Source organism: Mycobacterium cookii, from assembly GCF_010727945.1.
Taxonomy (GTDB): Bacteria; Actinomycetota; Actinomycetes; order Mycobacteriales; family Mycobacteriaceae; genus Mycobacterium; species Mycobacterium cookii.
This window is the reverse complement of the sequence record NZ_AP022569.1, coordinates 400,506-458,176: the sequence shown is the minus strand read 5'-3', so window position 1 is coordinate 458,176 and position 57,671 is coordinate 400,506. Positions and strand designations below refer to the sequence as shown.

Here is a 57,671-nt window from a genome sequence, read left to right as displayed (position 1 = left end):
CAGTTCCGCATCGGCGTGGCCGACGGGATCCCAGCGGATCAACGATTGGACCGTCGGGACCGATGATTCGGCAACCACAATCACCACCCCGCGCTCATCGCGGGGGCGAACCAGCGCTGACACGGCCATCCACCGCCGCAGCGTGTCCTCGGCGGCGCGCAGGTCTTGGCGGCCCAGCAGCGCCCAGGTGTCGAGCAGCAGCGCCGCCCCGTATCCGGCCGTCGCGCGGGGTTCGGCGCCGGGTGTGGCGACGACGAGAGCCGGGCGGTCGGCGATCTCGGCCACCGTGGCTTCGCCCGCTGAGGTGATCACCGCCGTCCCCGGGAACGCGCGGCCGAGTTCCTCGGCGGTGCGCCGGGCGCCCACCACGACGGCGCGCACAGCATCCGACCCGCAGCGCCCGCATCGCAGCGCGGCGTCGGCCCGTCCGCACCACCGGCAGGTCGGGGCCGACCCGTCGCGGTCGTCCAGAGACAGCGGGCCGGTGCAATGCCGGCAGCGGGCAATGGCTCGGCAACGCCCGCAGGCCAACGAAGGGACATAGCCGCGCCGCGGCACCTGCACCAGCACCGGCGCCTCGGTCTGCAGTGCCACCCGGGCGGCCCGCAGCGCCACCGACGGCAGGCGCGCCGTGCGCGCCGCCGGATCGCGTTCCTCGGCATACCCACCGTCGTCGAGGGCCACCACCCGCGGCGTGCGGGCGCGCACCACCGGGCGCGCGGCGACCACGTCATGCGCCCATCCGCTGCGCACCAGAGCGTGGGCTTCGGCGGTGCGGGCATACCCGCCGATGAGCGCGGCGCAGCGCGCCTGGTGTGCCCGCAGCATCGCGACCTCCCGCGCGTGCGGATACGGGGCCCGCGGCTCGGCGAGCGTGTCGTCGCCGTCGTCCCACACCATGATCAGGCCGAGGTCGTTCACTGGCGCGAACACCGCGCTGCGGGTGCCGATCACCAACCGTGCGCTGCCCCGCAGCGCGGCCAGCCACCGCCGGTATCGCGCCGACGGACCCAGGCCCGCCGACAACGCCACAACAGCGGATTCGTCGAACAGCGTTGTCGCGGATCGCCACAACGCGTCGACGTCACGCTGATCCGGAACGATCGCCAAGGCCGCGCGTCCGGCCCGCACGGTCTGTGCGGCGGCCTCGGCGAAGCGATCCGCCCACAGCTCGCCCGGCAAAGCCTGCCAGACCGCGCGGGCGGCGCGGGATTCCGCGAGCGCCGTTAGAAAAGGGCCGCCACGCCCGTACGATTCCCAGCCCGTCGGATCGATCGGAGCGACATCGGAAAGTGTTGACGGCGTTGGCATTTCGCGTTCGACTTTGGCGTGACGGGGCGGCACCGCCAGCCTCAGCACGTCGGCGCGGGTGCCGGCATAGCGTGCGGCGACGGCGTCGACAAGACGACGGATCTCCGGGGTGAGCACCGCCTCGCCGGACACCACCCGGTCCAGCCAGGCCAGCTTGCCGACGTGATCGGTGTCGGTACGGCGCTCCAGGATGAAGCCGTCGACCAGCCTGCCGTGAAAGCGCAGTCGCACCCGCACACCGGGCTGGGCGTCGTCGGACTGCTCAGCGGGCACCAGATAGTCGAAGTCGCGATCCAGGTGCGGGACCGACAGCATCGGCAACACCCGCGCGATCGGCTCGAATGCGGCGGGCTGCCGGGTCCGCGTGGTCACTCGCCAGGTGTAGCAGGGTTCGCCGACACCCGACCGAAGAAGAAGCCCGCGGTGATCAGGATCTGCGCTGCAGCGTAGGTCCACCAGATCGGCACCGCCAACGCCTCGCTGCCCAACACGAACCGCCCGATGCCGATCATCGCGTCCGACCCGGCGAACAACAGCGCGCCGGCCGCGGTCCAGACCGTCGGCAAACCGGCGAGCAGCGCCGCGCAGACCATGGCGACCAGCACGAGCATGTACACCGTCACCGGCACGGTCAGCCCGTCACGAACCAGTTGCGGCCAAAACCAGACCACCAGCCCGGCACATGCCACGCACAGCCCGGCGGCGGCAACCAACCGGCCGCGCGGACGGTCGGAGCCGCGGGCCAGCGGCACCAGCGCACCCAGAAAACACAAGTGCGCCAACAGGAACGAGCCCAGCCCGAGGACGAACGACGGCGGCCACCACGGAATCGCCAGCAGCCCGTCACCGACGGCCGAGAACAGCAACGCCGGCATCAACCAGCGCCGCTCGCGAACCATCGGATGCGCGGCAGCCGCCACCACCAGCAGCAGCGCCATCGACGCCTTGAACAGCGGCTGACCGGTGAACTCCCCGGTGAGCTCGGCACCCGGGGGCGAACGCAGCGCCACAATGGTCAAGAACAACCCGTAGGCGACGCCCGCCCACCCGGCGGCAGCCCAGGCGCCGAGCATCACCCTGGGTGCGTACGGTGTCTGCATGGCAGCCGTCGACTCTGGATCCGCGATCGATCCCATTCTGCTGAAGGTACTGGACGCGGTTCCGTTCCGGTTATCCGCCGACGGCGGTGTCGCCGAGGCGCGTCGGCAATTACGGGACCTGCCGCGGCGAAGTTTTCATCCGGAGCTGCGGGTGCAAGACCGTTCCATCGACGGACCCGCCGGGCCGATCAACATCCGGATCTACTGGCCGCCAACCGATCACCCCGCGCCACCGGTGGTGGTGTTCTTTCACGGCGGCGGCTTCGTCGTCGGCGACCTGGACACCCACGACGGGACGTGCCGCCAGCACGCCGTCGGCGCCTCTGCGGTCGTGGTGTCGGTCGAATACCGTTTGGCGCCGGAGCATCCCTATCCCGCTGCCGTCGAGGACGCTTGGGCCGCAACGCAATGGGTCGCCGAGCACGGCGGCGAGATCGGGGCCGACGCGAGCCGGCTCGCGGTGGCCGGCGACTCGGCGGGTGGCAACCTGGCGGCGGTGACCGCGCAGCGCGCCCGCGACGACGCTGGACCGTCAATTGCGTTCCAGCTGTTGTGGTATCCGGCCACGCTATGGGACTCCTCGCTGCCCTCGTTCGCCGAGAATGCCGACGCGCCCGTCCTGGACCGCGCCGCCGTGGCGGCGTTCACCCGCTGGTACGCCGGTGAGATCGACCTGTCCGATCCCCCACCCGGGATGGCGCCCGGACGAGCCGAGAACCTCGCGGATCTGCCCGCGGCCTACATCGCGGTGGCCGGACACGACCCACTGCGCGACGACGGCAGCCGGTACGGGGAATTGCTGACCGCCGCTGGGGTTCCCGCCGAGGTGCACAACGCCGAAACCATGGTGCACGGCTACCTCGGCTATGCCGGAGTGGTGCCCGCGGCGACGGCCGCAATGGACCGCGGACTGGACGCCCTGCGGGCGGCGCTGCACGTACGGTAGGTCCATGACGGAATCGACCACCGCCCGCCCGCAGATCGACCCGACGCTGAAAGCGCTGGTCGACACCTTCCCGATGACGTTCACGGCCGCTGATGGCGTCGAGACCGCTCGGGCCAAGCTGCGCCAGCTCAAGATGCCCGAGGAGATGTTGCCGGATCTGCGCATCGAGAATCGAACCATCGGCTACGGCGAGCTGACCGACATCCCGGTCCGCATCTACTGGCCGTCGGCCGTCGAGCACAGCGATCTGCCCGTCGTCGTCTTCTATCACGGCGGGGGTTTCGCACTCGGCGATCTGGACACCCACGACCCGGTCGCCCGCGCGCACGCCGTCGGCGCCGATGCCATCGTCGTTTCCGTCGATTACCGGCTGGCCCCCGAGCACCCGTTCCCGGCGGGTGTGGACGACTGCTGGGCCGCGCTGCGGTGGGTCGGCGAAAACGCCGCCGAGTTGGGCGGCGACCCGAACCGCATCGCGGTCGCCGGCGACTCCGCCGGCGCCAACCTCGCCGCAGTGATGGCGCATCTGGCCCGCGACACGAACGCACTCGAGCTGGCGTTCCAGCTGCTCTGGTATCCGACCATCACCGCCGACATGTCGCTGCCGTCGTTCACCGAAAACGCCGACGCGCCGATCCTGGACCGCGACGTCATCGACGCGTTCCTGAGCTGGTACATCCCCGGGATCGACATCAGCGACCCCAAGGCGCTGCCGCCGGCGCTCGCGCCGTCGAATTACGGCAACTTCGCCGGGCTGCCACCGGCGTTCATCGGTAGTGCCGAGCACGATCCGCTGCGCGACGATGCGGCCCTCTACGCCTCGCTGCTCAACTCCTCAGGTGTGTCTGCCGAGCTGAGCAACGAGCCGACCCTCGTGCACGGCTATGTCAGCTTCGCGATGATCATCCCGGCTGCCGCCGAGGCGACCAATCGTGGTCTCGCGGCGCTGAAGGCGGCACTGCAGTAATGGCGGGCGGCGACCATCCCGACTACCACTGCCTGATCGTCGGCGCGGGGTTCTCGGGAATCGGTGCCGCGATCAAGCTCGACCACGAAGGCTTCAGCGACTACCTCATCGTCGAGGCCGGCAGCGAGGTCGGCGGGACGTGGTACTGGAACACGTATCCCGGTATCGCCGTTGACATTCCGTCGGCGTCGTATCAATTCTCGTTTGAGCAGCGGCCGGACTGGTCGCGCACCTACGCGCGCGGCGGCGAGCTGAAGGCCTACGCCGAACATTGCACCGACAAGTACGGGATCCGTCCGAAAATCCGGTTCAACACCAAAGTGCTCGCCGCCGAGTTCGACGACGAGCGGTCGCTGTGGCGGGTCCAGCTCGATCCGGGCGGCGAAGTCACCGCACGATTCGTGTTCAACGGCAGCGGTGTGCTCACCGTGCCCAAGCCGCCCGACATCGACGGCGTCGACTCCTTCGGCGGTGTCACCGTGCACACCGCCCGCTGGGATCACACCCTGGACCTGGCCGGTAAACGCGTCGCCGTCATCGGCACCGGCGCCTCGGCGGTGCAGCTGGTCCCGCAAATCGCTCCAATTGTCAACGAGCTCACCGTATTTCAGCGCACACCGATCTGGTGCTTTCCGAAATTCGACGTGCCGCTACCCAGGCCGGCGCACTGGGCGTTGCGCCTGCCGGGCGCCAAGACCCTGCAGCGGCTGATCACCCAGACCTATGTCGAGGTGACCTTCCCACTGCCGGCCCAGTACTTCACGGTGTACCCGCTGGCCAGATGGATGGAGTCACTCGGTCGCGCGTACCTGCGCCTGAAGGTGCGCGACCCAGTGGTGCGCCAACAGCTCACCCCGAGTTACGCGATCGGCTGCAAACGGCCCGGTTTTCACAACAGCTACCTGTCGACCTACAACCGCGACAACGTCCGCCTGGTCACCCAACCGATTGACAAGATCACCCCGTCGTCGGTGGCCACGACGGACGGCACCAACCACGAGATCGATGTGCTGGTGCTGGCCACCGGTTTTCACGTCTTCGACCCCGACACCACACCGACCTTTGCGGTTACCGGCAGCGGCGGCCGGTCGCTGACCCGGTTCTGGGAGGAGAACCGGGCACAGGCCTACGAGGGAACCGCCATTCCCGGCTTTCCCAACTTCTTCTCCACGATGGGGCCCTACGGCTACGTCGGGTCGTCCTACTTCGCATTGATCGAAGCGCAGACGCACCACATGGTGCGCTGCATGAAGCGAGCCGAGCAGCGCGGCGCCACCCGCATCGAGATCAGCGAGGAAGCCAACGCCCGCTACTTCGCCGAGCAGTTGAGCCGCAGGCACCGCCAGGTGTTCTGGCAGGACAGCTGCCAGGGCGCCAACAGCTACTACTTCGACAAGAACGGCGACGTGGCGCTGCGGCCCGCAAACACCTTCGAAGTGTATTGGCGCAGTAGACGTTTCAATCTCGACGACTACCAGTTCACCGGCTAGAACTCGACCCGCAAATCGCTCAACTGCAGCGACACCAGAGTCGGGAGTGGTAGCGGGCGATTTCCCGGACCGATCGGACGGACCCATCGGCGAGTAGGGAACACAAATCCGTCCGCGTGGACATGGTCGGTGGAATAGTGAGCCGCCCGTGCCCAACGGCCCACGACCTCAGCGACATAGTCGTGCCGCCGCAGTAGACCCTCCTCATCGAAGTAGAAAGTCTGGCGCGGCGAGTGGGTCGGGGTGCGCGGTGAGAAGTGCGCGTGCAAGCGCCGCCATGTCTGCCCGCTCTCTTGCCAGCGCTTGCCCTCGCTGACCTCGACGTCGTCCCTCGTCAGGAGGTAAGGCGCCGTCAGGTAGTTCCACATGGCGTAGCCGGCGAAATAGGCAGCGTCGAGCGCATCCCAGCGAAAGTTGCGACGCAGCCCCGAGGGGCCGAAGAAAGGCGCCCGTGCGTTCTCGCGCGAGCTGATCACTTCCCCGCCATCGTTTTCGATTCGCGCGGTCCCGTCTTCGAAGACCCCGCGCCGTCCGTCACGCGGGAAAGGGTCCAACACGGTCCGGGATTGCTGGACGTCCACCGTGATGCGGTAGTCCGCCATGCGATTTCCCGGAACCCGGGTCCGGATCAGCAAACCACCGGTGCGCACGCGCCCATGCACCGTCGTGGCGCTCCGCCAGCGCTCCAGCCCCCCGTGGGCGCTCAACACCTCGTGCAGGAGATCGTTCATCCCCAGGCCTGGCGCAGCCGATGCCATCCGATGCTCACGGAGCCATCGAACACCTTCTCAACCTCGAGCTCGGCCTACTTGACGCAAACCCCTCTGCATGGAGGCAGCTAGATGGCGCGCTGAAGGTCCTCGACCTTGTCGAGCCGCTCCCACGGCAGGTCGATGTCGGTGCGGCCGAAGTGCCCGTAGGCCGCGGTCGGCGCGTAGATCGGACGTAGCAGGTCCAGGTCGCGGACGATCGCGCCCGGGCGCAGGTCGAACACCTCGGGCACGATCTTCTCGATCTTGACCGGGTCGACGATCGCGGTGCCGAACGTCTCGATGAACAGGCCGACCGGCGCGGCCTTGCCGATGGCGTAGGCCACCTGCACCTCGACCCGCTCGGCCAGGCCTGCGGCGACGATGTTCTTGGCCACCCAGCGCATCGCGTACGCCGCCGACCTGTCCACCTTGGACGGATCCTTGCCGGAGAAGGCGCCGCCGCCGTGGCGGGCCCAGCCGCCGTAGGTGTCGACGATGATCTTGCGGCCGGTCAGGCCGGCGTCACCCATCGGTCCGCCGACGACGAAGTTTCCGGTCGGGTTGACCAGCACGCGCGTCGACGAGGAGTCCAGCGTCTCGTGGCCCAGCTCGTCGATGACGGTTGCCAGCACGTGCTTGCGGATGTCCGGGTCCAGCGTCTTGACCAGGTCGATGCCCTCGGCGTGCTGGGTAGAGACCACGACGGTGTCCAGACGGGTCGGGACGTTGTCTTCGTATTCGATGGTGACCTGCGTCTTACCGTCCGGGCGCAGGTAGGGCAGCGTGCCATTCTTGCGGACCTCGGTGAGACGCCGGGCCAGCCGGTGCGCCAAGGCGATCGGCAGCGGCATCAGTTCCGGGGTGTCGCTGATCGCGTAGCCGAACATCAGGCCCTGGTCGCCGGCACCCTGGGAGTCCAGCGGGTCTGCGGCACCCTCGACGCGGGTCTCGTGTGCGGTGTCCACACCCATGGCGATGTCGGGCGACTGGCGACCGATGCCGATGTTGACGCCGCAGGTCGTCCCGTCGAAGCCCTTGTCGGAATGGTCGTAGCCGATCTCGAGGATCCGCTCACGCACGGTGTTGGTGATGTCGGCGAAGGCTTCCTTGGCGGTCGTGGTGACCTCGCCGATGACGTGCACCTGGCCGGTCGTCACCGCCGTCTCGACGGCGACACGCGAGCGTGGGTCCACGGCCAGCAGCGAGTCGAGCACCGAGTCGCTGATCGCGTCGCAGATCTTGTCTGGATGCCCCTCGGTCACCGATTCACTGGTGAACAACCGACCCTGTTCGCTCACGCCCTCACCCTTCCAAGTCCATGTTTGAAAACGTTAGTTAGACAAATTATATCTGTCAGCGGGTATATGTTACCGGCCGGTCGACGATGCCAAGGATGCTAGCCGGGCGCTAGCCGGCGCCCCCGCCACCCCCGTGCAGGAACGTGACGATCGCGTCCACGATCCGGCTGGCCATCAGCGTCTTCGACCCGTGCTGAAGCGCCGACTCGGTGCCGTCGGCGGCCAGCAACCAGCCGTCGTTGTTGTCCACTTCGAACGCCTTGCCGTCGCCGACGGCGTTGACCACCAGCAGGTCACATCCCTTGCGCCGCAGCTTGGCCCGGGCGTGGAAGAGCACGTCGCCGTTCGCGTCGCCGGTCTCGGCGGCGAAGCCGACGATGGCCCGCATGTTCGGCAGCTGACCGGCGGCGCGGGCCTGCACGGCCGCGGCCAGCACGTCGTCGTTGCGGACCAGGTCGATGGACTCCGGTTCGTCGGCGCCCTTTTTGATCTTGGCGGTTGCGACCTGGGCGGGCCGGAAATCTGCCACGGCGGCCGCCATCGCCAGCACGTGGACGTCGGGCGCGTGCTTGGACACCGCGTCCCGCAGCTGCTGGGCCGAGCTGACGTGCACCACCTCGACGCCGGCCGGGTCGATCAGCCCCGCGGTGTGACCGGCGATCAGGGTGACCTCGGCGCCGCGTTGAGCCGCGACCCGCGCCAGCGCGTAGCCCTGCTTGCCCGAGCTGCGGTTGCCGATGAAGCGGACGGGGTCTATCGGCTCGCGGGTGCCGCCCGCGGTCACCAGCAGCTTGACGCCGTGCAGGTCGAACGGCATCGCGTCATGCCGCTCCAGCAACAGCTGGGCGAAGGTGGTGATCTCCTCGGCCTCCGGCAGCCGGCCTGCGCCGCTGTCCGCGCCGGTCAGCCGTCCCGACGCCGGTTCGAGCACCACGGCGCCGCGACGGCGCAGGGTGGCCACGTTGTCGACGGTCGCCGGGTGCTGCCACATCTCGGTGTGCATCGCCGGTGCGAACAGCACCGGACATCGCGCGGTGAGCAGTGTCGCGGTCAGCAGGTCGTCGGCCCTGCCGATCGCGGCGCGGGCCAGCAGGTCGGCGGTAGCGGGCGCCACGACGACCAGGTCGGCGTGCTGCCCGATCGCGACGTGCGGCACCTGCGGCACGTCTTCGAAGACCCCGGTCTGCACCGACTCGCCGGACAGCGCCTCGAAGGTGGCGGCGCCGATGAAGCGCAACGCGGATTCGGTGGGGATGACGCGGACCTGATGGCCCGCCTCGGTGAGCTGGCGGACGACCGTGGCCGCCTTGTAGGCGGCGATGCCCCCGGAAACGCCGACGACGATCCGCTTGCGGTCCGTGCGCCGTTCGCCCGAGAGGCTCATCCCAAGCCCGCCTCTGCCCCGCTACTCGCCTTCAGTGTGCTCGAGCAGGTCGCCGTGGATCTCGCGCATCGCGATCGACAGCGGCTTCTCCTGCAGGCCCGGCTCGACCAGCGGGCCGACGTATTCGAGGATGCCCTCGCCGAGTTGGTTGTAGTAGTCGTTGATCTGCCGGGCACGCTTGGCGGCGTAGATGACCAGGGCGTACTTGCTGGACACCCGCTCAAGCAACTCGTCGATGGGCGGGTTGGTGATGCCCAGCGGCGTGTCGTAGGCGCCGATCCCGCCGGCCGAGGGGTCGAACTGGTCGGGGACGGCGGTCAACGACGCGTCGGTGTGTGAGCTGCTCACGTAAATGTTCTCCTGGCGGCCTAGAGCGGTATGCGGCAAACGCTGAAATGAGTCTGGAAAGGGGTCACGCCGTATCCGGCGCAGTTCCGACCAGCAATGATACCAATTCCGCGCATGCAGTATCCAATTGACTGTTCACGACCACCTCGTCGAAGTCGTCCTGAGCGGCCAATTCGATGCGGGCGGTGGCGAGGCGGCGTTCGATCACCTCGGGTGTCTCGGTCCCCCGCCCGATCAGGCGGGCCTTCAGGGCGTCCCAGCTCGGCGGAGCCAGGAACACCGTGATCGCTTCGGGCATCGCCTGTTTGACGGCGCGGGCGCCGGCCAGATCTACCTCGATCAGGACCGGATGCCCGGCCCGGACGGCCTCACGGACCGGGTGAGCGACGGTCCCTGAGCGGTGCAGACCGCCGTGAATCTCGGCCCACTCCAGCAGGGCTCCGTCGTCGATCAACTCTTGGAAACGGCCCGGCGTGACGAAGCAGTAGTCCACCCCGTCCGTTTCGCCTGGCCGGGGGGCTCGGGTTGTCGCCGAAACGCTGAAATGCAGGTCGGGTATCCGCTCACGCAGACACCGGACCAGCGTCGACTTTCCTACCGCGGATGGACCGGACAGCACGACGACGCGTCCAGCGGCCTGACCTGTCGGCTCAGCCGCAAGACTGCGGTCGCGGTCACCGTCCGGTCCCCCGTCGGTGCTCAACGACTCTCCTGGAAAAGGCCGAGCCTAGGAGAAGTCGAACTTCTCCAACAGTGCCTTGCGCTGACGATCGCCGAGACCACGCAGACGACGCGTCGGCGCGATCTCGAGCTCGGTCATGATTTCCTGCGCCTTGACCTTGCCCACCTTCGGCAGGGCTTCCAGCAACGCGGAAACCTTCATCTTGCCCAAGACCTCATCGGTCTCGGCATCCTTCAGCACCTGCTTGAGATTGGTGCCGCCACGCTTCAGCCGGTCTTTGAGCTCGGCTCGCGCTCGGCGTGCGGCGGCAGCCTTCTCCAACGCTGCCGCGCGCTGCTCGTCGGTCAACTGGGGAAGGGCCACGATTCCTCCGTATCAATCATCGACAGATATCGATCTTTGTTTGTCTCGGCCGGGTACTCCAGCCAGCGGTGACGACCGTACCCACGCCACCTGACGAAATCTAACCCGCCCCCCTGGTTGAAGCTATAAAGGCCCAGCTTGCGGGGTCGGGTGGCGACGAGTTGCGGCCCCGCTGACGGCGTCGCTCTGGTCGCTGCGGCACAGCCGGCCCGCCGGCCTTGAAAAGGCCGCTACCAGCGGTTTCTTGCCCGTTGTCGATGCGGGCGGAAGGCCCGGGAGACGGCGCTGCGGCCCGTCACGAACGCCTGAAAAGCCGATTCTGCGCCGTTTGCGAGTGTCGCGGCGTGTCGCGCGTGTCGGCCCGACCCGGCCCGCACGACGCAAACACCCGATCCGGCAGCGCCGCGCCGATGTATTACTGCGCGTAGTAGCTGCTCAGGACGTGTTCGACGCCGATCAGACGGCCAGATATGCGACGGTTTCACGCATCCGTTCGCCGGCCGCGCGCAGCGACGCCACGTCCGGACCGGCCCGCAGCACCTCGCGGGACACCGCGGGCAGCAGCTGTCCCGCGACTGCGCCGCCCAGGCCCAGCAGGGCGTCGGGTTGCCCGCCCTGGGCGCCGACACCGGGCACCAGCACCGGCCCGCCGAGCTCGCTGACATCGGGCACCTCGGTCAACGTGGCCCCCACCACGACGCCGACGAAGCCGGGCCCGGGGCCTGACGCGCGGTTGACGGCCGCAGCCTGGTCGACGATCGACTGGGCCACCGAACGCCCGCAGGTCTCGGCGCGCTGCACACTCGCGCCCTCCGGGTTCGACGTCGCCGCCAACACGAACACTCCCCGGTCGTGCGCGGCCGCGGTGTCCAGCAGCGGCTGCAGTGAGCCGAAACCCAGGTACGGCGACGCCGTGACGGCATCAGCGGCCAGCGGCGACTCCCCCGCCCACGCGACCGCGTAGGCCGCCATCGTCGAGCCGATATCGCCGCGTTTGGCGTCGGCGAGCACCAGCACACCGGCGTCGCGCAGTGCCGCGATGGTCCGCTCCAGCACGACATAGCCTGCGGAGCCGTAGGATTCGAAGAACGCGACCTGCGGCTTGACGACGGCGAAGTCGGCGTAGGCCCGCACACAGCTCTCGCAGAAAGCCGCCAGACCGTCCGGGTTGACCGGCAGGCCCCAGGCCCGCAGTATTTCGGGATGCGGGTCGATGCCCAGGCACAGCGGCCCGCGGCGCGATACCGCGTCGGCCAACCGGGCGCCGAACCCGGGCATCGCTAGTGGCCGCCGTTGTTCAGCGTGCTGTGCAGTTCCTGCAGGGAGCGCACACCGATGTCGCCGCGGATCCCCGCCTCGATGCCCTGCACGGCCGCCGAGGCACCCTGCACCGTCGTCACGCAGGGAATGTTGACTCCGACTGCGGCAGCGCGGATTTCGTAGCCGTCGATGCGCGGCCCGGAGTTTCCATAGGGTGTGTTGATCACCATGTCGACCTCGCCGGCGCGGATGGCGTCGATGGCCGACTTCGGCGGCCGGCCGGGCTGCGCCTCTTCGAAGTGCTTGCGTACCTCGTCGCACGGAATTCCGTTGCGGCGCAGCATCTCCGCGGTACCTTCAGTCGCCAGCACGCGAAAGCCGAGATCGGCCAACCGCTTGACCGGGAACACCAGCGAGCGCTTGTCCCGGTTGGCCACCGACACGAACACGGTTCCCTCGGCCGGCAGCGATCCATAGGCCGCGGTCTGGCTCTTGGCAAACGCGCTGCCGAAGTCGCGGTCGATCCCCATCACCTCGCCGGTCGACTTCATCTCCGGGCCGAGCAGCGAGTCGACGCCCGAGCCGTCCGCCTTACGGAAACGGTGGAACGGCAACACGGCTTCCTTCACCGCGATCGGCGCGTCGGGCGACACGCTGGCGCCATCTCCGGTGGCCGCCAGCATGCCATCCTCGCGCAGCTGAGAGACCTTGGCGCCCAGCATGATCCGCGCGCACGCTTTGGCCAGCGGTATAGCCGTCGCCTTGGAGACGAATGGCACCGTGCGGCTGGCCCGCGGGTTGGCCTCCAGCACGTAGAGCACGTCGTCCTTGAGCGCGTACTGCACATTGAGCAGACCGACCACGCCGATGCCGCGCGCGATCGACTCGGTCGCGCGGCGCACCTTCTCGATGTCACTGCGGCCCAGCGTCACCGGCGGCAGCGCGCACGCCGAATCGCCGGAGTGGATGCCGGCCTCTTCGATGTGCTCCATGATGCCGCCGATGTAGACCTCGTCGCCGTCGCAGAGCGCGTCGACGTCGATCTCGATCGCGTCTTCCAGGAAACGGTCGACCAGAACCGGATGCTCGGGTGAGAGTTCGGTGGCGCGGGCGATGTACCCCTGCAGCGTCTCGTCGTCGTAGACGATCTCCATGCCGCGACCACCCAACACGTAGGACGGCCGCACCAGCACCGGGTAACCGATGTCGGCGGCGATGCGCCGCGCCTGCGCGAACGTCGTCGCCATGCCGTACCGCGGGGCCGGCAGCCCCGCTGCCGTCAGCAGGTCGCCGAACGCACCACGGTCCTCGGCCAGATCGATGGCCTCCGGTGGGGTTCCGACGATCGGCACGCCCGCGTCGGCAAGCCGCTGCGCGAGGCCGAGCGGCGTCTGGCCGCCCAATTGCACGATCACCCCGACCACACCCGGACCGCCTTGACCGGAGAGTTGCTCGGCGTGGAACACCTCCAGAACGTCTTCGAACGTCAGCGGCTCGAAGTACAGCCGGTCGGCGGTGTCGTAGTCGGTGGACACCGTCTCCGGGTTGCAGTTGACCATCACGGTCTCAAAACCGGCCTGCGACAACGTCGTTGCGGCATGCACACAGCTGTAGTCGAATTCGATGCCCTGGCCGATCCGGTTGGGTCCCGAACCGAGAATCAGCACCTTGGGCTTCTCGGTCTGCGGCCCCACTTCGGTCTCGGCGGCCGGGTCGAGCTCGTAGCTGCTGTAGTGATAGGGCGTCTTGGCCTCGAACTCCGCGGCGCAGGTGTCCACGGTCTTGTACACCGGGTGGATGCCGAGCCGTCGCCGCAGCGAACGTACGCCGTCCTCACCGGCCAATTCCGGTCGCAGGGCGGCGATCTGCCGGTCGGACAATCCGCTGTGCTTGCTTCGGCGCAGCAGGTCCGCGTCGAGCACGGGGGCGTCGCTGACGTCGCGACGCAACGCCAGCAGTTCGGCGATCTGCGCGACGAACCACGGGTCGATGCCGGAGGCCTCGGCCACCCGGTCGATCGGCGCGCCCAGGCGCAACGCCAGTTCGACGTCGTAGAGCCGGCCCTCGGTCGGTGTCCGCAGCCGCTCCAGCGCGTCCTCGACGGTTCCTTCGGTGTCCGGGCCCGTCCAGAATCCGGCGCGTTTGGTCTCCAGCGACCGCATCACCTTGCCGAGCGCCTCGATGAAGTTGCGGCCCAACGACATCGCCTCGCCGACCGACTTCATCGTGGTGGTCAGCGTGGGGTCGGCGCCGGGGAATTTCTCGAACGCGAACCGCGGGGCCTTGACCACCACATAGTCCAGCGTCGGTTCGAAGCAGGCCGGGGTCTCCTTGGTGATGTCGTTGAGGATCTCGTCGAGGGTGTAGCCGACGGCCAGTTTGGCGGCGATCTTGGCGATCGGGAAGCCGGTGGCCTTGGACGCCAACGCACTTGACCGCGACACCCGCGGGTTCATCTCGATGACGATCAGCCGGCCGTCGCGCGGATCGACGGCGAACTGGATATTGCAACCGCCGGTGTCGACGCCGACCTCGCGCAGGATGTCGATGCCGAGATCCCGCATCCGCTGGTATTCCCGATCGGTCAGCGTCATCGCCGGGGCCACGGTCACCGAGTCGCCGGTGTGCACGCCCATCGGGTCGACGTTCTCGATCGAGCACACGACTACGACGTTGTCCTTGCCGTCGCGCATCAGCTCGAGCTCGAATTCCTTCCAGCCGTAGATCGATTCCTCGATCAGCACGTTGGCGCTCGGCGAAGCGGCCAGCCCGGCGCCGGCCATCCGGTCGACCTCGTCGGCGGTGTGAGCCAGGCCCGAGCCGAGGCCCCCCATCGTGAACGACGGCCGGACCACCACCGGCAATCCGAGCTCACCGACGGTCTCGCGCACCTCGTCCATGGTGAAACACACTCGGCTGCGTGCCGATTCGCCGCCCACCTTGGCGACGATGTCCTTGAACATCTGCCGGTCCTCGCCGCGCTGGATGGCGTTGAAGTCGGCGCCGATCAACTCGACGCCGTGCCGTTCCAGCGCCCCGTTCTCGTACAGCGCTACCGCGGTGTTGAGCGCGGTCTGGCCACCCAGGGTGGCCAGCAGGGCGTCGATCTTGTGGCCGCGTTCGGCCTGCTGGACGATGACCTTCTCCACGAAGGCGGCCGTGATGGGCTCTACATAGGTGTGGTCGGCGTATTCCGGGTCGGTCATGATGGTCGCCGGATTGGAGTTGACCAGGCTGACCTCCAAGCCCTCGGCGCGCAGCACCCGGCACGCCTGGGTCCCGGAATAGTCGAATTCGCAGGCCTGTCCGATGACGATCGGCCCGGAGCCGATCACCAGGACGTGCTTGAGATCAGTGCGACGTGGCATTACCTGTTGTCCCCCGTCATCAGGTCGACGAATTGGTCGAACAAGTACTCTGCGTCGTGCGGACCGGCTGCGGCCTCCGGATGGTATTGCACCGAGAATGCCTTTCCGTCAACCAGTTTCACGCCTTCGACGACGCCGTCGTTGGCGCAGGTATGGCTGACCACCGCCTGGCCGAACGGTGTGTCGAACCGCTGGCCCGCCTCGCCTTCCAGCGCGAAGCCATGATTCTGCGCGGTGACGGCGACCCGCCCGGTGGCGTGATCCATCACCGGGATGTTGATCCCGCGGTGGCCGAACACCATCTTGTAGGTGGACAGGCCCAGCGCCCGGCCCAGGATCTGGTTGCCGAAGCAGATGCCGAACAACGGGATACCGGCGCCGAGCACCGCACGGGTCACCTCGACGATGTGGTCGGCGGTCGCCGGGTCGCCGGGGCCGTTGGACAGGAACACCCCGTCCGGTTTGAGTTCGGAGATCTGCTCGAAACTCACCGACGACGGCAGCACGCGGGTGCGTACTCCGCGACGGGCGAAGTTTCGCGGGGTGTTGGTCTTGATGCCCAGATCGATGGCGGCCACCGTGAACCGTTGCGGTCCTTCGGGTTCCACGATGTAGGCCTCGCCGGTGCTGACCTCGCCGGCCAGGTCGGCACCGAGCATCGATTGCTGGCCGCGCACCCGTTCGGTCAACTCCTCGGGCGCCGCCAGCGCCTCACCGGAGAACACGCCGGCTTTCATCGAGCCGCGACTGCGCAGGTGCCGGACCACAGCGCGGGTGTCGATGCCGGCGATGCCGACGACGCTCTGCCGGACCAGTTCGTCTTCCAGCGTTCCGGTGGCGCGCCAGTTCGAGACCCGTGGCGAAGGATCACGCACCGCGTAGCCGGCCACCCAGATCTTGTCGCCGCGGCTTTCGCCGTCCTCGCCGTTCCATCCCGTGTTGCCGATCTGCGGCGCGGTGGCCACCACGATCTGGCGGTGATAACTGGGGTCGGTCAGCGTCTCCTGATATCCGGACATGCCGGTGGAAAACACGGCCTCGCCCAGGGTCTGGCCGATCGCGCCGAAGGCGGTACCGGTGAATGTCCGGCCGTCTTCGAGAACCAGCATCGCTTTCACAACGCGACCCCTTCCGGCCAGCTCTGCAGCCAACCCTCGTACTCGTCACGGTTGTCGGCCCGAAACCCGGTGTCGATCTTGACGCCGGAGGGCAGGCGCCACCGGATCGCCAGAATGCCGTCCCGGCCGCCGACCTTTCCGCCGATGCCGTGCTCGGTGCGGATGCCGGAGATCGACTCCTGCGGAATCCAAATCGGCTGTGCACGACTGCGTTCCACCAGGATGCCCTCGGGGTGGCGGGTCAGCACGGCTTTGCCGCGGTAGCCCAGGTCGCCGGCGGTGATCCGCTGGCTCCAAGCCGGGGCCATGGTGCAGCCGACGTAGACACCCGGGGTGGTGATGGCCGCCGGGCCGACCTGGCCCGGAGGCACGGGCAACGTGCCGAGCATTTCGGCCTGCTGGCGCGAGCGTTTGCGCCAACCGCGCATCATCAGCTGAATGACGAGGGCGATCACCAGCGCCAGCACCCCGGCCACGATCAACGATGCGATCAACGTTCCCGACGTCATGTGCGCCGCTCCTTCTCATCGCTGCGCTCTAAATCGTCGCCGACGCGAGTCATGCCGGGCTCTTTCCGTCGCGGGCAGTGATCTTGCCCCGCAATAGCGTTGCGGTCACCGCGGCGGGCAACGTCATGGCCTGGTACGGGGTGTTGGCCGACCGACTGGCCAACTCGCCGCCGTCGACGGTCCAGGTGGCGTCCGGATCCACCACAGTTAGGTTGGCCGGCTCGCCGACCTCCAGGGGTCGACCCTGGTCAGGCAGCCCCGCGATGCGGGCCGGGTTCTCGCTCATCACCCGCGCGACGCCGCGCCAGGTCAGCAGTCCGGGGTTGACCATCGTCTGCACCACCGCCGACAGCGCGGTCTGCAAACCGAGCATGCCCGGTAGCGCGGCGGCGAACTCGACGCACTTCTCGTGTTCGGCATGCGGAGCGTGATCGGTTGCCACGCAGTCGATCACGCCGTCGGCCAGCGCCTGACGCAACGCGACGGCGTCGCTGGCCTCACGCAGCGGCGGATTCACCCGGTTCACCCCGTCGTAGCTGACGAGTCGGCTGTCGTCGAGCAGCAGATGATGCGGTGTGACCTCGGCGGTGATCGAAATACCTTGATCCTTGGCCCATTTGACAATCTCGACGGTGCCAGCGGTGGAGGCGTGGCAGATGTGCACCCGTGCTCCGGCGTCGCGGGCCAGCAAGGCATCGCGGGCGACGATCGACTCCTCGGCGGCCCTCGGCCAGCCGGACAATCCGAGCTTGGCGGCGTTGGGGCCCTCGTGTGCGACGGCGCCGACGGTCAGCCGCGGCTCTTCGGCGTGCTGGGCGATCAGGACACCCAGGCCGGTGGCGTATTCCAGGGCGCGGCGCATGATCAGCGGGTCGTGCACGCACTTGCCGTCGTCGGAGAACATCCGCACCTGCGCGACGCCGGCGGCCATCATGCCCATCTCGGTGAGCTGGGTTCCGGCCAACCCGACGGTGACCGCGCCGACCGGGTGTACGTCGACGAGTCCGACCTGCTGCCCGCGATGCCAGACGTGATCGGTGACCACCGGGCTGTCGGCGACCGGATTGGTGTTGGCCATCGCGAACACCGCGGTGTACCCACCGAGAGCCGCAGCGGCCGAGCCGGTTTCGATGTCCTCGGCGTATTCGCGGCCGGGCTCGCGCAGGTGGGTGTGCAGATCGACGAACCCGGGCAGCAGCACCTGACCGGTGGCGTCGATGACGTCGGCATCGTCGGGGATCGAAAGCCCGGCCCCGATGTCGGCGATCTGGCCGTCGTCGACCAGCACGTCGACCCGGTCCCCCTCGCCGTACAGCCGCACCCCGCGCAGCAACACGCTCACGCCACCACCCCCTTGCCGGCGAGCCCCGTCACGCCGGCCTCGGTGCCCACCAGCAGATGGAACAGCACCGCCATCCGGACGTGGACGCCGTTCGAGACCTGTTGCAGCACAGCCGATTGCGTCGAATCCGCAACAGACGAGGAGATCTCCATGCCGCGCAGCATCGGGCCGGGGTGCAGCACGACGGCATGACCGGAAAGCAGCGCCTGCCGGCGATCGGACAGTCCGTACAGCACCGAATACTCTCGTGAGGACGGAAAGAAGCCGCCGTTCATCCGCTCGGCCTGCACGCGCAACATCAGCACCGCATCGGCGGCCGGCAGCTCGGCGTCCAGGTCGTGCGAGACCGTCACCGGCCAGTCGGCGACCCCGACCGGTAGCAGCGTGGGTGGCGCCACCAACACCACCTCGGCACCGAGCGTGGCCAGCAGCATGACATTGGAGCGGGCGACCCGGCTATGCAGGATGTCGCCGACGATGACGACGCGGCGGCCGTCGATGTCGCCGAGCCGCTGCCGGATGGTCAGCGCGTCCAGCAGCGCCTGCGTCGGGTGCTCGTGGGTGCCGTCGCCGGCGTTGATCACCGAGGGGCCACCGTCGGCGCTAGAAGTCCAGTCCGCAAGCCGTTGTGCCGCACCGGAAGCCGGGTGCCGGATGATCAGCGCATCGGCGCCGGCCGCGCGCAGGGTCAGCGCGGTGTCGCGCAGCGACTCACCTTTGCCCACCGACGATCCGGCGGCGCTGACGTTGATCACGTCGGCGCTCATCCACTTGCCGGCGACTTCGAAGGACACCCGGGTGCGGGTGGAGTTCTCGTAGAACATCGTGATCACCGTGCGACCGCGCAGCGTCGGCAGCTTGCGGACCTCGCGACCGACCAGCGCCTGCGCGAACCGGTCGGCGTCATCGAGGATCGCGGTGGCGTCGTCGCGGGACAGGTCGCCGGCAGCCAGCAGATGTCTGCTCATCAGGCGTCCTCCCGGGCAATGACCACGGCGTCACGGCCGTCCTGCTCGGCGAGCAGAACGCGCACGCTCTCGCTGCGCGACGTGGGGACGTTCTTGCCCACATAGTCCGCGCGCAGCGGCAGCTCGCGGTGGCCGCGGTCGACCAACACGGCCAACTGCACCGCGCGGGGGCGGCCGACGTCGCGCAGCGCGTCCAGCGCGGAGCGCACCGAGCGACCGGAGTACAGCACGTCGTCGACGAGGATCACCAGCGCGTCATCGATGCCGCCGACCGGTATCGACGTGGCCTCCAGCGGCCGCGGCGGCTTGGTCATCAGATCGTCGCGGTAGAGCGTGATGTCCAAAGCACCGTGCGCGACCTCGGCGCCGGAGAACTCGGCGATGTTCACGGCGAGCCGATCGGCCAGAGTGACGCCGCGGGTAGGGATTCCCAGCAACACCACCCGCGGCGCGTCGGCGCCGTCCAGGGCGGTCTTTTCGATGATCTGATGCGCAATGCGCGAAATGGTACGAGCCACATCGGCCGCCGACATCAATTCGCGGCCGGTGGCGGCGTCACCCGCGGCACCCATGCGAGATCTTGACCTCCTTCTCCGCCTCTCTGGACGGATCGTTAAAGGATGTCGACTGCCGGGCAGCGTAGCATTCCGCGCTGCTCACGGGAAAATGACAGGCGCGTGTTGGTTAATGTCTGTGGCGATGGTTCTGCAGAACACCGCTGCGAAATCGAGGATCGAATGAGCGACGAGTCCAGCAGGCCGGCCCGGCCGTTGATCGGGTTCATCACCGGTGCCAACGTGCCGCCGATCGTCCCGGCGCCGACGAACCGGGCGTGGATGTCAGCGACGCGTGGCGGTTGGGCGAATCGATGTCTGCCACTGCTCATCGCCAACCAGAGCGGCTGGGAGCTGCGAAACCCGAGCGCGTTCACCGCTACGTGGATGGGCGGCGATGGCATCGGCGATCTGATGATCGCGCCCGATAGACGCGGCCCCGGTCAGTTTCTGCCCGCGAGCAATTTCGGTTACGGGATTCTGACCTGGCATCTGCCCTTGCTTTTCCGCACACCGGCCGGCTGGGATCTGTTGGTCCGCGGGCCGGCCAACCATCCGAAGGACGCCATCTCCCCGCTAGAGGGCATGGTCGAAACCGACTGGGCGAGCTCGAGTTTCAGTATGAACTGGAAATTCACCCGCCCGTTGATGCCGGTGCGATTCGAAGTCGACGAGCCGATCTGCATGATCGTCCCGCAGCGCCGAACCGAGCTGGAGGAGTTCGCCCCCGAGCTGCGGCCCATCGAGTCGGACGACGATCTGCGCCGCAAGCATGAGGTCTTCCTGCACTCCCGTCGCGAGGTGGGGCAGGCCCAGGCCGCCACCAACACCGCCGCGGGCGAGCGAGTCCCCTGGCAAGGCGACTACACGCGGGGCAGCCACGCCGACGGCGAAGCGGGGCCCGATGATCACCGGACTCGCCGCGTTCTCCGCCCGTTTATCGACCCCCAACGTGAGGAGCAACACCAGCGGTGAATCTCGACGGCAACCAGGCCTCCATTCGCGACGCCTGCGACGCAGGCCTTCTCGCCGGCGCGGTGACCATGGTGTGGCAACGCGGGAAAATGCTGCAGATCAACGAGATCGGCTACCGCGACGTCGACGCCAAGCTGCCCATGCAGCGTGACACGTTGTTTCGGATCGCGTCGATGACCAAACCGGTCACCGTCGCCGCCTTGATGAGCCTGGTCGACGAGGGCAAGCTGGCGCTGCGCGACCCGATCGTGCGCTGGCTGCCCGAATTCGCCGACGTGCGGGTGCTGGACGACCCGAGCGGACCACTGGACCGAACCCACCCCGCCCAACGGGCGATCCTGGTGGAGGATCTGCTCACCCACACCAGCGGGCTGGGCTACGGATTCTCCGTGGGTGGACCCATCTCGCGGGCATACGTCCGGTTGCCGTTCGGGCACGGTCACGACGCGTGGCTGGCCGCACTCGCCGAGCTGCCCCTGGTACATCAGCCAGGCGATCGATTGACCTACGGGCAGTCCACCGACGTGGTCGGCGTGCTGGCGTCTCGGGTCGAGGGAAAACCGTTCCACGAAGTGCTCGACGAACGGATCCTGCAACCACTGGGCATGCGCGACACAGGTTTCCACGTGACCGTCGAGGGCCGGCGGCGCGCGGCGACCATGTACCGCCTGGACAGCGGCGATCGACTCCAGCACGACGTGATGGGTCAACCGCACCTCGCGCCGCCCGCGTTCTGCAACGCCGGCGGCGGCCTGTGGTCAACCGCGGACGACTACCTGCGGTTCGTCGAAATGCTGCTGGGCGGTGGGACTCTGGACAGTGTGCGGGTGCTGTCCCCGGAATCGGTGCGGCTGATGCGCACTGACCGGCTCACCGACGAGCAGAAGCGACACCCCTTCCTCGGATCGCCGTTCTGGATCGGCCGCGGGTTCGGGCTCAACTTGTCGGTGGTCACCGACCCGGCGAGATCGGCGCCGCTGTTCGGCCCGGGCGGCGTCGGAACCTTCAGTTGGCCGGGCGCATACGGCACGTGGTGGCAGGCGGACCCGACCGCCGAGCTGATCATCCTGTACCTGATTCAGAACATGCCCGCGTTGACGGCTGATGCCGCCGCCGCGGTCGCCGGGAACACGTCGCGTGCGAAACTCCAAGCGGTGCAACCGAAATTCGTGCACCGGACGTATCGCGCGCTGGGCCTGTAATGGCGGAGTTCACCCCCGAGCGCATCGAGGGCCCGCGACTGCTGCTGCGGCCGCCCGTGATCGACGACGCCGGCCCGTTGTTTCAGCGAATCGGCCGCGATCCTCAGGTCACGAGATATCTGCTGTGGACACCGCACCCCGACCTGGCGGCGACGCGGAGGGTGATCACCGACCGGATGAATGTCGATGCGCACGTCCGGACGTGGGTCATGGTGCTGCAACACAGCGACGAGATCGTCGGGATGATGAGCTGCAGCCGCCCGGTGCGACATTCCGCCGAGATCGGCTACTGCGTCGGTCGGCGTTGGTGGGGCAAGGGCTTGATGTCCGACGCGCTCGACATGCTGATGGCCACGCTGGACGCCGATCCCGACGTCTACCGGGTGTGGGCCACCTGCCACGTCGACAACGATCGTTCGGTGCGGCTGTTGGAGCGCGCCGGGTTCGCCCTCGAAGGCCGGCTGAACCGGCACGCGATCTACCCCAACCTCGGCACCGAGCCATCCGACAGCCTGCTCTACGCCAAGGCGCTGCGCTAAACCATCGCGAACGGCGAGACCTTGGCGCCGATCTCAAGCGCGCCGGCCAACTCGCGGCTGACGTCGTAGTCGAACACCACGTGCCCGGAAATCACGTCCACGTCGCGTTTGGCGCGCTGCAGCGGGTTGTCCAGGAACTGGGCGCTCGCCCCGGATGACTCGAGCAGATCGCCGATGACCGAACGGGATTCGTGCACGACATGGGCCGCGGCAGCACGCACGCCGGCGCGCGCCGCGCGTCCCACATGCTGCCCACTGTTGACCCTGGCCTCAATGTCGTCGGCGGCGGCCTCGGCCAGCGCGCGCACCGCGCGTAACCGCACCCGGGCGTCGCCGAGGCGCACCTGTGCCGCGGGCTGGTCCTTCTGCGAAGCGCCGGAATACGCGAGCACCCGCTGGCTCAGCCGCGACGCGAACAGGTCGGCGACCCGCTCGGCGGTACCCAGCGCGGGCATCGCCGCAGTGAGCGCCAGCGCGGGGACCATCGGCCAGCGATAGACCGGCGCATCGTGGAAAGCCGCGCCCGGTGCCGTGCCGCCGTAGATGTCGGCCACCGTCACCAGTCGATGCGCGGGCACCCACACCTCGTCGACGATCACATCGTTGGAACCCGTGGCACACATCCCGGCGGTGTGCCACACGTCGTCGATGCGAATATCGTTCGCGCGCAACAACACCAACGCCGGATACGGTGCGTCGTCAGGTCCGCAGATCGCACCGACGAGCACCCAGCCGGCGTCCATCACCCCGGTGGCCCATGACCACCGGCCGCTCAGCCTGATCCCGCCGTCGGCCGGCGTACCGCGCCCGGTCGGCGCCAGCGGCGCGGGACACAGCACCGGCCCGTCGGCGAAGACCTCGTCTTGGGCCTGCTCACCGAACAACGCGAGCATCCAGTTGTGCAGCGTGTAGAAACCCAGCGTCCACGCGCTTGAGGTGCAGCCGTGCGCCAACTGGCGCACCACGTCGAGGATTTCGCGGAATTCGGCCTGCAGGCCGCCGTAACGCGCGGGCAGCAGCAGCCCCGCCAGCCCGGACCGCCGATAGTCGTCGATGGTGGCCTGCGGCAGCCGGCGCAACTGCTCCGCCTCGCCCGCGCGATCAGCCAGACGCGCGATGAAGTCGGCATCGACCATGGGCTGAAACCTACCATACCTTTTGGTATGGAATCCGGGTGCTGCGGTCAGTGCTGCAGCATCACCTCGAGGAATTTCTCCCGACGTCCGACAGCCTGCGGGCTGGGCCGCGAGCCCGACAGGTGCAGAAAGCCGATGCCGGCAGCGAATGTGGCGTTCGCGCGGATATCGGCCTGCTCGGGGTCGAAGCCGTCATCGAGGAAGGCCTGCCGAACCGCGGCGATCACCCGGCGGTCCGAGGCCCGCACCGCGGCGGCAACCGCGGGCTCCGAACGTGCCCATTCCCGCATCGCGCGCTCCAGCATCCAGTGCCGGGGTCCGACCAGTGCGCTCATCATGCGCGACAACCGCTGCCGGGGCGGTTCGCCGGCCAGGTCGTCGAAGAAGTCGCGATCGGAGTCTCGGACGGCGGCCCAGGTGTTGATCAGCGCCGCGCGGTAGGCGCTCATGTCGGTGAAATGCCAGTAGAAGCTGCCTTTGGTCACCACGAGTCGGGTGCACAGCCGGCCGAGTGTGAGCGCCTTCAATCCGTCTTCGGCCAGGACCCGGAAACCCTCCTGTACCCAGTCATCCACGGACAGTCGCGAATTGGCCGGGCGGCTCGACGTCGCCATGGGCGGTAAGCCTAGCGACGACGAGGCGGATTCGTCAGCGGTGAACGGCAGCGACGTCGGACGGCCCCGCCGCGGCGATCCGCTTCAACGCGGCCTCGGTGAACACCGACAACCCGAGATCGGGGTTGTAGCCGTGGATTTCCTTCACGTCGAGTTGAGCGAGGAAATACAGGATCTGCTTGGACACCACCTGCCCGGGCACCAGCACCGGAAAGCCGGGCGGATACGGCACCACGAATCCGGTGGAAACCAGGGTCTTTCCGTCGGCAAGTCGCCGGCCGGCTTCCCCGATCATGACGTGTTCGCGATCCATGTCCTCGTATCCGGCGTAGAAGGCCGAACGCATATCGCCAAACGAGCTGGCGTCGTCGGGCTTGAACGCACCGTCGAACTCGCTGAAATCCGGCAGCGGCGGCAGGTCCTCGGTGATCTCCTCGACCCGCCGCCGGTGCAGCGCCCGGTCGTCCCGGCTGGCCGCGTCCTGGGTGCGATCGAAGTCGGTGGCTATCCGGCGCAGCACATCGAGCAGATAGTGCACGCTCGACCACGTCACGCCGATCGTGAAGATCAGCAGCACGCTGTTGATCGATGTCTTGTTGATCTGGATGCCGAATTGGTCCATCAGGACCTTCTCGCGGAAGTCGTAGCCGTTCATGCCCGTCTGACCGACGTACAGGGTGACCCGGGTGGGGTCGAGCACGAATTGGTCAGACCGCCACGCCTCGTTCCACTGCTCCAGCGCACCCTGGCGAACCTGACGGTAAGAGCTGACCGCGGAGAGCCTGAATTGGTCTGGCACCAGGTCGGATTCGTCGAGGATGCGGAACCACTTGCTGATCAACCGGTCTTTGCGGACGCGGTGACGGAACACCAGCGCCATGTCGTAGACGTAGCGCACCATCTGGAAGCCCTCGATGTCGACCTGTCGGCGGGCCAAATCCAGCGAGGCGAGCAGCTGTTGGTTGGGTGAAGTCGAGGTGTGGGTCAGGAACGCCTCGCCGAACGCGTCGCGGGACAACGCCTTGAAATCCTGGTCGTGGATGTGGATCATGGACGCCTGCCGAAGCGCCGACAGCGACTTGTGCGTCGAGTGGGTGGCGTAGACGCGGACCCGCGCCCGGCTGGGGTCCGGCAGCAGTCGGTGCTCACCCCACTGGCTGCGGTCGACGTCGCGCATCGATTCCTTCCACTGCCGGTATTCCTCGGCGTAGGCCGGCGACGACAGCATCGACTGGAGTTGCTCGGCGGCGATCATCGCGGTGCGCTGTCGCGCCCACGGCACCGCGGTGGCGAAGGCGTACCACGCCTCGTCCCACAGGAAGCAGATGTCCGGCTTGATCGCGAGCACCTCTTCCATCACCCGGCGTGGGTTGTAGACGATGCCGTCGAACGTGCAGTTGGTCAGCAGCAGCATGCGTACGCGGCCCAGTTGCCCGGCGGCCTCGAGGTCGAGCAGCGCCTTCTTGATGGTCGGCAACGACACGGCACCGTAGATGGCGAACGGCTGCAACTGGTAGGCGTCCAGGTACAGCGGGTACGCCCCGGCCAGCACCAGACCGTAGTGATGCGACTTGTGGCAATTGCGGTCGATCAGCACGATGTCACCCGGACGGGTCAGCGCCTGTACGACGATCTTGTTCGCGGTGGACGTCCCGTTGGTGACGAAGTACGTCTGATGCGACTTCCAGGTCTTGGCGGCCTTGTCCATCGCCTTCTTGATGTTGCCGTGCGGGTCCAGCAGCGAATCCAAACCGCCTGACGTGGTGGAGGTTTCGGCCATGAAGATGTTGCGGCCGTAGAACTCCCCCATGTCGTGCAGCGACTTGGAGTTGAAGATGCTGGCGCCGCGCGCAACCGGAAGCGCGTGGAACTGGCCGGCCGGCCGCGCCGCGTAAGCGCGTAACGCGTCGAAAAACGGTGTGGCGTAACGATTCCGGATGCCGGCCAGCACCGTGCTGTGCAGATCGGTGACGTCGTTGAGCCGATAGAAGGTGCGGTCGTAGACGTCGGACTCGTCCTCGGTCTCGGCGGCGATCGATTCGTCGGTGAGCAGGTAGAGATCGATGTGTGGCCGTAGCTCGCGGATCCACTCGCCGCACTCCACCCAGTCGTGCGTGCGGTCGGTGGCCACCGCGTCGTCGGCTGCGCCCAGCAGTGTCGTCATCAGCGGCACCCGGTCGTGGGAGCGCAGCGGGATGTCGTGGCGGATGATCGCCGCCTGGATCTCGCCGTTCAACGCGACCGCGGTGATGGCGTCCTCGACGCTGGTGACGACCAACAGCTCGAACTGCACGTCGTCGCCGGGATCGCGGATGGCGCGCAGGCTTTCTGCCAGCCCTTCGGGGGCCGTAACCGGGGCGTCGTCGGCCAGCAGCACGGTGTAGAACTGCTGCTCTTTGGCCCGGGCCACCAGTTCCTGGTCGGCCAGCGACGTGGAGGTGTCGAACAAGGCCGCGCGGTCGCCGTATTCGGAGAGCAGCCGTACGGCCAGCGACACCTGCTCGGCCAGGCTCACCGTGGCGAGATGGTCCAGGTAGCCGCAGAATGTCGCCAGGTTTTCCGGGCCCGGGTAAATCCAGTACCGCTCGTAGGCACTGAGCCGGTTGAGCAGACGCCGCACCCGGGCCGCTTCGTGGCTGGTGTCCATCCCGGCGCGGTCGACGACGGCGAGCTGATGGCAGGCGTCGTCGAGCAGATTCCAGGTGTCGATTCGCGAGTACGACGGGTTCGCCACCGCCGCCAACGCGGAGACTCTAAGCCGCCTCGGGCGCCTACCGTCTCGGTCCATATCGCCAGTGTGTCCCTCCAATCAGCCACTCGCGGGCATTTTGCGGACGCTGACTGTTTACTTACGCGATGCCACACCGGCCACACCGGTCTCGCGGCACGGTGACCGCCGCCGCGGGATTCAGCCGTCGATGTCGGCGTCGTAGTCGTGTCCGCGGCGACCACGGGTGATCGGAATCCAGCGGCGTGGCGCAACTTCGGTAACGTCGGACAGCGAGCGCACCACGACTTGAGTCAACGCCATGATCGCCGCCATCACCGGCAGCAACGGCCGCAACGGCGTGGCCGCGGTACGAACGGTCTCGATGCGGCGCGCCAGCACGAGCCGTTCGATCGAATGACAGAGCCAAGCACCCACGCCGAGCGCGTAGACCGCCAGCGCCGCGGCGATCGCCGCCTGCCCGTAGGCCGCACACAACACCGCACCCAAGACCACGGTCGCCGCCAAGACGGCGGCGATCCCGACGCGCAGTTCCAGCCGGGTCATGACTCCGCGCTGGGCTCGCGTACAGCGTCTGCGGCTGCCCTGATGTGTGGGGTCACCAACATGACCTGCCCCAGCACCCCGTTGACGAAACCCGGTGAGTCGTCGGTGGAAAGCTCCTTGGCCAGCTCCACCGCCTCGTCGACGGCGACCGGCTCGGGCACATCGTCGGCGTGCAGCAACTCCCACACCGCGACCCGCAGGATGGCCCGGTCCACCGCGGGCAGCCGATCCAGCGTCCAGCCCTGCAGATGCGACGCGATCAGGTCGTCGATATGTGTCGTGTGCGCGCTGACGCCGCGAGCCACGGTGACCGTGTAGGGGTGCAGCGGCGCCACGTCGGGATTGGCCGCCGCAAGTTCGGTGCGGGCATCAGCGGCCTGCGCCGGCGTCAGTCCGCGGGCCTCGGCCTCGAACAGCAGGTCGACGGCACGCTTGCGAGCCTGGTGCCGTCCTTTGACAGGACGAGCGGGCCGGCTCACGCGTTGACACGTCCCAGGTAGCTGCCGTCGCGCGAGTCGACCTTGAGCTTGTCGCCGGTGTTGATGAACAGCGGCACCTGGAGCTCCGCACCGGTCTCCACGGTGGCCGGCTTGGTGCCGGCGCTGGACCGGTCGCCCTGCAGGCCCGGCTCGGTGTGCGTGACCACGAGTTCGACGGTCACCGGCAGCTCGAGATACAGCGGGGCGCCGTTGTGGAAAGCCACCTGCACCGGCAGGCCCTCCAGCAGGAACTTGGCAGCGTCGCCGACCAGCGACTCCGGCAGCGGATGCTGCTCATAGTCCTCGCTGTCCATGAACACGAAGTCCGAGCCGTCGCGGTAGAGATACGTGGCGTCGCGGCGGTCCACCGTCGCGGTCTCGACCTTCACCCCGGCGTTGTAGGTCTTGTCGACCACCTTGCCGGAGAGCACGTTCTTGAGCTTGGTGCGCACAAAGGCCGGGCCCTTGCCGGGCTTGACGTGCTGGAACTCGACGATCTGCCACAGTTGGCCGTCGATCATCAGCACGAGTCCATTTTTGAAATCGGCAGTGCTTGCCACAGTCGGTGAATCTCCTACGGGATCGCCGGCTCCTTGGAGAACCGGGTTTTACAGGTCAGACGGTTGGTGGGATCTCGCCACAACCGCTGAGAGCAGACACCCGGTAGAGGTTACCCGTGCTCAGACGCCGACCTGTACCACCGAACTGATCAAAGACGGCGGATACCGCGGCGGAGTACCGCCCTGCCCGTTGGTTAGGCGTTCCCGCGAATCAGTGTGTATTCACCTTCGGTGCGGGTCGGGTCGCCGCCCACCTCGTTCACGATCCGAAGAATGATGTCGACGGGGCCACCGAATTCGTGGGGGCACCCGTCCGGGCACCGAACGGCCCACCATCTGACCGAACCCCACTCGTCACGCGGCGGCCAAGGCTGTTTCGCGCCCTCGCGGGGCCAATATTCGATGACGGTGGAATTCGACTTCTGCCGAAGGTGCCCGATGTGGTGGTGCGCTGTCGAGCACCAGAGTTTCACCGCGCCGCCGAGGTGGTGAACATCGACGCTGACTTCACCATGCATGAGGGTCGTGTGCACGATCGCTGCTTCCGGTCAATCGGTGGTCCCGGCGTCCCCGCCGAGGGCGTCCTTCTGGACTTCACTCGACGGTATGCCCGAACACCTATGTAACCCCAGTGTTACACGCCGGATGCGGTTAAATCACTACCGGTTGTTCAACTTCCCCGGTTTTTTTCGTCTCCCAGCGTTCATCTGACGGTCCGACCGCCTAGCCCAGAACGGCCAATTCCTTTGGAAAACGAGTGAGCAATTCCGGCGCGTGTCCGGGGGACTCGTCTGCCACCACCAGCGTGTCCTCGATGCGGACTCCGCCGCGGTCAGGCAGATAGACGCCGGGCTCCACGGTCACGACGGAACCCGGGAGCAGCGTGCCGGCGGCGGTGGCGTTGATCCCCGGCGCTTCATGGATCTGCAAGCCCACACCGTGGCCGAGGCCGTGACCGAAGTGGGCGCCGTGCCCAGCGTCGGCGATCATGCCCCGCGCCGCCGCGTCCACGGCCGCCAGGTCCGCACCGGCGGCCAGCGCGTGCCGGCCTGCCCGCTGCGCGGCACTGACCAGCTCGTAGATCTCTCGCTGCCAATCGGCGGCCTTGCCCAACACGAACGTCCGGGTCATGTCCGAGTGATAGCCGCCGACCAGCGCACCGAAGTCGATCTTGACGAAGTCGCCGACGGCCAACTCCGCATCGGTGGGCCGGTGGTGCGGGATCGCCGAGTTCGTCCCCGTCGCCACGATCGTCTCGAACGACACCCCGTCGGCGCCGTGGTCCAGCATCAGCGCCTCCAGCTCGCGGCCGACCTCGCGTTCCGTCCGGCCCGGCCGCAGACCGCCGAGGGCGACCAGATCGGCCAGCGCGGCATCGGCGGCTTCACAGGCCAACCGCAGCAACGCCACCTCGCCGGCGTCTTTGATCTCCCGCAGCGCTTCCACGGTCTGGGAAGCGCGGACCAGCTCCGTGCTGCCGGCCGCGGTCAACGCGGCAGACAACGCGGCGTGCCCGTCGACGGTGACCACGTGGCTTTCGAAGCCGAGCCGCCGCACGCCCGCCGCCGCGGCGTGCTCGGCCAGATGTCGTCCGCAGGCGCGCTCGATCGCGAGTTCCACGTCGGGCGCCTGCCGGGCGGCCTGGGTGCGGTAGCGGCCGTCGGTGGCCAGCACCGCGCCGCGGTCGTCGGCGAATACCAGCAGTGCCGCGTTCGACCCGGTGAAACCGGACAGGTAACGCACATTGACAAGATCGGTGACCAGCATTGCGTCCAGGTCCGCGGCGCGAATTCTGGCACCGAGTGCGGCGCGGCGCTGGGAATGTGTCACGTGAGGTGACGCTACTCGCTACGCTGTGGCCCCATGAGTAACTGGATGCTGCGTGGCCTGGTCTTCGGCGGCGCGATGGTCGTCGTCCGCCTGTTCCAGGGCACGCTGATCAATGTGTGGCAGACGCAGGCCGCACTGATCAGCATTGCGCTGCTGCTGCTCTTCATCGTCGGCGTGGTCGCCTGGGGTGTCGTCGACGGCCGCGAAGACGCCGCGTCCAATCCCGACCCGGACCGTCGCCAGGACCTGGCCATGACGTGGCTGCTGGCCGGCCTGGTCGCCGGGCTGCTCAGCGGCGCGGTGACCTGGCTGATCTCGGTGTTCTACAAGTCGCTGTATGTCGGCGGGCTGATCAACGAGCTCACCACGTTCGCCGCGTTCACCGCGCTGGTCGTCTTTGTCGGCGCGATCTGCGGCGTGACCGTCGGCCGCTGGCGGATCGACCGCACCGAGGCCTACAAGCCGCAGAGCAAGGGCGGCCGCGACGAGGATCGGGCGGACACCGACGTGTTCGCCGCGGTCCGCTCCGACCAGGCCGCCACCGAGGGCGCCGAGTGGCCGGAGGAACAGACGAGCGCCGTAGCGACGGCCGAGCACCACGAGCACGAGACGCCGACCGAGGCCGTCGGTGAAGCCAAGACCGAGAAGACCGAGGCGCTGCCGACGCACGAGTGGCCGACCGGGCACAGCGAGACCAAGAGCGAGTCGGACGAGAAGTAACCGCTAACGGCCGGCCAGATATCGCAGGGCCAGCGCGTAGCCCTGCACACCGCAGCCCACGATGACCCCGGTAGCGACCGCGCTCAGGTATGAATGGTGCCGAAACTCCTCGCGGGCAAAGACATTCGAGATGTGCACCTCGATCAGGGGCGCGCTCAACTCGGCGCAGGCGTCTCGCAGCGCAACGGAGGTGTGCGTCAGACCGCCGGCGTTGAGAATGACAGGCTCCTTCGCGTCGGCCGCCAGATGGATCCAGTCCAGCAGCTGCGCTTCGCTGTCGCTTTGCCGCACAACGACTTTCAACCCGAGCTCAGCGGCTTCGCGTTCGATCAAAGCAACCAGGTCGTCGTGGGTGGTGTCGCCGTAGACCTCGGGTTCGCGGCGGCCCAGCCGGCCGAGGTTGGGTCCATTGATGACATTGATGGTCATTTGGTGCCCACCTCCGCGTAAGCCGCCGCCAGCAGCGACGGGTCCGGGCCCTCCAACCGGCCGGGCTTCGCCAGCCCGTCGAGCACCACGAAGCGCAGCACCCCCGAACGGGTCTTCTTGTCGCCGGCCATGAACTCCAGCAGTTGCGGCAGCGCGTCGGCGTCGTAGCCGGTCGGCAATCCCAGCGACGTCAGAATGCTGCGGTGGCGCTCGGCGGTGGCGTCGTCGAGACGCCCAGCCAGCCGGCCCAACTCGGCGGCGAACACCAGCCCCACCGAGACCGCGGCGCCGTGCCGCCACTTGTACTGTTCCCGCCGCTCGATCGCATGGCCCAAAGTGTGCCCGTAGTTGAGGATTTCACGCAGCGCCGACTCCTTCTCGTCAGCGGCGACAACCTCGGCCTTGACGGCGACCGCGCGCCGGATCAACTCCGGCAACACCTCCCCCGACGGGTCCATCGCCGCCTGCGGGTCGGCCTCGATCAGGTCCAGGATCACCGGGTCGGCGATGAAACCGGCCTTGACGACTTCGGCCATTCCGGCGGCGATTTCGTTGTGCGGCAACGTCTGCAGCGTCGCGAGGTCGACCAGGACCGCGCTCGGCTGGTGGAACGCGCCGACCAGGTTTTTGCCTGCGTCGGTGTTGATGCCGGTCTTGCCGCCGACCGCCGCGTCGACCATCGCCAGCAGCGTGGTGGGCACGTGCACGATCGACACGCCGCGCAGCCAGGTCGCCGCGGCGAAGCCCGCGACGTCGGTGGCGGCTCCCCCGCCCAGACTGACCAGAGCGTCTTTGCGGTCGATGCCGATGCGGCCCAGCACTCCCCAGATGAAGCCGACGACCGGCAGGTCTTTGCCTGCCTCGGCGTCCGGAATCTCGATACGGTGTGCGTCAATACCCTTGTCGACCAGATGGTTTCGGATCAACTCGGCGGTCTGCGTCAGCACCGGCTGATGCAGGATGGCCACCCGGTGCCGCCCGGCTAGCTGGTCGCTGAGCTCGCCGAGCAGCCCGGTTCCGATGACCACCGGGTACGGCGGGTCGACGGCCACCTCGATGGTGACCGGTTCGAAGGGTTCCGTCATTTGCCTGCCTCGGCGCTGCCGTGTCTGCGTGCCGCCAGCGCGGCCGGCGTGGCGGGAGTGGGTGGCGGGCCGGTCCGCGGTTCAGCAACAGCCGACGCCTGCGGGGCCGGCGCGCGGCGCCACGGCGGGCGGCGGCGGTTGCGCACGGTGCTGCCGGGTTTGGGATCTTGCAGACGACAGACGATGTGCCGCACGACGGCGCCCGGGTTGCGGCGGTTGGTGTTGACCCGGATGGTGGCGACCTTGCGGTACAACGGAACCCGCTGGGCCATCAGCGCGCGAAACTTCTCGGCACGATCCGGCCCGGCCAGCAGCGGCCGAACGGTGTTGCCGCCGGTACGCCGAACCCCTTCGGCCGCACTGATTTCCAGGTAGACAACGGTGTGACCGGCAAGTGCGTCGCGCACACCGGGCGTAGTGACCGCACCGCCGCCGAGCGACAGCACGCCGTCGTGGTCGGACAGCGCAGCGCGGATCACACCTTCTTCGATGCGGCGGAATTCCTGCTCCCCGTCAACGGCGAAGATGTCGGCGATGCGCCGTCCGGTCTGCTGCTCGATGGCCGCGTCGGTGTCGAGCATGTCGACGTCGAGCGCCTTGGCCAGGCGCCGGCCGATCGTGGACTTACCGGATCCCGGCAGTCCCACCAACACTGCTTTCGGAGCCATCACGATTACCCGGATGCCCGAACATCGCTGACCGGCTCCCGCTCGGCCACCGACCGCAGATACGACTCGATGTTGCGCCGCGTCTCGTTCAGCGAGTCGCCGCCGAACTTCTCCAGCGCCGCCCGCGCCAGCACCAGCGCCACCATCGTCTCGACGACCACACCGGCCGCCGGCACCGCGCAGACATCGGAGCGCTGGTTGATCGCGACGGCTTCCTCGCCGGTGGTCATGTCCACGGTGGCCAGCGCGCGCGGCACCGTGGAGATCGGCTTCATCGCCGCGCGGACCCGCAGCGGCTGGCCGTTGGTCATACCGCCCTCCAGGCCGCCGGCCCGATTGGTCGAGCGCACCACACCGTCGGGCCCGGGGTACATCTCGTCGTGGGCGCGGCTGCCGCGCCGACGTGCGGTGGTAAAGCCGTCGCCGATCTCGACACCCTTGATCGCCTGGATGCCCATCACCGCGGCGGCGAGCTGGCTGTCGAGCCGGTGGTCGCCGCTGATGAACGACCCGAGGCCGACGGGCAGACCCACCGCAACCGCTTCGACGACGCCGCCGAGGGTGTCGCCGTCCTTCTTGGCCGCTTCGATTTCGGCGATCATCGACGCCTCGGCCGCCTTGTCGAACGCCCGCACCGGGCTGTCGTCGATCGCCGCCAGGTCGCCGGCCTGCGGCGGCGGGCCATCGTACGGCGTGGACTCGCCGATCGAGATGACGTGGGACAGCACCTCGACGCCGAGCGCTTGCCGCAGGAACTGCCGGGCGATGGTGCCGGCCGCGACGCGGGCCGCGGTCTCGCGGGCGCTGGCCCGCTCGAGCACCGGGCGGGCGTCGTCGAACTCGTATTTGAGCATGCCCGCATAGTCGGCGTGGCCGGGTCGTGGCCGGGTCAGCGGTGCATTGCGCGCCACCTCGAGCTCGGCCTCGTCGACCGGGTCCGGGGCCATCACGGTTTCCCATTTGGGCCATTCGGTGTTGCCGACCTCGATGGCGATCGGGCCGCCCAGGGTGACGCCGTGGCGCAGCCCGGCCAGCACGGTGACCTGGTCGCGCTCGAACTTCATCCGGGCACCGCGGCCGTAACCGAGGCGGCGACGGGCCAACTGGTCGGCGATGTCGTCGGACGTCACGGTCAGCCCGGCGACCATGCCTTCGACCACGGCCACCAACGCGCGGCCGTGGGATTCACCAGCAGTGGTCCATCGCAACACGAGTCCCATCTTCCCATGACCGGCGTCGACGAGGAAAAAGCCTCGCGGCGGTTTACTTACTCGCCAGTAGGGTAGCCATCTCGTGATTGCGGTCACAGCAGCGCGCAGGCGCGACAACGAAAGGCGGTCGATGACGTCGATGACTACGCCCTTGAAGAATTTGGTGCGTTGGGCGAGATCGCCCGCGAAAGACGTGGACTCGGCATCGGGATCGTGGGTGAACATGGTTCGCGGCCTGGCCGCACGGGCGACGACGCCGCTACTGCCGGACGATTACCTGTCGCTGCTCAACCCGCTGTGGTCGGCGCGCGAACTGCGCGGCGAGATCGTGGCGGTCAAACCCGAAACCGAAGACACCGCGACGGTCGTCATCCGGCCGGGCTGGGGGTTCTCCGGCGACTACCGCCCGGGTCAGTATGTCGGGATCGGTCTGCGGGTCGACGGCAAGTGGCATTGGCGGTCGTATTCGTTGACGTCGGTTCCCGAGCGGGGCGACGAGAACATCTCGATCACGGTGAAGGCGACCCCGGAGGGTTTCCTGTCCGCCCACCTGGTCAACGGCGTCGAGCCGGGCACCATCATCCGGCTGGCGTCGCCCAAGGGCGATTTCGCGCTGCCGAACCCGCCCCCGCAATCGCTGCTGTTCATCACCGCCGGCAGTGGCATCACACCGGTCATGGCGATGCTGCGGTCATTGCGGGCGCGTGGTCAATTTCCGGACATCGTGCATGTCCACTCGGCCGCGTCGCAGGATGCGGTGATCTTCCACGACGAGTTGCGCGAGATCGAGCAGGAGCAGAGCGGCTACCGCCTCCACCTTCAATTGACCGAGACCGACGGCAAGGTCGACTTCGACGAGCTGGACGGCATCGTCGCCGACTGGCGCGAGCGATCCGCGTGGGCATGCGGCCCCGGAGCCATGCTCGACGCGGTCGAAAAGGTGTGGCAGGACAACGACATCGACGACGCGCTGCATATGGAGCGGTTCAACATCGCGGCCACCGACAAAGGCGGTGAAGGTGGCACGGTGACGTTTGCCATCTCGGACAAGACAATTGAGATCGACGGCGCGACCTCCATTCTGGAAGCGGGTGAAAAGCAAGGCATTCAGATGCCGTTCGGCTGCCGAATGGGTATTTGTCAGACCTGCGTGCTGCCGTTGGAAGACGGGCACGTCCGCGACGTTCGCTCGGGTCAAGAACATGGCGCCGGCGATCGGATACAGACATGCATTTCAACAGCATCCGGCAACTGCACCATCAAAGTTTGAGAGGAAATCGGTCACATGGCTATCACCGACATCAAGGCGTACGCACACCTCACCCCTCAGGACGTCGAGGATCTGGCGGCTGAACTCGACGCGATCCGGACCGACATCGAGGAATCACGGGGCGAGCGCGACGCGCGTTACATCCGTCGCGCGATTCAGTTGCAGCGCGGGCTCGCCGCCTTCGGGCGCTTGGCGCTGTTCGCCAGCAGCAGCAGGATCGCGCGCATGGCCGGCATCACCAGCCTGGCGTCGGCCAAGATCATCGAGAACATGGAGTTGGGGCACAACATCATTCACGGCCAGTGGGACTGGATGAACGATCCCGAAGTGCACTCCACGGAATGGGAATGGGACACCGCGTGCCCGTCGTCGCAGTGGAAGCATTCGCACAACTTCGTGCACCACAAATACACCAACGTCGTCGGCCTGGACAGCGACGTCGGCTACGGCATCATGCGCGTGACGCGAGACGAACGCTGGTCGCCGTGGATGATCGGCAACCCGGTCTACAACCTGCTGCTGGGGACGCTGTTCCAGTGGGGCGTCGCGCTGCACCACATTGAATCCGCGAAGATCAGGAAGAAAGAAAAGACGTGGGCCGAGGCACGAAAAGACCTGCGCATCATGGGCAAGAAGATGGGCAAACAGGCGGGCAAGGACTACATCGTCTACCCGGCCCTGGCCGGCAGTAACTGGAAGCACACGCTCAAGGCGAACGCGATCGCGAACCTGATCCGCAACTACTGGGCGTACATGGTCATCTTCTGCGGCCACTTCCCCGACGGCGCCGAGAAGTTCACCCGGGAAAGTTTCGAAGAGGAGACCCGCGGCGAGTGGTATCTGCGGCAGATGCTGGGCTCGGCCAACTTCAACGCCGGCCCGATCATGGCGTTCATGAGCGGAAACCTGTGCTACCAGATCGAGCACCACCTGTTCCCCGACCTACCCAGTAACCGGTATGCCGAGATCAGCGTCCGGGTCCGCGAAGTGTGCGAAAAATACGACCTGCCCTACACGACCGGGCCACTGCTGCGGCAGTACTGGCAATCGTTCTGGACCATTCTCAAACTCGCCGTGCCGGACAGCTGGTTGCCCGGCACCCCCGACGACGCACCGGAAACGCATTCCGAGAAGAAGTTTTCTGATACCGAGCCGCACGAAATCCAGGGCAAGCGGTACGGATTGCGCAGCGCGCTGAGGGGCCGCAACACAGCTGCGGCCTAGCAACGCCGCAGTTCGGTGAACTGCCAGACGCCGAGCACCAGCATGACCGCGGCTGCGTCGGCCAGCGCCCAATTGCCCGCGGTGCTCAACGGCAGCCAGCCGAACCATGCCGCCGCCGCGGTGATCGGCGCCAGCAGGAAGTTGGTCACCACGAATGCGGCCACCAGGCTGCGGGTGGGGCGAGTCCGGTTGAGGCCGACCAGCAGGACAGGGCCGAGGATCGCAAAGGACAACCCGCCGACGACGAGCGTCGCGCGGGAAACCCCCCACCAGTGCGCGAGCGGTGCGCTGAGCGCGGCGACGACCGCGCCGGCGGCCGTCCAGAAGGCGAGGTCGGCGTTGATCGATCGACGGCGCGGTGCATCGGTGTGGCGTGAAATCGTTGTGCTTGTCATGCCCTGATCGTCCGGCCGGACCCGCTGCCGACTCCAGTCACGGCACTGCCAAAGGCTGCCAGTTGCGTCATGGCAATACCGCCAACCCCACCGCGACGACGCAGGCCAGACACATCGACGGGCCGTGCGGAACCGACGGCCCCGAGCGGCGCAGCACCGCGACCACGGCCGCGGCCGCCGTCAGCAGCGGGGCGCCGAGCGCTGCCAGCAGCCACACGTCGGCGCCGAAGCAACCGGTCAGAGCGCCCAGGCCGAGCGCGAGCTTCACATCACCGCCACCCATCGCGGTCGGCGACGCCAGGTGCACCAGCAGGTAGACGGTGCTCAGCGCCGCGGCGCCCAGTGCTGCGGCCGCACCACGACCCGAGGCACTGGCAATGAGCAGGACCACCGCGAACCCCGGGAGAGTGAGCCAGTTGGGCAATCGGCGGTGGCGGACGTCGTAGGCGCTGAGCGTGATCATCCACACCAGCGCAGCCGCGATCCGCATGCGCGACAAGCTATTGCAGCGCGGCCGCCATCGCCGCTCGCGGAGCCGGTAGCCCTGTGAATTGTTCGACTTGGGCGAAGGCCTGGTGCAGCAGCATCTGCAGCCCGCTGATCACCCTTCCGCCGGCCGCCTCGACCGCCACGGCCAGTGGTGTCGGCCACGGGTCGTAGATCGCGTCCAGCAGAATCGGCGCGCCGGCGAAGGCCTCGGTGTACGCCGCGGCAACATCGGCGGGCAGCGTGCTGACCAGTACACCCGCCGCAGCGACGGCATCGCCCACCGCGTCACCGTTGAGATCGCAGAACCGGGCCGCGGCGCCGACCTGGCCGGCCAGCTCGATCAGACCGGCGGCCTTGTCCGGGTTGCGCGCGGCAATGGTGATATCGGTGACGCCCAGTCCGGCCAGAGCGACGATTGCCGCCGGCGCGGTGCCGCCGGATCCCGACACCACTGCCGCGCCGGTCACTGCACCCAGGGCGCCCGCGACTCCGTCGATGTCGGTGTTGTCGGCCTGCCAACCGTCCGGTGTTCGCAGCAGCGTGTTGGCCGACCCCACCAGCCCGGCCCGGTCGGTGTGTTCGTCGGCGAATTGCAGCGCGGCGAATTTGCCCGGCATCGTGACCGACACGCCGACCCATTCCGGCCCGAAAGCACCGACCACGCCGGGCAATTCGTCGGCGCCGCATTCGATGCGCTCGTAGGTCCAGTCGATCAGGCCCAGCGCCCGGTAGGCAGCCAGATGCAGCTGCGGAGAGCGCGAATGGGCGATCGGCGAGCCCAGGACAGCTGCTTTTCTGGGCGCCCGACTACCTGGCACTATCAAGGACACCGTTGCGCTTGGCCAACTCGATGTTCGCCAGATGCTGCTGATAGTCGCGGGTGAACAGCGTCGTACCCTGCGCGTCGATGGTGACGAAGTACAGCCAGTCGCCGTCGTCGGGATGCTCGGCGGCTTTCAGCGCATCGACACCCGGCGAGCAGATCGGCGTCGCGGGCAGGCCTTCGGACACGTAGGTGTTCCACGGCGTCGTCTGCCCGCGGTCGCCGTCGGTGGTGGCCACCTCGCGACGGTCCAGCGGGTAGTTGACCGTCGAGTCGAACTCCAGCTTTCGGTGCTCGGCCAACCGGTTGTAGATGACCCGCGCCACCTTGGCGAAGTCCTGCGGCTTGGCCTCCCGCTGCACCAGCGACGCGACCACCAGGACGTTGTACGGCGACATGTTCATCGCCGTCGCGGTGTCCAGCAGGCCCGACTTCACGTACTGCTCGGTGCTGGCGCTGATCAGCGATTCCAGAATCGTCTGCGGGTCCGCCGAGGGGTTGACGTTGAATGTTCCGGGCGCGATCAGGCCTTCGAGCCGGCGGTGATCCTCACCCATCGCGGTCGCCGCGCCGACCGCCCAGGTCGGCACGGAAAGCGACGCCAGCGGCGTCTTTTCGGCCGCGGTGCGCAGATCGGCCGCGGCGATGCAGCGCTTGTCGCCGTCCAATTCCACGCAGCTGGCCTTGGAGATCATGGTGAAGATGCCGGGAGTGGTGTCGTTGGTCTTGACGTCGGTGGTGTCGTCGAGCTGCCGACCTTCCGGGATCACCACCTTGCCGACCCGGTTCTGCGGGTCAGCGAGCCGCTTCACCGCCGAATCGGCGGGAATCTCGGTGCGCAATCGGTAATAGCCGGGCTGGATCGCCGAGATCGCAGCGTCGCCATGGGCGGCCTCGAGGAACGCCTTGACGGTCTTGACGACGTCCTGCTTGTGCAACGTCTCGCCGATCGCCGTGGTCGAGTCGCCGGCGTGCACCTGGACCACCAAGTCCTTCTTGCCGTCGCCGGCGTAGTCGTTCTGCGAGCCCAGGCTGTGCCACATCTTCGAGCCGACGAACACCACGGCCAGAACCACGGCGACGAGGAAGCCGACGGCGAACGCCCGGATCATCCGCTTACGCCGACGGCCCCGCTCGGCGCGCAGCCGCTCGGCGCGCGAATGTGTCCGCCGCGACGGCCCGACCGCGACAGGCGCCGCGCGTTGCTCTGGTCGCGGCCGCACGCGACGTACGCGCTCCCGGCCGTCAGACACCGTTGACCTCCCCGGGCAGCTTGGCACGGCGTTCGTCGAGCCATCCCTGCAAGATCGCCACCGCCGCCGCCTGGTCGATGACCCTACGCTGGCCCTTGGCCCGGATACCGGCCTGCCGCAGCGAGCGCTGCGCACTGACGGTGGTCAGCCGCTCGTCGGCCAGCCGCACCGGAACCGGCGCGATCCGGCCGGCCAGCGCTTCGGCCAGTTCGATCGCGTCCAGGGCTGACGGGCCGGTGCGGTCGGCCAGGGTGCGGGGCAGGCCGACGACCACTTCGACGATGTTCGATTCCGCCACCAGTTCGGCCAGTCGTCGCAGATGCTTGCCGGACCGTTCGCGGCGGACCGTCTCGACCGGGGTGGCCAGAATGCCGTCCGGGTCGCTGCTCGCCACCCCGATACGCACGGTGCCGACGTCGACGCCCAGCCGCCGCCCGGGTCCCGGATCGTCTCCTCCGGGCCGGTCCGGGAGGCGGTGCGACGACTCCACTCAGCCGACCCGGGCTATCTCAGCGCGTAGGGCGTCCAGCGCCGCGTCGATGCCGGAGGAATCCTTCCCCGAGCCCTGCGCGAGGTCGGCCTTTCCGCCGCCACGCCCGTCGACTGCGCCGGCGAGCTGCTTGACCAGCTCGTTGGCCCGCAGGCCCAGGTCCTGGGCGGCGCGGTTGGCGGCGACCGCGTACGGCACGGCGCCGCCGCCACCTTCGGCGATCAGCGCGACCACCGCCGGGTCGTTGCCGAGCTTTCCGCGGATGTCGCCGACCAGCGAGCGCAGATCGGAACCCGTCATCCCGGCTGACATCCGCTGCGCCACCACCTGGACGTTACCGATGTGCTGGGCTCCGGCGGCGGCGTTTGCCGCGGCGGCCCGCGCGTTCGCCAACCGGCTACGTTCGATTTCCTTCTCCGCGGCTTTCAACCGCTCCACCAGGTTCGCCACCCGGGCGGGCACCTCGTCGGACGGCACCTTCAGCGACGAGGCCAGCCCGGCCATCAGCGCCCGCTCCTTGGCCAGATGCTTGAACGACTCCAGGCCGACGTAGGCCTCGACGCGTCGCACGCCCGAACCCACCGACGACTCGCCGAGCAAGGTGACCGGCCCGATCTGCGCCGAGTTGTGCACATGCGTGCCACCACACAGCTCGAGTGAGAACGGGCCGCCGATCTCCACGACCCGCACCTGCTCGGGATAGCTCTCGCCGAACAGCGCCATCGCGCCCATCGCCTTGGCCTTCTCGAAATTCTCGACGAAGGTGTGCACCTCGTAGTCGGCCTGCACCGCCTGGTTGGTCACCTCTTCGATGTCGGCGCGCTGCTGCTCGCTGAGCGAACCCTGCCAGTTGAAGTCGAACCGCAGATAGCCCGGCCTGTTCAGCGAACCGGCCTGAACGGCGTTGGGCCCCAACACTTGCCGCAGTGCGGCGTGCACCATGTGGGTGCCCGAATGGCCCTGGGTGGCACCTTTGCGCCAGCCTGCGTCGACCGCGGCGACCACGGTGTCGCCCTCGACGAATTCGCCGGATTCCACATTGACCCGGTGCACGTACAGGCTTTTGGCGATCTTCTGCACATCGGTCACGGCGGCCCGGGCGCTCCCGCCGGACCCGGTCCCGGTGATGGTGCCCACGTCGGCGAGCTGGCCGCCGGACTCGGCGTAGAGCGGGGTGCGGTCCAGCACCAGCTCCACCCGGTCGGCGATGGCGGCCTCCCCGTGGGCGGCGTGTGCGACGACGGGCACCCGCTTGCCGTCCACGAAGATCCCGAGAATCCTTGCCTCGGAGGTCAATTCGTCGAAGCCGGTGAACTCCGTCGGTCCGGCGTCGACCAGCTCACGGTAGGCGGTCAGGTCGGCATGGGCGTGTTTGCGGGCGGCGGCATCGGCCTTGGCGCGCTGCCGCTGCTGCAGCATCAGCTCGTGGAAGCCGGCCTGGTCGACGGTCAGGCCCTGCTCGGCGGCCATCTCCAGGGTGAGCTCGATCGGGAACCCGTAGGTGTCGTGCAGCGTGAAAGCGTCCGAGCCGGAAACCACTGACGCGCCTGAGGATCTGGTGGTGCCCGCGACGTCGTCGAACAGTTTGGAGCCCGACGCGAGCGTGCGGTTGAAGGCCGTCTCCTCGGCGATCGCGATCCGGTTGATCCGGTCGAAGTCGGTCATCAGTTCCGGATACGACGGGCCCATCGCGTCGCGGACGGTCGCCATCAGATCGCCCACGATCGGGTCGTCGATGCCCAGCAGCTTGGCCGAGCGGATGACGCGGCGCAGCAGGCGGCGCAGGACGTAGCCGCGGCCGTCGTTGCCGGGGCTCACCCCGTCGCCGATCAGGATCGCGGCGGTGCGGCTGTGGTCGGCGATGATGCGGTAGCGCACGTCGTCGGCGTGGTTGCCGACGTCGTAGCGGCGCGGGGCACGCGACTCCACCAGGTCGATGACGGGCCGCAGCAGGTCGGTCTCGTAGACGTTGGCCACGTTCTGCAGCACCAGCGCGATCCGCTCCACGCCCATGCCGGTGTCGATGTTCTTGCGCGGCAACGGACCGAGGATCTCGTAGTCCTCCTTGCCGATTCCTTCGCCGCGCTCGTTCTGCATGAACACGAGGTTCCAGACCTCGAGGTAGCGGTCTTCGTTGGCGACCGGACCGCCGTCGACCCCGAACCCGGGTCCGCGGTCGTAATAGATCTCCGACGACGGGCCGCACGGGCCGGGAATGCCCATCGACCAGTAGTTGTCCGCCATCCCGCGCCGCTGAATACGCTCGACCGGCAGGCCGGCGATCTCGCGCCACAGCGCTATGGCTTCGTCATCGTCCAAATAAACTGTGGCCCAGAGCTTTTCCGGATCCAGCCCATAGCCGCCGTCCTCGACCTTGTTGGTCAGCAGGGTCCAGGCCAATTCGATGGCTGCACGCTTGAAATAATCGCCGAACGAGAAATTGCCGGCCATCTGAAAAAACGTGTTGTGCCGGGTGGTGATCCCGACTTCGTCGATGTCGGGCGTCCGGATGCATTTCTGGATGCTGGTTGCCGTCGGATACGGCGGCGTGCGCTGGCCGAGGAAGAACGGCACGAACTGCACCATGCCGGCATTGACGAACAGCAGGTTCGGGTCGTCGAGTATCACCGACGCACTGGGTACCTCGGTGTGGCCCGCGTTCACGAAATGATCCAGGAACCTCTTCCTGATCTCGTGTGTCTGCACTTTTCCGCTTCCTCTTTGACCCTGTTCTTTTCGGCCCGCGTCCAGCCTATTTGGACCGCACTACAGTACCGGTCCACCAACGGTGCCCGAACACTCGACGAGTCACGCCTCGACGAACGACAGCCGCACCGACCGCCGCGGATTGTCCCGGTTCAAGTCGACCAGCACGACGCTCTGCCAGGTGCCGAGCAGCGGCTCACCGCCGTGCACCGGCACGGTGATCGACGGCGCGACGATCGCCGGCAGCACATGATCGGCGCCATGACCTGCAGATCCGTGCGAATGCCGGTAGCGCTCGTCGCGCGGCAACAACCGTTCCAGGGTGTCGACGAGGTCGTCGTCGGATCCGGCCCCGGTTTCGATGATCGCCACCCCGGCCGTCGCGTGCGGGACGAACACGTTGCACAGGCCGTCACCCAGCGGGAAGCAGAACGCGCGCACAGCCTCGGTCAGATCGACGGTACGGCGACGCGCGGTGTCGACATCCAGCACATCGGTTTTCACCGGTTCAGCCTACGTACGCGTCGTTCGAGATGCCGAGTCCAACGGGTGTCAAGGTACGATCCCCTCCGAAAAAGGATGGGGTGGCCTTTGATCGCCTAACCCCCGGGGGGGAAGCACGTTGACCGCATCGCCTGCCGACGGCGAGGCCACGCCTCCGCTGGCGGTCCATCAGCGCATTCTGGCCGTGCTGACCGATCCCCGGTTGTACTGGGTGCTGGCGCCCGCCGCCGTTTTCGCGTTTCTGCTCGGTTGCTTCGGTTACCTGACCTGGGAGCCGCTCGAAGGCTCCGAGCACGTGCACTATTCGCTCTCCGACGCCTTATACGGCAGCAGCAAACTTTTCTTCCTGCACGCCGCCCCACAGCCGGAGAGCCAGGTCGGCTTGGCGTTGGATGTCGCCCGCTACCTGGCACCGATCGTGGCCGGGTGGGCTGCGCTGATCGCACTGATCGCGCTGCTGCACGACCGGGCGCAGCGGATGCTGATTCCGCTCAGACGTAACCATGTGGTGCTGTGCGGCTTGGGCGATGTCGGCTTCGAGTTGCTGCGGGTGCTGCGCGCCGCGAATTACCGGGTGGTTGTCATCGAAGCAGACGCGCGTAACCCACGCATCGAAGCCTGCCGCCAGTGGGGCGGCCCGGTGATCGTGGGCGACGCGCAGTTGAAGTCGACGCTGGAGGCGGCCGGAGTCAAGCGTGCCGCACGTCTACTCGCCGTAACGCCAGACGACGTCGTCAACACTGAAATCGTCACGCGGGCAAGGCGGTTGGTCAAAGGCAGTCGCCGACTGCTCTGCCTGGCCCGGGTCAACAACCCGAGCCTGTGTGTGTTTCTGAGGATCGAGGAGTCCAACCACGGGGACGACGAGTCGGCGCTGGACTTCTTCAACGCCGATGAGATCGGCGCGCGCCTGCTGCTCGAGGCGCACCCGTTCGACACGGCGACGCAGCCGCACATCCTGCTGGCTCACCTCGACACACTCGGTTCCGAGCTGGTGATGAACGCGGCCCGCAGATGGCAGGACGAACGCGCGGACAGTTCCGCACCGCTGCTGGTCACGGTTGTCGATGACGACGCGGACCAGCGGATCGGCAGTCTGCTGGCCAACTACCCGGTCCTCGAGCAGGTGTGCGAGTTCACCGCCTACTGCACTTCTGCCCGCGATCTCCAGCGGCTCTCGACCGCCCGGCCCGCGGTCCCGATTTCCCGCGCCTACGTGACCGCGCAGCGCGACGAACAGACCGTCGAGACCGCGCTCAAGCTGCGCCACGCGCTCGACTCGGCGGTGCCGGTGGTCGCGGCGCTGTGGCAGGCCTACGGGGTTGCCGACCTCCTGGAGAACTCGACGACGCAGCACGGCACGAATCTGACGGTATTCAGAACAATCCAGCAAACATGCAGCGTGGACCTGGTCGAAGGCGGGTCGTTCGAAGCAATCGCCCACGAAATCCATCGCCGCTACTGCTTGATGCAACCCGACGGGGTGAACCCACCGCCGTGGTCCGAGCTGGACGAGTCACTGAAGAAATCCAACCGTGCCCAGGCGCGTCATATCGGTGTCAAACTGCGCAGCATCGGATGCGAGATCACGCCGCTTCGGGACTGGCAGGCGAAGGATTTCACCTTCACCAGCGACGAGCTCACCAAGTTGAGCATCATGGAGCACGATCGTTGGGAGCAGGAAAAAAGAGACGCCGGGGTGAAATCGGACCCGCATTTTCTGCCATGGGACCAGCTGCCTACCGATATCGCCGAGTGGGACACCAACTTCATCAGGGCGATCCCCGCGATGCTTGCCTCGGTGGGCCTGCAGATCGTCGACGTACGGGAAGCGGCGGCCCGCTACCCGAATGCCGCCGCGACGGCTGGCACGCACCCTTAACTCCTACGCTAGGCACGCAAACCCGCCTGATTACCGGGCGAGCGATCAACCCGATGCTTATACTGCTGAAAATTTCCTGAGTTTGTCCCGGGGGGAAGACTCTTGCTTTTTGTCAGCTACGCCAGTCAAGACCGACCGCTGATAGAGAACCTGCTGACCACGTTGCGACGCAATCGCCAGCAGGTGTGGTGGGACGACGAGTTGGGCGGTGGCGAAGCGTGGTGGCACGCCATACTCGAGCAGATCCGCCGCTGCGATGTATTCATCGTCGCCGTCTCCAACAACTCGTTGGCGTCCAAACCCTGCCAGGCTGAGCTGCGCTACGCCGAGGCGCTGCGACGGCCGATCCTGCCCGTCCAGATTGGGCCGATCGACAGCCTGCGGGTGACCCCGTTGGCGGCCCGACAGATCCTCGACTTCAGGGACCCGTCCAAGCAGAACGCCTTCCGGCTGCTCTCCTCGGTGCAGCACCGGCAGGCTCAGGTCCCGACGCTGCCCTGGCCACTACCCCCCGAACCACAGGTGCCGTTCGCGTACCTGATGCGGCTCGCGGCGGTCCTGTCACGCCCAGAGCTGAGTCGGCACCAGCAGGCCGAGCTGATGATCGAACTCAAGGATCGACTAGACGACGATCGTCACGATCCGGCCGCCTTCCGCGACCTCACCCAGTTGTTGCGACTGCTACGCGACCGGGCGGACGTCACCTGGCGGATCCGCACCGAGATCGACTCGACCCTGGCCTCGATCGAATCGCCGAACGCGGGCGCTGCAGTCACGGTTCCATTCACGCAGGCAGGAATGTCTGGGCCGTTCTCCGCTCCGGAGCCGGCGGTGACGTCAGCGGTGACCATCCCGCATCCGGTGATGCCGGCGGCGTTTTCCGGACCGCAGCCGATCCCGCCGCCCCCACCTCCCCCGGCTCCCCCGCCTTCCCCGACGCCCTCGATTTCCGACCGCAATGCCAAGTCGGGCCGGATTCGCCGGCGCTGGATCGTCGTCGGCGTTGTCGGCGTGGTTGCCTCGATCGCGGCCGGGATTGGCCTCAAAGTTGCTTTCCCACAACAGAATTCCGACCGGCTTAGTGGCCTGCTCGTCAGCGACTCAGACGTCAACTCCATCATGGGCGGTGACGATATGCGACAGGTGGAGAGCGGCAAAGGAGCGACGAAACACAGCAGCTGGGTTTCCACGACCCCACAGATTTGTCTGGCGACGCTCTATCCGGGGATGGACTCCACGTATCAGGACAGCGGAATGCAGGAGCTTTCCTGGACGGTCATACAGAAGCGAGGTGGGCCGAACCGGGCCGGTGAGAGCAACAACCGCTTTGCCGACCAGGACATCGCGGTCTTCCCGCCGAACTCCGACCGAGCGGCCGCATTCGTGGCGCGATCGGCCGACCAGTGGAAGCAGTGCGCCCGCCAAGTCGCGACGGCCACCTATCTTTCCGACAACCGTTCCTACCGATGGGACGTCGGTGACTTCTCCGGCGGCTCCACCAAAATCTTCCAACGCTTCACCGAGGTCGACGGCAACGGCTATGCGTGCCAACGAGTGCTGAACGCGGTGTCTGACTACGTCATCGACGTCAAGGCGTGCGGACCCGGCGTCACCGACGAAGCCAGCCGCATCGTCGACAAGATCGCCGCCGGGCTAGCCCAACCCGGCGTCATGAAATAAGGCACGTCGGTTTCCACCGGTTCAGCCGACGGATTTGCCCATTGTCATGGCGAATCCAGCAGAGGAAGGTGAGCAAAGGACCGGTGGCGCCGCCGGGGCGCTGCCCCCGAACGAGGAGGGTTCATCATGTTTGCGCGCTCCACCACTATCCAGGCTCAGCCGTCGTCGATCGACGCCGGCGTCGCGCATGTTCGCGACGCCGTTCTGCCGAGAATCCAGGAGGTCGACGGCTGCGTCGGCCTGTCGTTGTTGGTCGACCGCGAGTCCGGTCGTTGTATCGCGACCACCGCATGGGAGAACGAAGCCGCCCTGCATGCCAGCGCCCAGCAGGTGCGCCCGGTGCGTGATGAGGTGGCGCAGAAATTCGGGGGCAGCCCAACGATCGACGAGTGGGAAATCGCGGTACTGCATCGCGATCACCGCTCCGGTCCGGGCGCCTGTGTGCGCGCCACGTGGCTTAGGGTGCGGCCCGAGCAGTTCGATCGGGCAATCGAGTTCTACCGGGAGTCAGTGCTGCCCGCGATCGAAGAGCTCGACGGCTTTTGCAGCGCGAGCCTGATGATCGACCGTGCCTCGTGGCGGGCGGTGTCGTCGTCGACGTTCGACAGCCTCGAGGCGATGCAGCGCAATGAGGAGCAGGCCCGTTCGCTGCGGACCGCTCGGCTGCGCGACCTCGGCGCCGACCAGCACGACGTCGGCGAGTTCGAGTTGGCGGTGGCACACCTGCGGGTGCCCGAGCTGGTTTAGCGGGCTAGGTGTACTGACCTGAGAGGTTAGGTACGCGGGTGGCGGGTGGTTGGCCGCCGAGTGCGGTGTGGCCGCGGTGGAAATTGTAGGTGTGCAGCCAGGTGGTGAATTCCTGGCAGCGTTCGGCGTCGCTGCGGTAGAGCCGGGCGTAGGCCCATTCGTTGGCCAGGGTGCGGTGAAACCGCTCTACTTTGCCGTTGGTCTGGGGTCGATAGGGTCGGGTCCGGCGATGTTCGATGTGACCCAGGGCGTCAGCAAAGGCGTGCGAGCGGTAGCAGGAGCCGTTGTCGGTCAACACTTTCCGTACGGTGATGCCGGATTCGGCGAACCATGCGTTAGCGCGCAGCCAAAACCCTGCTGCGGTGTCTTTTCGCTCGTCGGCCAGCAGCTCGCTGTAGGCCAGTCGAGAGTGTGCATCCAGGGCGGTATGTAGGAAGTGATAGCCGCGCACAGGATTGCGGTACCCGTTGCGTTTCCCGCTGGACTTATCGGCCTGGGAGTGACGTTGGCCTACCGAGCGGCCCAACATGCGCCAACCACCGCCGGCGGGAATCTTGCCCAGCTTTTTGACGTCGACATGAACCAGATCCCCACAGTGCTCGGAGTGCATGCGGCGCACGACGCGCCCGGTCGGGCGATCCAGCCAGCGTAATTTGGCCAGCCGATATCGGGTCAGGACCCGATGCACCGTCGAGGGATGAATTCCGAGCAGGTAACCGATACGTGCTGGTCCCCAGCGTCGAGTAACACGCACCCCGATGATGCGCCGCTCGGTGCGCGTCGGGGTCCGGTTGGGCTGTGATGCGGGCGCGAGGACCGATCGGCCATGCCGGCCTCACCGAACGCGCGATACCGGCTTGCCCAGCGCGCCGCGGTGCTCACCGCAACCTGGAAGCGCTCTGCGGCCCGCCGCAGCGGCCAACCATCCTCGACAACACAACGCGCTAAACGCAGACGGCCCAGCTCCGACAAAGGGGCATTACGGTGAGACACGAAGACCTCCGGTGTGTGAGTGCTTTCCTAGACAGCTCGCACTTCACTCGGAGGTCTTCGCTTTGTCACCACACCACGCCGTCACCAACGTCCGTGGTCAGTACAGCTAGGGCAGCGAGTCCCCGGGGAATCCAAGACAGGCGTGCACGTCGTAGGTGAAGACGCCCGCTGCGACTCCGGGGTCGTCGCCCATGATTGCGGTGGTCTCGTCGACGGTGGCCGCAAACACCGCGATGCCGCAGACCTCAGAGCCGTCGGTGACCGGCAGGACCACCGCTAGCACCCCGTCGTCGCGTAACCCGAAGTTGCGCCGACCGTGTTCCCAGACGATGCCGGGTGTCGAATCGTCGCCGAACTTCGGACCCCGTTTCAGGATTACGACGCTATAGGTCTTGGCGGAGGGCAGCAGTTGGCCCATCTCTTCGTCGGTGAAAGTCTTCATTGGTCGTCTCCTCAGCCCGTGGCGGGACCCCGCCCGATCAGCGCGGCACGCTGCAGGGTGGCCTCGGCCATTTTGACGTGTGCCGCATCGACCAGCACGCCGTTGACGCCGACCGCGCCCAGACCCTTCTGTTCGCCTTCGCGGTAGGCCTTGACGTTGCGCTCGGCGAGCGCGATCTCCTCGTCGGTCGGCGCGTACACCGCGTTGGCGACGGCGATCTGGCTCGGGTGGATGGCCCACTTGCCGGTGTAACCCATCAGCGCGGCCCGACGCGCGTCGCGCTCGTAGCCCTCGAGGTTGCCGTAGTCGGGATAGGGCGCGTCGATCGCGTCGATGCCGGCGATGCGGGCCGCGACGATCACCTTGTTGCGCGCGTATGCCCAGAAGTCGCCGGGATATTCGCCGAGCGGGTCGAAGTTGGTGTTTACCCGGGCGCCCTGGGACAGCGAGAAGTCACCGACCCCGAAGATCAGCGCGTCCAGCCGTCCGCTGGCCACCGCGATCTCCTCGGCGTTGGCCAGGCCCTCCACCTCTTCGATGAGCACCTCGAGCCGAATCTGGCGCGACAGGCCGAGTTTGGCCTCCAGCTGGCTGAGCAGTACGTCGACCCACCAAACATCGCGTGCCCGAAGCGCTTTCGGGATGATGATGGTCTCGAGGTTATCCCGGGCGCCGGTGACGACTTCGATGATGTCGTCGTGGCACCACTGGGTGTCCAGGCCGTTGATCCGGACCGCCCGCACGGTGCGTCCCCAGTTGAGTTCGTTGAGGCCCGTGACAACTTTCGCGCGCGCGGCCTCCTTGTGCGCGGGCGCGGTGGCGTCCTCCAAGTCGAGGAACACCAGGTCGGCGTCCGATGCGGCGGCCTTGGCGAACATGTGGTCGTTGGCCGCGGGCACCGCAAGTTCGGAGCGGCGCAGCAGTGAGGTCATCTACAGCACACCTTTCGCGCGCAGGCCGTCGATGTCAGTGCCGGTGAGCCCGAGCAGTTCGCCGTACACCTCGATGTTGTGCTCGCCGATCCGCGGGCCGAGGTGCTGTACGCGTCCCGTCGCGCCGGAGAACCGCGGCACCGGAGCCTGGACGGTCATCGCGCCGAGCTCGTCGTCGCCGACCTTGACGAAGACCTCGCGATGCGAAAGCTGTTCGTCGGCAACGAGATCGGTGATGTCGTAGACCGGAGCGGCGGCCACCTCGGCCGCGTCGAGGATCTCCATCGCTTCGGCCAGCGTCTTGGTGGCCACCCAGTCGGCGACCACCTGGTCGACCTCGAGGGCCCGCGCCAGCCGTCGCTGCGGATCGGAGAAGTCGGCGTCGTCGACCAGGTCGCCGCGCCCGATCGCGCGAAACACCCTCAGCGCCAACGTCGGTGAACTGCCCGACATCGCCAGCCATTTGTCGTCGGCGGTGCGGTACGTGTTGCGCGGCGCCGAGATGTCCCAGCGGTTGCCCGCCCTGGTCGGCACCAGACCGAGCTGGTCGTAGCCGAGCAGCGTCTGCTCGAGCAGCCGCGCCAGCGGGTCGATCAGGTTGATGTCGATCAGCTGCCCCGGCGCGCCGTGCACGTCACGGTGATACAGCGCCATCATCACCGCGTACGCGGCGTTGAGCGACGCCACTCCGTCGGCAAGCATGAACGGCGGCAGCGTCGGCGGTCCGCCGGCCTCGCCGGTGATGTTGGCGAAGCCGCTCATCGCCTCGCCGAGCGTGCCGAAGCCGGGTCGCTCACTCTTCGGTCCGGTCAGTCCGTAGCCGGTGATATGCAGCATGACGATCTTCTCGTTGACCGCCTTCAGCGCCGGATAGTCCAGCCCCCACTTGCGCAGGGTCGCCGGCCGGGTGTTCACGATCACCACGTCGGCGTGTTCGACGAGTTGCCGCAGCAGCGCCTGGCCTTCGGCGACGCGCAGGTTGAGGGTGATCGAACGCTTGTTGCGCGCCAACGACTTCCACATCAGCCCGACGCCGTCGACCTGGTTACCCCAGGTGCGGATCGGGTCGCCGCCGTCGGGCTGTTCGATCTTGATGACGTCGGCACCGAACTCGCCGAGATATGTCGCGGCCAGCGGTGCTGCCGCCAGCGTCGCGACATCGAGAACCCGGATGCCGTCGAGCATCATGCTGTGACGGGCACGCCGGCCGGCCGTTGCAAACCGAGGTGATCGCGCAACGTCGATCCGCTGTAGGACTCGCGGAACAGCCCGCGGTGCTGCAATTCCGGGATCACCATCCGTACCACGTCCTCGAAAGCACCGGGCAGATGCGTTGCAGCCAAGACAAATCCGTCGCAGGCACCACCATGGAACCATTCTTCCATCTGATCGGCCACCTGCTTTCCGGTGCCGACGAACCGCGGGCCCTGCAGCAGGGTCGCCCGATGACCGGCGAGGTCACGCAGGGTGATCTTGTCACCGATGTGGGCGCGTAGATTCTGCACCAGGCCGCGAATGCCCGACACCGAGTCGATGAGCTCGTCGGTGATCGGGTCGTCGAGGTCGTGTTTGGCGAAGTCGTAGTTCATCAGCTCCGAGAGTAGGGTCAGCGACGCCATCGGGTGCACGAGGTCGTTGAGAAAGACCCGCTCGCGCTCCTTGGCGTGATCTTCACTCTCGCCGACGACGGCATAGGCCATCGGGCAGAGCTTGACCGAATCCGGGTCGCGGCCCGCTGCGCCGATGCGCTCCTTCTGGTCGGCGTAGTGGTTGCGCGCGACCTCGATGCCCGGGTCGCCGGTGAAGATCAAATCGGCCCAGCGCGAAGCGAATTCGCGTCCGCGGCCCGAGGATCCGGCCTGGATGAGCACCGGTCGTCCCTGCGGGGTGCGCGGCACCGTCAGCGGACCCCGCACCGAGAAGAAGTCACCATGATGGTGCAGCTCGTGCACCTTGTCCGAGTCGGCGTAGATGCCGTTGACCCGGTCGTGCAAAATCGCGTCGTCTTCCCAGGTGTCCCACAGCCCGACGGTGGCATCGAGGAACTCTTCGGCGCGGTCGTAGCGGGCGTCGTGGCCCAGATGCGAGTCCGTGCCGAAGTTCTGCGCCTCGCTGTCGTTGACCGAGGTGACGATGTTCCAGGCGGCCCGGCCGCCGGAGAGGTGATCGAGGGTGGCGAACGTGCGGGCCACGTGAAAGGGCGGGTAGTAGGTCGTGGAGCAGGTCGCGCCCAGCCCGATACGCGAGGTCGCCTGGGCCAGCACACCCAGCACGATCGACAGGTCGAGCTTCACCGGGCGCGCGCCGTATTTGACGGCGTCAGCGACCGAGCCGCCGTAGATGCCGGGCATCGCGAGCCGGTCGTCGAAGAACATCAGGTCGAAGCAGCCCTGCTCGAGTTGCCGGCCGATCTTGGCGTAGTAGGACGCATCGAGGTAACCGTGCTCGGTGGCGGGGTGACGCCACGAGCCGGCATAGACCGAGGTGCTGCCCGCTTGCATGAAGGCGACGAGAGCCATCTGTCGTTTCGAAGTCATCATCGATGTCTAACATCTGATATATTAGATTTCAACTCGGGCAGCACGATCAGCCACACCAACCACAGGAGGTGAGGGGCAGATACCGTTTCAGATTCGCATCGCGGGCCCTATCACGCCCGGGTGACTTCGCAAGCGCAACTCTTTTGAAAGAGAGCTACGGCCTCCAGACAATGCTGGAGTGATTAGTGTTACCCGCGCCGGTGCCGGGTGATCGCGCGGCGCCGCTGCAACCGACCGCTGATGTCCCGCTCTGCACCACGAGTCATCGGCTGGCAATTGTCGACGCCGACCAGATCGTCGAGTGGATACTGTTGTAGGAAAACACCATCCAGGTTGTCATGTGAAGTCGAGGTGCTCACCGAATCGAACACGTCCGGTGCTTTGACCCAATGATTAGAGCTGCGGTTAAACAGACGATGAGTTCCAGGAAAGCCCCTGCATTGTGGGTGCGGGAAGCTGCCCGCCGTCGCCAAATGAGATCGCGGGTCCTGCGCGTGCAACCCCCGCCTTGCTCGCTCTCGTCGGCAAGTGGGCTAACGACCAAACTCGAGGCACCCGGCTAACCGTGCCATCCGCCCGCGGTCGCGCAAAAGTCGTCGGCGCTGGCATCGTCACTTGGTTCCGAGAGGACTGACATGAGAATGAGCGCAGTGGCGGGGCTCGGCATCGTCGCGCTGGCTTGCGCGGCACCCTCGAGCGCCGATCCCAATCCGGGACACGATGCGAAAATGGCCACCCAGACGCCACCGATGCTCTGCGAGATCGGCTCCGATGACGCCACACCGGGGGTCGGCCCCAATGTCGTCTGTCAGGGGAGTTTTGTGCAGGCTCCCCCAGACGATGATCAGGCCTACGTCACCGCGTCGGGCCGGTTCAGTTACCGAATCGCGAATATCGGCGTCGGCTACGACCACCCGCCCTTCGACACCCTCGTCGCGGGTCAGACCTACCACATCCAGGGTTGGACAATTGTGGCCGGCGGTGACGGCATCCGCTTCACCCACGACGGTACCGGCCACGGCATGTTCGTCGGCAGCGATACCACTGTCAACCCGTTCTGATTCGGAGCAACGACGTGAAAAACATTGCCCCGGGAGGATTTGCGCTTCTCGCGCTGGCGTTGACGCCGCGTGCGGCTGCCGACATACCAGGGATCACCCCATTCACTGGGTCCTGGCACGCCCACGCGTCGGGACTCACCATCAACAGCGACGCGTCCGGTCGGCTGACGTACGCTGACATCTCCGCCTGCCCAGGCGCCTGTTCCGGTCGCGACGACTATGCCGATGCACCGCTGGCCACCATAGATTTCACGCTGACATCAGTCTCGGGTGACACCGCCACCGGAACCGTCAACGTTGCCTCGAATCCGAGCAACGACACCGTGGGCGAGCCAGTCACAATCAAGCTCATTACCGGCATCGGTGACCCGTTCACCGGGCCACCGGCTTCCGTTTCACGCAGCAACGGTGTGGCCCTGGAGGTGCGCATAGGCAAAATGCGGGATTGGAATTACTGCAACGACACCACCCACAACTACTGCGGGGGCTAGGTGTCGCCGAAGTGCTGTCCTTCGTGTAATTTCCGTCGCCGACTTGTGCCCAGCGCTGGGCTCGCGTCCTCTAAGCACACGGGCCCAGGAACAGGGTCGGGGCTCGGACCCCATCGAGAAATCCCGGGACCCGAGCGCCAGGCGGCTCCATCCCTGCGGCTGTATGGGCCTGCGGCAAAACGCAATAGCTCTCCAGCGAGGGTCGACGCGTCGAACACGTCACCGAGGCCTCAGGAGTTGCTCCGCCATGAGCCAGTACCACCCCTCAAGGTCGTGGCGCGGCTGCGCGATGTGCAAGCCACACAAGGGTCGTGGCGTCGGACGAGCCGCCAAAGAACCCGTCGCAGTCCTAACGCCATCTCGGCAAGCGCAGGCGGGTTTCGAGGCGCGATCTCGGCGACGCAAGCGGTCACCGGCACCGGTGACTGCATGGTCTTGGCCGCCATCGGCGCCGTCGTCGTCAGACACATAGCCGGCCGGTCCAGCTCGGCGTCGAACCGCGACAAGGCGCTCAGGCCAGCGCCATAAGCGGATGTCAGCCTACGACGAATAGGCCTTCGCGGGACCAGGTTTCGGCGTACCGTGCAGGTCAAATGACACGGCCTACTCCCGAAGGCTGGCACCCGGGCCCATCAGGCAGCCAGGGAAAACGATATTGGAACCGGATCGATGAGGGAGTTGCGTCGCTGGGGACCGGTTTTCGAGGCTTCATGACCGTTCACCCGTTGCTCACCGGAATCGGGGCGCTGGCCGCGCTTGCCTTGATCCTGACGGACTGGAAAGCCTTTTTGATCCTGGGTGCCCTCACCGCCGTGGTAACTGGTCTGATCGTGCTGGCCATGCCGGCCATCCGCTTTCGACATCGCCGCCGTCAAGAAAGAGCGGAGATCGCCGCGCGTGCAGATGACCAACACGAGGCGCTACTCCACGGCGACGACCGATGGGGAGTCTTCGGGCTGAACCCACCGGCCGAGCCCTTCGTCAAGCCACCTCCGAGGCCGGAGAAATCAGCTCGCCTGTCTTTCGTTACCGGCGTCGCCGTCGTCGCGTGCCTCGTCGTCTTCACGGTCGTGGCCACAGTGAACGCCCGATCCGCCGATCGGGCAGCGCGCCCCGTGCCGACGCCCACGTTCACGCCCGGTCCCGTGAGCCGACCCATACCGCACCCGATGAATCCGACTGCACCGCTGCATATTCCGTTGCCAGTTGTTCCGGCGCCACTACCCGGGCCCACGTCACCGCCGACCTTACCCGCGGCGTCCCCAGTGAGGCTGGGCCAACAAGCCGTAGATGGCAACGTCACTTTCGTCGTCACGTCAGTCGACCGGTCCAAGACCGTGACCAACCCGAGTTTTCCCTTCATGCAGACAACCGCCAAGGGCACGTTCGTCACCGCCCGGCTGACGATCACCAACAACGGCAAGCGACCCGAAATATTCATCGCGTCCGACCAGAAGCTCAGAATCGACAGCGGGGTCTATGAAGTCGACCCGGCGGCCGCCCTGTGGACGATGACATTCGAAACCGTTGTCAGCCCCGGTGTGACCACTATGGCCGCGTTGTCGTTCGACGTGCCGACGGACACCCCTCCCGGGGGCATATTGGAACTTCACGGGTCATCGAATTCACCCGGTGCCAGCGTCGAGTTGCTGCCTCCGAAATAAACACCGTGCTGGTCCCGCCTGGAGGGTGTGCGGACAAACCATCCGGTAGAGCGGCCCGGAAACCGGTGGCAAATCCTTGTCCACCCGTCTCAGCCGATGACACCGACGCCACGGCGACCGCCACACCGAGGACGAGCGGGACGATTACTTGACCAAGACCACGGCGGGCCTACCGAATGACGAGCACCGGCTTCGCGAGGGGCACAAAGCCGTCCGGATAATCGTCGATGCCCACGACGACGGCGCGGGCCTGGCTTTCGATATCACCGCAAATCGACGGTCAAGCAATGGAGTGCCTAGCGGCCAGTGCCGGAAAAACCCAGGCGCCTTTATGAGTTCGAGCAGCCATGGTTAAGTGCACGGGACGCGGGGCGGTCGCTATTGCCCATTCATTCGTCGCGCGAGTTCGGGGTTGGCGAAGGCGAAGTCTTTTCGCACCATGGCCGGCTTGGTACCCGCGGCCAGCACGAGCTGCTTGTCCTTGTAAGACGGCCCGGCGAGATCGGCGGCGTCTACCAGGCGCTTGCGGGAATTGTCGTTGAGCGAGTCCACGTATCCCAGTTCTTCGGACAGCCGTTCGGCAAGCCCGTCCGCGCCACTGGGGTTCATGAAGATGCGGACGGCGCAAGAACCAAGCATGCCGTCGCCGTTGGGATATGCCACCTGGAACTGGCCGACGCTCTGCGCGAACATCCAGAGCCGCAGGTTGTATTTGCGGCCGATGTTGAGTGCCTCATCGACGGGTGACATGTAGCGGAGCCTCGGCAACTCGTCGAGCATGAGCAGGATTGGGGGCGCATCCCGAGGGGGGACGCGACCGCCAGTGAGGACCCTGATGTGCTGGCCGATGAACACCCGCAGCAGCGACAGGTAGGTTTCGACCTGATTTGGCTGGACTGAGATATATATCGTTGGATTAGTGCCGCTGCGAAGGTCCAGTGGGTCCCAATCCGAGCGCGCTGTCGCTCGCGCTACCCGCTCTCCAGTCCATGCGCCCAAACTTGAGCGCGCTGTTTGCAGGACGCTGCTGAGCGTCTTCTCGTTCATGGAGGACAAGGAATTGGCGTGTTGCGTCATAACGTGGACGTCGATTGCCATTTTGAGGCCCAGAATCATGTCGTCCCAGGCTTCGCCGCCGAAGAGTACGTCGAGAACCGCGGACATGGGCCGTTCGGCTGGCGGATGGGAATAGCAGACGTGGGCTATCGCCGCGGTCAGGACAGTTCGCGCCTCATTTTCCCAGAACGGATCGGCGGCCCCGGACGGGACGATCATCATCTCGGCTAGGAGGCGCGAGTCTTCCCAGATGTAGTCGGGCTCTTGGCGCACAAATGTCAGCGGGTTGTATTTATTGCTGTCTTCGGGTTCCAGCGGGTCGAATTTATATACCGGTCCGACGTTGGCGGCACGCCAGGCTGCGGTGTGCTCGTAGAGGTCACCCGAGACGTCCAGCACGATGGCCGGTCCTTGCCACACCAGCAAGTTCGGAAAGACATTGCATTGAGTCTTGCCCGAACCTGGTGGCGCGATCGTGACCATCGACCCGTCTCCCGAATATGACAGCATGGAACCGTCCTCAAACGAACCGATGTACAGCTTGTAT

54 protein-coding genes and 3 pseudogenes (2 of these 57 cut by a window edge) are annotated in these 57,671 nt (G+C 67.0%); 16 read left to right on the top strand and 41 right to left on the bottom strand.

Annotation, left to right across the window (positions count from 1 at the left end):
* A protein-coding gene (locus tag G6N27_RS02245; protein ID WP_163781209.1) for a primosomal protein N' crosses the window boundary here: on the bottom strand, positions 1-1,626 show its 5' portion. 321 nt of this gene lie to the left of the window's left edge; 1,626 of the gene's 1,947 nt are visible here — the first part of the coding sequence; the start codon lies at positions 1,624-1,626; its stop codon lies off the left edge, out of view.
* Between the two features lie 53 nt (positions 1,627-1,679).
* Positions 1,680-2,411, bottom strand: a complete 732-nt coding sequence (locus G6N27_RS02240; protein WP_163774885.1) for a lysoplasmalogenase — start codon at positions 2,409-2,411, stop codon at positions 1,680-1,682.
* On the opposite strand from G6N27_RS02240, the gene G6N27_RS02235 reads away from it, so the two are divergent.
* The 3 genes from G6N27_RS02235 to G6N27_RS02225 are packed head-to-tail and all read left to right on the top strand — an operon-like array spanning position 2,410 to position 5,814.
* On the top strand, positions 2,410-3,357 hold the full coding sequence (locus G6N27_RS02235; RefSeq protein WP_163774884.1) for an alpha/beta hydrolase: 948 nt from the start codon (positions 2,410-2,412) through the stop codon (positions 3,355-3,357). The two genes, G6N27_RS02240 and G6N27_RS02235, sit on opposite strands and share 2 nt — an antisense overlap.
* 4 nt (positions 3,358-3,361) lie before the next feature.
* Positions 3,362-4,324 carry an alpha/beta hydrolase gene (locus tag G6N27_RS02230; protein WP_163774883.1) on the top strand — a complete coding sequence of 321 codons (963 nt, stop codon included), beginning with the start codon at positions 3,362-3,364 and terminating at the stop codon, positions 4,322-4,324.
* Positions 4,324-5,814 (top strand): flavin-containing monooxygenase, encoded by a 1,491-nt coding sequence (locus G6N27_RS02225; protein WP_163774882.1) that lies wholly within the window; start codon positions 4,324-4,326, stop codon positions 5,812-5,814. Before G6N27_RS02230 ends, G6N27_RS02225 begins: the two co-directional genes overlap by 1 nt.
* Here the strand turns inward: G6N27_RS02225 and G6N27_RS02220 are convergent.
* From G6N27_RS02220 to pyrR, 13 genes are all read right to left on the bottom strand, one after another.
* Positions 5,811-6,545, bottom strand: a complete 735-nt coding sequence (locus tag G6N27_RS02220; protein WP_163774881.1) for a hypothetical protein — start codon at positions 6,543-6,545, stop codon at positions 5,811-5,813. The two genes, G6N27_RS02225 and G6N27_RS02220, sit on opposite strands and share 4 nt — an antisense overlap.
* 107 nt (positions 6,546-6,652) lie before the next feature.
* Positions 6,653-7,864: a methionine adenosyltransferase gene (gene metK, locus G6N27_RS02215; RefSeq protein WP_163774880.1), complete on the bottom strand. Its 1,212-nt coding sequence runs from the start codon at positions 7,862-7,864 to the stop codon at positions 6,653-6,655.
* Positions 7,865-7,973: 109 nt separating this feature from the next.
* A complete protein-coding gene (gene coaBC, locus G6N27_RS02210) occupies positions 7,974-9,248 on the bottom strand; it encodes a bifunctional phosphopantothenoylcysteine decarboxylase/phosphopantothenate--cysteine ligase CoaBC (RefSeq protein WP_163774879.1) in 1,275 nt (424 codons plus the stop codon).
* A gap of 21 nt (positions 9,249-9,269) precedes the next feature.
* Positions 9,270-9,596 (bottom strand): DNA-directed RNA polymerase subunit omega, encoded by a 327-nt coding sequence (gene rpoZ, locus G6N27_RS02205; RefSeq protein ID WP_163774878.1) that lies wholly within the window; start codon positions 9,594-9,596, stop codon positions 9,270-9,272.
* 64 nt (positions 9,597-9,660) lie between these two features.
* Positions 9,661-10,299 (bottom strand): guanylate kinase, encoded by a 639-nt coding sequence (gene gmk / locus G6N27_RS02200; protein WP_163774877.1) that lies wholly within the window; start codon positions 10,297-10,299, stop codon positions 9,661-9,663.
* Between the two features lie 24 nt (positions 10,300-10,323).
* Positions 10,324-10,641, bottom strand: coding sequence for an integration host factor, actinobacterial type (mihF, locus tag G6N27_RS02195; RefSeq protein ID WP_003932123.1), 318 nt, complete (start codon positions 10,639-10,641; stop codon positions 10,324-10,326).
* A gap of 456 nt (positions 10,642-11,097) precedes the next feature.
* A complete protein-coding gene (gene pyrF, locus G6N27_RS02190) occupies positions 11,098-11,919 on the bottom strand; it encodes an orotidine-5'-phosphate decarboxylase (protein ID WP_163774876.1) in 822 nt (273 codons plus the stop codon).
* A gap of 2 nt (positions 11,920-11,921) precedes the next feature.
* Complete coding sequence (gene carB, locus G6N27_RS02185; protein WP_163774875.1) at positions 11,922-15,269, bottom strand: carbamoyl-phosphate synthase large subunit; 3,348 nt, start codon at positions 15,267-15,269, stop codon at positions 11,922-11,924.
* The gene (carA, locus tag G6N27_RS02180) at positions 15,269-16,378 is read right to left on the bottom strand and encodes a glutamine-hydrolyzing carbamoyl-phosphate synthase small subunit (RefSeq protein ID WP_163781207.1); all 1,110 of its coding nucleotides are present in this window, start codon (positions 16,376-16,378) and stop codon (positions 15,269-15,271) included. Before carA ends, carB begins: the two co-directional genes overlap by 1 nt.
* Positions 16,379-16,383: 5 nt before the next feature.
* The gene (locus G6N27_RS02175; RefSeq protein ID WP_163774874.1) at positions 16,384-16,896 is read right to left on the bottom strand and encodes a PH-like domain-containing protein; all 513 of its coding nucleotides are present in this window, start codon (positions 16,894-16,896) and stop codon (positions 16,384-16,386) included.
* 49 nt (positions 16,897-16,945) lie between these two features.
* Positions 16,946-18,238, bottom strand: coding sequence for a dihydroorotase (locus tag G6N27_RS02170; protein WP_163774873.1), 1,293 nt, complete (start codon positions 18,236-18,238; stop codon positions 16,946-16,948).
* Positions 18,235-19,209, bottom strand: coding sequence for an aspartate carbamoyltransferase catalytic subunit (locus tag G6N27_RS02165; protein WP_179963378.1), 975 nt, complete (start codon positions 19,207-19,209; stop codon positions 18,235-18,237). Before G6N27_RS02165 ends, G6N27_RS02170 begins: the two co-directional genes overlap by 4 nt.
* Positions 19,206-19,778, bottom strand: coding sequence for a bifunctional pyr operon transcriptional regulator/uracil phosphoribosyltransferase PyrR (gene pyrR / locus G6N27_RS02160; protein ID WP_163774871.1), 573 nt, complete (start codon positions 19,776-19,778; stop codon positions 19,206-19,208). Before pyrR ends, G6N27_RS02165 begins: the two co-directional genes overlap by 4 nt.
* Positions 19,779-19,943: 165 nt before the next feature.
* Here pyrR and G6N27_RS02155 point away from each other — a divergent pair, with 165 nt between their 5' ends.
* The 3 genes from G6N27_RS02155 to G6N27_RS02145 are packed head-to-tail and all read left to right on the top strand — an operon-like array spanning position 19,944 to position 22,476.
* Positions 19,944-20,735: a DUF6065 family protein gene (locus tag G6N27_RS02155; RefSeq protein WP_163774870.1), complete on the top strand. Its 792-nt coding sequence runs from the start codon at positions 19,944-19,946 to the stop codon at positions 20,733-20,735.
* Positions 20,732-21,937, top strand: coding sequence for a serine hydrolase domain-containing protein (locus G6N27_RS02150; RefSeq protein WP_163774869.1), 1,206 nt, complete (start codon positions 20,732-20,734; stop codon positions 21,935-21,937). The genes G6N27_RS02155 and G6N27_RS02150 overlap by 4 nt, the downstream gene beginning before the upstream one ends.
* A complete protein-coding gene (locus G6N27_RS02145) occupies positions 21,937-22,476 on the top strand; it encodes a GNAT family N-acetyltransferase (RefSeq protein WP_163774868.1) in 540 nt (179 codons plus the stop codon). The genes G6N27_RS02150 and G6N27_RS02145 overlap by 1 nt, the downstream gene beginning before the upstream one ends.
* Here the strand turns inward: G6N27_RS02145 and G6N27_RS02140 are convergent.
* The 8 genes and pseudogenes from G6N27_RS02140 to G6N27_RS02105 all read right to left on the bottom strand — a co-directional run bounded on the left by G6N27_RS02140 (position 22,473) and on the right by G6N27_RS02105 (position 30,369).
* A complete protein-coding gene (locus tag G6N27_RS02140) occupies positions 22,473-23,612 on the bottom strand; it encodes an acyl-CoA dehydrogenase family protein (RefSeq protein ID WP_163774867.1) in 1,140 nt (379 codons plus the stop codon). The two genes, G6N27_RS02145 and G6N27_RS02140, sit on opposite strands and share 4 nt — an antisense overlap.
* Positions 23,613-23,659: 47 nt before the next feature.
* Complete coding sequence (locus G6N27_RS02135; RefSeq protein ID WP_163774866.1) at positions 23,660-24,226, bottom strand: TetR/AcrR family transcriptional regulator; 567 nt, start codon at positions 24,224-24,226, stop codon at positions 23,660-23,662.
* Between the two features lie 67 nt (positions 24,227-24,293).
* A pseudogene (locus G6N27_RS02130) lies at positions 24,294-27,014 on the bottom strand (aminotransferase class I/II-fold pyridoxal phosphate-dependent enzyme); the annotation flags it as partial.
* Positions 27,015-27,134: 120 nt separating this feature from the next.
* On the bottom strand, positions 27,135-27,500 hold the full coding sequence (locus tag G6N27_RS02125) for an antitermination protein NusB (protein ID WP_163774864.1): 366 nt from the start codon (positions 27,498-27,500) through the stop codon (positions 27,135-27,137).
* Positions 27,497-27,979: a transcription antitermination factor NusB gene (nusB, locus tag G6N27_RS02120; protein WP_163774863.1), complete on the bottom strand. Its 483-nt coding sequence runs from the start codon at positions 27,977-27,979 to the stop codon at positions 27,497-27,499. The genes G6N27_RS02125 and nusB overlap by 4 nt, the downstream gene beginning before the upstream one ends.
* Entirely contained in the window at positions 27,976-28,539 is a 564-nt protein-coding gene (gene efp / locus G6N27_RS02115) for an elongation factor P (protein WP_163774862.1), read from the bottom strand. The genes nusB and efp overlap by 4 nt, the downstream gene beginning before the upstream one ends.
* Positions 28,540-28,733: 194 nt before the next feature.
* On the bottom strand, positions 28,734-29,072 hold the full coding sequence (locus G6N27_RS02110) for a hypothetical protein (RefSeq protein ID WP_163774861.1): 339 nt from the start codon (positions 29,070-29,072) through the stop codon (positions 28,734-28,736).
* A 190-nt stretch (positions 29,073-29,262) separates the two neighbouring features.
* Positions 29,263-30,369 carry a M24 family metallopeptidase gene (locus G6N27_RS02105; RefSeq protein WP_163774860.1) on the bottom strand — a complete coding sequence of 369 codons (1,107 nt, stop codon included), beginning with the start codon at positions 30,367-30,369 and terminating at the stop codon, positions 29,263-29,265.
* Positions 30,370-30,402: 33 nt separating this feature from the next.
* Between G6N27_RS02105 and G6N27_RS02100 the strand changes: the two genes are divergently transcribed.
* Positions 30,403-31,089, top strand: coding sequence for a B-4DMT family transporter (locus tag G6N27_RS02100; protein ID WP_163774859.1), 687 nt, complete (start codon positions 30,403-30,405; stop codon positions 31,087-31,089).
* Between the two features lie 3 nt (positions 31,090-31,092).
* Here G6N27_RS02100 and aroQ read toward each other — a convergent pair whose 3' ends face one another.
* From aroQ to aroC, 4 genes and pseudogenes are all read right to left on the bottom strand, one after another.
* Positions 31,093-31,518 (bottom strand): type II 3-dehydroquinate dehydratase, encoded by a 426-nt coding sequence (aroQ, locus tag G6N27_RS02095; RefSeq protein WP_163774858.1) that lies wholly within the window; start codon positions 31,516-31,518, stop codon positions 31,093-31,095.
* Positions 31,515-32,603 (bottom strand): 3-dehydroquinate synthase, encoded by a 1,089-nt coding sequence (gene aroB / locus G6N27_RS02090; RefSeq protein WP_163774857.1) that lies wholly within the window; start codon positions 32,601-32,603, stop codon positions 31,515-31,517. The genes aroQ and aroB overlap by 4 nt, the downstream gene beginning before the upstream one ends.
* Before the next feature lie 155 nt (positions 32,604-32,758).
* Positions 32,759-33,271 (bottom strand): annotated as a pseudogene (locus G6N27_RS02085) (shikimate kinase); the annotation flags it as partial.
* A gap of 5 nt (positions 33,272-33,276) precedes the next feature.
* Positions 33,277-34,482, bottom strand: coding sequence for a chorismate synthase (gene aroC / locus G6N27_RS02080; protein ID WP_163781205.1), 1,206 nt, complete (start codon positions 34,480-34,482; stop codon positions 33,277-33,279).
* A 130-nt stretch (positions 34,483-34,612) separates the two neighbouring features.
* Here aroC and G6N27_RS02075 point away from each other — a divergent pair, with 130 nt between their 5' ends.
* Together G6N27_RS02075 and G6N27_RS02070 are read left to right on the top strand one after the other, a co-directional pair.
* Entirely contained in the window at positions 34,613-35,752 is a 1,140-nt protein-coding gene (locus G6N27_RS02075) for a ferredoxin reductase (RefSeq protein ID WP_372513039.1), read from the top strand.
* Between the two features lie 15 nt (positions 35,753-35,767).
* Positions 35,768-36,976 (top strand): fatty acid desaturase family protein, encoded by a 1,209-nt coding sequence (locus tag G6N27_RS02070; protein ID WP_163774854.1) that lies wholly within the window; start codon positions 35,768-35,770, stop codon positions 36,974-36,976.
* On the opposite strand, the gene G6N27_RS02065 is transcribed toward G6N27_RS02070, so the two are convergent.
* The 7 genes from G6N27_RS02065 to G6N27_RS02035 all read right to left on the bottom strand — a co-directional run bounded on the left by G6N27_RS02065 (position 36,973) and on the right by G6N27_RS02035 (position 43,624).
* The gene (locus tag G6N27_RS02065) at positions 36,973-37,371 is read right to left on the bottom strand and encodes a hypothetical protein (RefSeq protein ID WP_163774853.1); all 399 of its coding nucleotides are present in this window, start codon (positions 37,369-37,371) and stop codon (positions 36,973-36,975) included. The genes G6N27_RS02070 and G6N27_RS02065 overlap by 4 nt on opposite strands.
* Positions 37,372-37,438: 67 nt before the next feature.
* Positions 37,439-37,861 carry an A24 family peptidase gene (locus G6N27_RS02060; protein WP_170308155.1) on the bottom strand — a complete coding sequence of 141 codons (423 nt, stop codon included), beginning with the start codon at positions 37,859-37,861 and terminating at the stop codon, positions 37,439-37,441.
* A 10-nt stretch (positions 37,862-37,871) separates the two neighbouring features.
* The gene (locus tag G6N27_RS02055; protein ID WP_163774852.1) at positions 37,872-38,678 is read right to left on the bottom strand and encodes a shikimate dehydrogenase; all 807 of its coding nucleotides are present in this window, start codon (positions 38,676-38,678) and stop codon (positions 37,872-37,874) included.
* On the bottom strand, positions 38,668-39,936 hold the full coding sequence (mltG, locus tag G6N27_RS02050) for an endolytic transglycosylase MltG (RefSeq protein WP_372513038.1): 1,269 nt from the start codon (positions 39,934-39,936) through the stop codon (positions 38,668-38,670). The genes G6N27_RS02055 and mltG overlap by 11 nt, the downstream gene beginning before the upstream one ends.
* On the bottom strand, positions 39,929-40,426 hold the full coding sequence (ruvX, locus tag G6N27_RS02045) for a Holliday junction resolvase RuvX (protein WP_163774851.1): 498 nt from the start codon (positions 40,424-40,426) through the stop codon (positions 39,929-39,931). Before ruvX ends, mltG begins: the two co-directional genes overlap by 8 nt.
* Positions 40,427-43,132, bottom strand: coding sequence for an alanine--tRNA ligase (gene alaS, locus G6N27_RS02040; RefSeq protein WP_163774850.1), 2,706 nt, complete (start codon positions 43,130-43,132; stop codon positions 40,427-40,429).
* A 102-nt stretch (positions 43,133-43,234) separates the two neighbouring features.
* Positions 43,235-43,624, bottom strand: coding sequence for a secondary thiamine-phosphate synthase enzyme YjbQ (locus G6N27_RS02035; RefSeq protein WP_163781199.1), 390 nt, complete (start codon positions 43,622-43,624; stop codon positions 43,235-43,237).
* A 130-nt stretch (positions 43,625-43,754) separates the two neighbouring features.
* On the opposite strand from G6N27_RS02035, the gene G6N27_RS02030 reads away from it, so the two are divergent.
* From G6N27_RS02030 to G6N27_RS02020, 3 genes are all read left to right on the top strand, one after another.
* Positions 43,755-45,518, top strand: coding sequence for a potassium channel family protein (locus G6N27_RS02030; RefSeq protein WP_232064835.1), 1,764 nt, complete (start codon positions 43,755-43,757; stop codon positions 45,516-45,518).
* A gap of 102 nt (positions 45,519-45,620) precedes the next feature.
* Positions 45,621-47,198, top strand: coding sequence for a sensor domain-containing protein (locus G6N27_RS02025; RefSeq protein WP_163774849.1), 1,578 nt, complete (start codon positions 45,621-45,623; stop codon positions 47,196-47,198).
* A 126-nt stretch (positions 47,199-47,324) separates the two neighbouring features.
* Positions 47,325-47,945: an antibiotic biosynthesis monooxygenase gene (locus G6N27_RS02020; protein ID WP_163774848.1), complete on the top strand. Its 621-nt coding sequence runs from the start codon at positions 47,325-47,327 to the stop codon at positions 47,943-47,945.
* A gap of 4 nt (positions 47,946-47,949) precedes the next feature.
* Here the strand turns inward: G6N27_RS02020 and G6N27_RS02015 are convergent.
* The 5 genes and pseudogenes from G6N27_RS02015 to G6N27_RS01995 form a co-directional block, all read right to left on the bottom strand.
* Positions 47,950-48,938 (bottom strand): annotated as a pseudogene (locus G6N27_RS02015) (IS481 family transposase).
* 106 nt (positions 48,939-49,044) lie between these two features.
* Complete coding sequence (locus G6N27_RS02010; RefSeq protein WP_163774847.1) at positions 49,045-49,380, bottom strand: hypothetical protein; 336 nt, start codon at positions 49,378-49,380, stop codon at positions 49,045-49,047.
* Positions 49,381-49,391: 11 nt separating this feature from the next.
* Positions 49,392-50,312, bottom strand: a complete 921-nt coding sequence (locus G6N27_RS02005) for an HpcH/HpaI aldolase/citrate lyase family protein (protein WP_163774846.1) — start codon at positions 50,310-50,312, stop codon at positions 49,392-49,394.
* Positions 50,313-51,497, bottom strand: a complete 1,185-nt coding sequence (locus G6N27_RS02000; protein ID WP_163781196.1) for a CaiB/BaiF CoA transferase family protein — start codon at positions 51,495-51,497, stop codon at positions 50,313-50,315.
* Positions 51,497-52,852, bottom strand: a complete 1,356-nt coding sequence (locus G6N27_RS01995) for an LLM class flavin-dependent oxidoreductase (RefSeq protein ID WP_372513025.1) — start codon at positions 52,850-52,852, stop codon at positions 51,497-51,499. The genes G6N27_RS02000 and G6N27_RS01995 overlap by 1 nt, the downstream gene beginning before the upstream one ends.
* Positions 52,853-53,037: 185 nt before the next feature.
* Here G6N27_RS01995 and G6N27_RS25645 point away from each other — a divergent pair, with 185 nt between their 5' ends.
* From G6N27_RS25645 to G6N27_RS01985, 3 genes are all read left to right on the top strand, one after another.
* Positions 53,038-53,169 (top strand): hypothetical protein, encoded by a 132-nt coding sequence (locus G6N27_RS25645; RefSeq protein ID WP_372513026.1) that lies wholly within the window; start codon positions 53,038-53,040, stop codon positions 53,167-53,169.
* 324 nt (positions 53,170-53,493) lie between these two features.
* A complete protein-coding gene (locus G6N27_RS01990) occupies positions 53,494-53,913 on the top strand; it encodes a hypothetical protein (protein WP_163774175.1) in 420 nt (139 codons plus the stop codon).
* Positions 53,914-53,927: 14 nt separating this feature from the next.
* Entirely contained in the window at positions 53,928-54,404 is a 477-nt protein-coding gene (locus tag G6N27_RS01985; RefSeq protein ID WP_163774844.1) for a hypothetical protein, read from the top strand.
* 632 nt (positions 54,405-55,036) lie between these two features.
* Here G6N27_RS01985 and G6N27_RS01980 read toward each other — a convergent pair.
* Positions 55,037-55,318: a hypothetical protein gene (locus G6N27_RS01980; RefSeq protein WP_163774843.1), complete on the bottom strand. Its 282-nt coding sequence runs from the start codon at positions 55,316-55,318 to the stop codon at positions 55,037-55,039.
* Between the two features lie 351 nt (positions 55,319-55,669).
* Here G6N27_RS01980 and G6N27_RS01975 point away from each other — a divergent pair, with 351 nt between their 5' ends.
* Positions 55,670-56,068 (top strand): DUF4352 domain-containing protein, encoded by a 399-nt coding sequence (locus tag G6N27_RS01975; protein ID WP_163774842.1) that lies wholly within the window; start codon positions 55,670-55,672, stop codon positions 56,066-56,068.
* A gap of 378 nt (positions 56,069-56,446) precedes the next feature.
* Here the strand turns inward: G6N27_RS01975 and G6N27_RS01970 are convergent, their stop codons facing one another.
* A protein-coding gene (locus G6N27_RS01970; protein ID WP_163774841.1) for a type IV secretory system conjugative DNA transfer family protein crosses the window boundary here: on the bottom strand, positions 56,447-57,671 show its 3' portion. The gene runs 488 nt beyond the window's last position; the window shows 1,225 of its 1,713 coding nt (coding positions 489-1,713); its start codon lies beyond the right edge, outside the window — the gene reads right to left on this strand; its stop codon occupies positions 56,447-56,449.

Bases quoted from the DNA above. Each gene is read 5' to 3' on its own strand.
- G6N27_RS02235 (WP_163774884.1), top strand. From the start codon at position 2,410: ATGGCAGCCGTCGACTCTGGATCCGCGATCGATCCCATTCTGCTGAAG.
- G6N27_RS02240 (WP_163774885.1), bottom strand. From the start codon at position 2,411: ATGCAGACACCGTACGCACCCAGGGTGATGCTCGGCGCCTGGGCTGCC.
- G6N27_RS02230 (WP_163774883.1), top strand. From the start codon at position 3,362: ATGACGGAATCGACCACCGCCCGCCCGCAGATCGACCCGACGCTGAAA.
- G6N27_RS02225 (WP_163774882.1), top strand. From the start codon at position 4,324: ATGGCGGGCGGCGACCATCCCGACTACCACTGCCTGATCGTCGGCGCG.
- G6N27_RS02220 (WP_163774881.1), bottom strand. From the start codon at position 6,545: ATGAACGATCTCCTGCACGAGGTGTTGAGCGCCCACGGGGGGCTGGAG.
- coaBC (WP_163774879.1), bottom strand. From the start codon at position 9,248: ATGAGCCTCTCGGGCGAACGGCGCACGGACCGCAAGCGGATCGTCGTC.
- pyrF (WP_163774876.1), bottom strand. From the start codon at position 11,919: ATGCCCGGGTTCGGCGCCCGGTTGGCCGACGCGGTATCGCGCCGCGGG.
- carB (WP_163774875.1), bottom strand. From the start codon at position 15,269: ATGCCACGTCGCACTGATCTCAAGCACGTCCTGGTGATCGGCTCCGGG.
- carA (WP_163781207.1), bottom strand. From the start codon at position 16,378: ATGCTGGTTCTCGAAGACGGCCGGACATTCACCGGTACCGCCTTCGGC.
- G6N27_RS02175 (WP_163774874.1), bottom strand. From the start codon at position 16,896: ATGACGTCGGGAACGTTGATCGCATCGTTGATCGTGGCCGGGGTGCTG.
- pyrR (WP_163774871.1), bottom strand. From the start codon at position 19,778: ATGGGTGCCGCGGGTGACGCCGCCACCGGCCGCGAATTGATGTCGGCG.
- G6N27_RS02155 (WP_163774870.1), top strand. From the start codon at position 19,944: ATGAGCGACGAGTCCAGCAGGCCGGCCCGGCCGTTGATCGGGTTCATC.
- G6N27_RS02145 (WP_163774868.1), top strand. From the start codon at position 21,937: ATGGCGGAGTTCACCCCCGAGCGCATCGAGGGCCCGCGACTGCTGCTG.
- G6N27_RS02140 (WP_163774867.1), bottom strand. From the start codon at position 23,612: ATGGTCGATGCCGACTTCATCGCGCGTCTGGCTGATCGCGCGGGCGAG.
- G6N27_RS02135 (WP_163774866.1), bottom strand. From the start codon at position 24,226: ATGGCGACGTCGAGCCGCCCGGCCAATTCGCGACTGTCCGTGGATGAC.
- G6N27_RS02125 (WP_163774864.1), bottom strand. From the start codon at position 27,500: ATGACCCGGCTGGAACTGCGCGTCGGGATCGCCGCCGTCTTGGCGGCG.
- G6N27_RS02100 (WP_163774859.1), top strand. From the start codon at position 30,403: ATGAGTAACTGGATGCTGCGTGGCCTGGTCTTCGGCGGCGCGATGGTC.
- aroQ (WP_163774858.1), bottom strand. From the start codon at position 31,518: ATGACCATCAATGTCATCAATGGACCCAACCTCGGCCGGCTGGGCCGC.
- aroB (WP_163774857.1), bottom strand. From the start codon at position 32,603: ATGACGGAACCCTTCGAACCGGTCACCATCGAGGTGGCCGTCGACCCG.
- G6N27_RS02075 (WP_372513039.1), top strand. From the start codon at position 34,613: ATGACGTCGATGACTACGCCCTTGAAGAATTTGGTGCGTTGGGCGAGA.
- G6N27_RS02070 (WP_163774854.1), top strand. From the start codon at position 35,768: ATGGCTATCACCGACATCAAGGCGTACGCACACCTCACCCCTCAGGAC.
- G6N27_RS02065 (WP_163774853.1), bottom strand. From the start codon at position 37,371: ATGACAAGCACAACGATTTCACGCCACACCGATGCACCGCGCCGTCGA.
- G6N27_RS02060 (WP_170308155.1), bottom strand. From the start codon at position 37,861: ATGCGGATCGCGGCTGCGCTGGTGTGGATGATCACGCTCAGCGCCTAC.
- G6N27_RS02020 (WP_163774848.1), top strand. From the start codon at position 47,325: ATGTTTGCGCGCTCCACCACTATCCAGGCTCAGCCGTCGTCGATCGAC.
- G6N27_RS02010 (WP_163774847.1), bottom strand. From the start codon at position 49,380: ATGAAGACTTTCACCGACGAAGAGATGGGCCAACTGCTGCCCTCCGCC.
- G6N27_RS02005 (WP_163774846.1), bottom strand. From the start codon at position 50,312: ATGACCTCACTGCTGCGCCGCTCCGAACTTGCGGTGCCCGCGGCCAAC.
- G6N27_RS02000 (WP_163781196.1), bottom strand. From the start codon at position 51,497: ATGCTCGACGGCATCCGGGTTCTCGATGTCGCGACGCTGGCGGCAGCA.
- G6N27_RS01995 (WP_372513025.1), bottom strand. From the start codon at position 52,852: ATGATGACTTCGAAACGACAGATGGCTCTCGTCGCCTTCATGCAAGCG.
- G6N27_RS01990 (WP_163774175.1), top strand. From the start codon at position 53,494: ATGAGCGCAGTGGCGGGGCTCGGCATCGTCGCGCTGGCTTGCGCGGCA.